Origin of the sequence: Halovenus carboxidivorans (assembly GCF_009831575.1) — an archaeon.
GTDB lineage: Archaea > Halobacteriota > Halobacteria > Halobacteriales > Haloarculaceae > Halovenus > Halovenus carboxidivorans.
Window position 1 is genome coordinate 1 of sequence record NZ_WUUT01000008.1, and the last position, 55,195, is coordinate 55,195.

60 protein-coding genes and 1 pseudogene (1 of these 61 cut by a window edge) are annotated in these 55,195 nt (G+C 64.2%); 29 read left to right on the top strand and 32 right to left on the bottom strand.

Annotation, left to right across the window (positions count from 1 at the left end; all coding sequences use genetic code 11):
• Positions 1 to 238 precede the first annotated feature (238 nt).
• The 3 genes from GRX03_RS15695 (at position 239) to GRX03_RS15705 (ending at position 4,204) form a co-directional block, all read left to right on the top strand.
• Positions 239 to 2,047, top strand: coding sequence for a hybrid sensor histidine kinase/response regulator (locus GRX03_RS15695; RefSeq protein ID WP_159765303.1), 1,809 nt, complete (start codon positions 239 to 241; stop codon positions 2,045 to 2,047).
• An 88-nt stretch (positions 2,048 to 2,135) separates the two neighbouring features.
• Entirely contained in the window at positions 2,136 to 3,128 is a 993-nt protein-coding gene (locus tag GRX03_RS15700) for a S49 family peptidase (RefSeq protein WP_159765305.1), read from the top strand.
• Complete coding sequence (locus GRX03_RS15705) at positions 3,125 to 4,204, top strand: hypothetical protein (protein WP_159765307.1); 1,080 nt, start codon at positions 3,125 to 3,127, stop codon at positions 4,202 to 4,204. Before GRX03_RS15700 ends, GRX03_RS15705 begins: the two co-directional genes overlap by 4 nt.
• Positions 4,205 to 4,235: 31 nt before the next feature.
• Here the strand turns inward: GRX03_RS15705 and GRX03_RS15710 are convergent, their stop codons facing one another.
• Positions 4,236 to 5,183, bottom strand: a complete 948-nt coding sequence (locus GRX03_RS15710; RefSeq protein ID WP_159765309.1) for a hypothetical protein — start codon at positions 5,181 to 5,183, stop codon at positions 4,236 to 4,238.
• Between the two features lie 191 nt (positions 5,184 to 5,374).
• On the opposite strand from GRX03_RS15710, the gene ahaH reads away from it, so the two are divergent.
• Genes ahaH through GRX03_RS15750 form a run of 8 tightly spaced genes read left to right on the top strand, consistent with a single transcriptional unit; the run spans position 5,375 to position 13,408 of the window.
• Positions 5,375 to 5,707 (top strand): ATP synthase archaeal subunit H, encoded by a 333-nt coding sequence (gene ahaH, locus GRX03_RS15715; RefSeq protein ID WP_159765311.1) that lies wholly within the window; start codon positions 5,375 to 5,377, stop codon positions 5,705 to 5,707.
• Complete coding sequence (locus GRX03_RS15720) at positions 5,694 to 7,958, top strand: V-type ATP synthase subunit I (RefSeq protein ID WP_159765313.1); 2,265 nt, start codon at positions 5,694 to 5,696, stop codon at positions 7,956 to 7,958. The genes ahaH and GRX03_RS15720 overlap by 14 nt, the downstream gene beginning before the upstream one ends.
• Before the next feature lie 18 nt (positions 7,959 to 7,976).
• Complete coding sequence (locus GRX03_RS15725) at positions 7,977 to 8,234, top strand: hypothetical protein (protein ID WP_159765315.1); 258 nt, start codon at positions 7,977 to 7,979, stop codon at positions 8,232 to 8,234.
• Between the two features lie 25 nt (positions 8,235 to 8,259).
• Positions 8,260 to 8,841: a V-type ATP synthase subunit E gene (locus tag GRX03_RS15730; RefSeq protein ID WP_159765317.1), complete on the top strand. Its 582-nt coding sequence runs from the start codon at positions 8,260 to 8,262 to the stop codon at positions 8,839 to 8,841.
• On the top strand, positions 8,838 to 9,899 hold the full coding sequence (locus GRX03_RS15735; protein WP_159765319.1) for a V-type ATP synthase subunit C: 1,062 nt from the start codon (positions 8,838 to 8,840) through the stop codon (positions 9,897 to 9,899). The genes GRX03_RS15730 and GRX03_RS15735 overlap by 4 nt, the downstream gene beginning before the upstream one ends.
• Positions 9,896 to 10,228, top strand: coding sequence for a V-type ATP synthase subunit F (locus GRX03_RS15740; RefSeq protein ID WP_159765321.1), 333 nt, complete (start codon positions 9,896 to 9,898; stop codon positions 10,226 to 10,228). The genes GRX03_RS15735 and GRX03_RS15740 overlap by 4 nt, the downstream gene beginning before the upstream one ends.
• A complete protein-coding gene (locus GRX03_RS15745; RefSeq protein ID WP_159765323.1) occupies positions 10,221 to 11,999 on the top strand; it encodes an ATP synthase subunit A in 1,779 nt (592 codons plus the stop codon). The genes GRX03_RS15740 and GRX03_RS15745 overlap by 8 nt, the downstream gene beginning before the upstream one ends.
• A gap of 2 nt (positions 12,000 to 12,001) precedes the next feature.
• Entirely contained in the window at positions 12,002 to 13,408 is a 1,407-nt protein-coding gene (locus tag GRX03_RS15750) for an ATP synthase subunit B (RefSeq protein ID WP_159765325.1), read from the top strand.
• A gap of 30 nt (positions 13,409 to 13,438) precedes the next feature.
• On the opposite strand, the gene GRX03_RS15755 is transcribed toward GRX03_RS15750, so the two are convergent.
• From GRX03_RS15755 to panB, 4 genes are all read right to left on the bottom strand, one after another.
• Positions 13,439 to 13,714 (bottom strand): DUF7123 family protein, encoded by a 276-nt coding sequence (locus GRX03_RS15755; RefSeq protein ID WP_159765327.1) that lies wholly within the window; start codon positions 13,712 to 13,714, stop codon positions 13,439 to 13,441.
• A gap of 2 nt (positions 13,715 to 13,716) precedes the next feature.
• Positions 13,717 to 13,938, bottom strand: a complete 222-nt coding sequence (locus tag GRX03_RS15760) for a hypothetical protein (RefSeq protein WP_159765329.1) — start codon at positions 13,936 to 13,938, stop codon at positions 13,717 to 13,719.
• Between the two features lie 98 nt (positions 13,939 to 14,036).
• Positions 14,037 to 15,089, bottom strand: coding sequence for a hypothetical protein (locus GRX03_RS15765; RefSeq protein WP_159765331.1), 1,053 nt, complete (start codon positions 15,087 to 15,089; stop codon positions 14,037 to 14,039).
• Between the two features lie 31 nt (positions 15,090 to 15,120).
• A complete protein-coding gene (gene panB / locus GRX03_RS15770; RefSeq protein ID WP_159765333.1) occupies positions 15,121 to 15,930 on the bottom strand; it encodes a 3-methyl-2-oxobutanoate hydroxymethyltransferase in 810 nt (269 codons plus the stop codon).
• Positions 15,931 to 16,014: 84 nt separating this feature from the next.
• Between panB and GRX03_RS17090 the strand changes: the two genes are divergently transcribed.
• Both GRX03_RS17090 and GRX03_RS15780 read left to right on the top strand, forming a co-directional pair.
• Positions 16,015 to 16,362, top strand: coding sequence for a DUF5822 domain-containing protein (locus tag GRX03_RS17090; RefSeq protein WP_201289272.1), 348 nt, complete (start codon positions 16,015 to 16,017; stop codon positions 16,360 to 16,362).
• A gap of 10 nt (positions 16,363 to 16,372) precedes the next feature.
• Positions 16,373 to 16,783 (top strand): hypothetical protein, encoded by a 411-nt coding sequence (locus GRX03_RS15780; RefSeq protein ID WP_159765335.1) that lies wholly within the window; start codon positions 16,373 to 16,375, stop codon positions 16,781 to 16,783.
• Positions 16,784 to 16,831: 48 nt separating this feature from the next.
• On the opposite strand, the gene pstA is transcribed toward GRX03_RS15780, so the two are convergent.
• The 15 genes from pstA to GRX03_RS15855 all read right to left on the bottom strand — a co-directional run bounded on the left by pstA (position 16,832) and on the right by GRX03_RS15855 (position 34,485).
• Complete coding sequence (gene pstA / locus GRX03_RS16825; protein WP_159765337.1) at positions 16,832 to 18,649, bottom strand: phosphate ABC transporter permease PstA; 1,818 nt, start codon at positions 18,647 to 18,649, stop codon at positions 16,832 to 16,834.
• Entirely contained in the window at positions 18,650 to 19,624 is a 975-nt protein-coding gene (gene pstC / locus GRX03_RS15790; protein WP_159765339.1) for a phosphate ABC transporter permease subunit PstC, read from the bottom strand.
• 85 nt (positions 19,625 to 19,709) lie between these two features.
• Positions 19,710 to 20,684, bottom strand: coding sequence for a PstS family phosphate ABC transporter substrate-binding protein (locus GRX03_RS15795; RefSeq protein WP_201289266.1), 975 nt, complete (start codon positions 20,682 to 20,684; stop codon positions 19,710 to 19,712).
• A 215-nt stretch (positions 20,685 to 20,899) separates the two neighbouring features.
• A complete protein-coding gene (locus tag GRX03_RS15800; protein WP_159765445.1) occupies positions 20,900 to 21,589 on the bottom strand; it encodes a metallophosphoesterase family protein in 690 nt (229 codons plus the stop codon).
• Positions 21,590 to 21,729: 140 nt separating this feature from the next.
• Entirely contained in the window at positions 21,730 to 23,919 is a 2,190-nt protein-coding gene (gene ppk1, locus GRX03_RS15805) for a polyphosphate kinase 1 (RefSeq protein WP_159765343.1), read from the bottom strand.
• A gap of 460 nt (positions 23,920 to 24,379) precedes the next feature.
• Positions 24,380 to 25,324 carry an oxidoreductase gene (locus GRX03_RS15810; RefSeq protein ID WP_159765345.1) on the bottom strand — a complete coding sequence of 315 codons (945 nt, stop codon included), beginning with the start codon at positions 25,322 to 25,324 and terminating at the stop codon, positions 24,380 to 24,382.
• Between the two features lie 44 nt (positions 25,325 to 25,368).
• Positions 25,369 to 26,505 carry a glycosyltransferase family 4 protein gene (locus tag GRX03_RS15815; RefSeq protein WP_159765347.1) on the bottom strand — a complete coding sequence of 379 codons (1,137 nt, stop codon included), beginning with the start codon at positions 26,503 to 26,505 and terminating at the stop codon, positions 25,369 to 25,371.
• A 50-nt stretch (positions 26,506 to 26,555) separates the two neighbouring features.
• Complete coding sequence (gene aglG, locus GRX03_RS15820; RefSeq protein WP_159765349.1) at positions 26,556 to 27,473, bottom strand: glucosyl-dolichyl phosphate glucuronosyltransferase; 918 nt, start codon at positions 27,471 to 27,473, stop codon at positions 26,556 to 26,558.
• 258 nt (positions 27,474 to 27,731) lie between these two features.
• Positions 27,732 to 28,505 carry a nucleotidyltransferase family protein gene (locus GRX03_RS15825; RefSeq protein WP_159765351.1) on the bottom strand — a complete coding sequence of 258 codons (774 nt, stop codon included), beginning with the start codon at positions 28,503 to 28,505 and terminating at the stop codon, positions 27,732 to 27,734.
• Entirely contained in the window at positions 28,505 to 28,933 is a 429-nt protein-coding gene (gene trxA, locus GRX03_RS15830; protein WP_159765353.1) for a thioredoxin, read from the bottom strand. Before trxA ends, GRX03_RS15825 begins: the two co-directional genes overlap by 1 nt.
• Positions 28,934 to 28,987: 54 nt before the next feature.
• Positions 28,988 to 29,683, bottom strand: a complete 696-nt coding sequence (locus GRX03_RS15835) for a V-type ATP synthase subunit D (protein ID WP_159765355.1) — start codon at positions 29,681 to 29,683, stop codon at positions 28,988 to 28,990.
• 58 nt (positions 29,684 to 29,741) lie between these two features.
• Positions 29,742 to 31,961, bottom strand: a complete 2,220-nt coding sequence (locus GRX03_RS15840) for a PAS domain S-box protein (RefSeq protein WP_159765357.1) — start codon at positions 31,959 to 31,961, stop codon at positions 29,742 to 29,744.
• A 75-nt stretch (positions 31,962 to 32,036) separates the two neighbouring features.
• On the bottom strand, positions 32,037 to 32,234 hold the full coding sequence (locus GRX03_RS15845; protein ID WP_159765359.1) for a hypothetical protein: 198 nt from the start codon (positions 32,232 to 32,234) through the stop codon (positions 32,037 to 32,039).
• Positions 32,235 to 32,294: 60 nt separating this feature from the next.
• Positions 32,295 to 33,095, bottom strand: coding sequence for an HAD-IIA family hydrolase (locus GRX03_RS15850; protein ID WP_159765361.1), 801 nt, complete (start codon positions 33,093 to 33,095; stop codon positions 32,295 to 32,297).
• A 46-nt stretch (positions 33,096 to 33,141) separates the two neighbouring features.
• The gene (locus GRX03_RS15855) at positions 33,142 to 34,485 is read right to left on the bottom strand and encodes an MFS transporter (protein ID WP_159765363.1); all 1,344 of its coding nucleotides are present in this window, start codon (positions 34,483 to 34,485) and stop codon (positions 33,142 to 33,144) included.
• A 253-nt stretch (positions 34,486 to 34,738) separates the two neighbouring features.
• Here GRX03_RS15855 and GRX03_RS15860 point away from each other — a divergent pair, with 253 nt between their 5' ends.
• The gene (locus GRX03_RS15860) at positions 34,739 to 35,737 is read left to right on the top strand and encodes a metallophosphoesterase family protein (RefSeq protein WP_159765365.1); all 999 of its coding nucleotides are present in this window, start codon (positions 34,739 to 34,741) and stop codon (positions 35,735 to 35,737) included.
• Here GRX03_RS15860 and GRX03_RS15865 read toward each other — a convergent pair.
• The 10 genes and pseudogenes from GRX03_RS15865 to GRX03_RS15910 all read right to left on the bottom strand — a co-directional run bounded on the left by GRX03_RS15865 (position 35,723) and on the right by GRX03_RS15910 (position 44,669).
• Entirely contained in the window at positions 35,723 to 36,361 is a 639-nt protein-coding gene (locus GRX03_RS15865) for a hypothetical protein (protein WP_159765367.1), read from the bottom strand. The genes GRX03_RS15860 and GRX03_RS15865 overlap by 15 nt on opposite strands.
• Positions 36,362 to 36,406: 45 nt before the next feature.
• Complete coding sequence (locus tag GRX03_RS15870) at positions 36,407 to 38,221, bottom strand: Na(+)/H(+) antiporter subunit D (protein ID WP_201289271.1); 1,815 nt, start codon at positions 38,219 to 38,221, stop codon at positions 36,407 to 36,409.
• Positions 38,218 to 39,870, bottom strand: a complete 1,653-nt coding sequence (locus GRX03_RS15875; RefSeq protein WP_159765371.1) for a proton-conducting transporter transmembrane domain-containing protein — start codon at positions 39,868 to 39,870, stop codon at positions 38,218 to 38,220. The genes GRX03_RS15870 and GRX03_RS15875 overlap by 4 nt, the downstream gene beginning before the upstream one ends.
• A complete protein-coding gene (locus GRX03_RS15880) occupies positions 39,867 to 41,471 on the bottom strand; it encodes a proton-conducting transporter transmembrane domain-containing protein (protein ID WP_159765373.1) in 1,605 nt (534 codons plus the stop codon). Before GRX03_RS15880 ends, GRX03_RS15875 begins: the two co-directional genes overlap by 4 nt.
• Complete coding sequence (locus GRX03_RS15885; protein WP_159765375.1) at positions 41,464 to 41,823, bottom strand: cation:proton antiporter subunit C; 360 nt, start codon at positions 41,821 to 41,823, stop codon at positions 41,464 to 41,466. The genes GRX03_RS15880 and GRX03_RS15885 overlap by 8 nt, the downstream gene beginning before the upstream one ends.
• Positions 41,816 to 42,307 carry an MnhB domain-containing protein gene (locus tag GRX03_RS15890; protein WP_159765377.1) on the bottom strand — a complete coding sequence of 164 codons (492 nt, stop codon included), beginning with the start codon at positions 42,305 to 42,307 and terminating at the stop codon, positions 41,816 to 41,818. Before GRX03_RS15890 ends, GRX03_RS15885 begins: the two co-directional genes overlap by 8 nt.
• A complete protein-coding gene (locus tag GRX03_RS15895) occupies positions 42,300 to 42,839 on the bottom strand; it encodes a DUF4040 domain-containing protein (protein ID WP_368278593.1) in 540 nt (179 codons plus the stop codon). Before GRX03_RS15895 ends, GRX03_RS15890 begins: the two co-directional genes overlap by 8 nt.
• Positions 42,840 to 42,982: 143 nt before the next feature.
• Positions 42,983 to 43,297 (bottom strand): annotated as a pseudogene (mnhG, locus tag GRX03_RS15900) (monovalent cation/H(+) antiporter subunit G); the annotation flags it as partial.
• Entirely contained in the window at positions 43,294 to 43,590 is a 297-nt protein-coding gene (locus GRX03_RS15905; RefSeq protein WP_159765379.1) for a cation:proton antiporter, read from the bottom strand. The gene GRX03_RS15905 and the pseudogene mnhG, both read right to left, overlap by 4 nt.
• Positions 43,587 to 44,669 carry a monovalent cation/H+ antiporter subunit E gene (locus tag GRX03_RS15910; RefSeq protein WP_368278584.1) on the bottom strand — a complete coding sequence of 361 codons (1,083 nt, stop codon included), beginning with the start codon at positions 44,667 to 44,669 and terminating at the stop codon, positions 43,587 to 43,589. The genes GRX03_RS15905 and GRX03_RS15910 overlap by 4 nt, the downstream gene beginning before the upstream one ends.
• Before the next feature lie 211 nt (positions 44,670 to 44,880).
• Here GRX03_RS15910 and GRX03_RS15915 point away from each other — a divergent pair, with 211 nt between their 5' ends.
• From GRX03_RS15915 to GRX03_RS15980, 14 genes are all read left to right on the top strand, one after another.
• Complete coding sequence (locus GRX03_RS15915) at positions 44,881 to 45,603, top strand: DUF2103 domain-containing protein (protein ID WP_159765381.1); 723 nt, start codon at positions 44,881 to 44,883, stop codon at positions 45,601 to 45,603.
• A 78-nt stretch (positions 45,604 to 45,681) separates the two neighbouring features.
• A complete protein-coding gene (locus tag GRX03_RS15920; protein ID WP_159765383.1) occupies positions 45,682 to 46,752 on the top strand; it encodes a hypothetical protein in 1,071 nt (356 codons plus the stop codon).
• A 56-nt stretch (positions 46,753 to 46,808) separates the two neighbouring features.
• Entirely contained in the window at positions 46,809 to 47,075 is a 267-nt protein-coding gene (locus GRX03_RS15925) for a 50S ribosomal protein L37ae (RefSeq protein ID WP_159765385.1), read from the top strand.
• Positions 47,072 to 47,206, top strand: coding sequence for a DNA-directed RNA polymerase subunit P (locus tag GRX03_RS15930; RefSeq protein WP_128225748.1), 135 nt, complete (start codon positions 47,072 to 47,074; stop codon positions 47,204 to 47,206). Before GRX03_RS15925 ends, GRX03_RS15930 begins: the two co-directional genes overlap by 4 nt.
• 1 nt (position 47,207) lies before the next feature.
• Complete coding sequence (locus tag GRX03_RS15935) at positions 47,208 to 47,450, top strand: KEOPS complex subunit Pcc1 (protein WP_368278585.1); 243 nt, start codon at positions 47,208 to 47,210, stop codon at positions 47,448 to 47,450.
• A gap of 71 nt (positions 47,451 to 47,521) precedes the next feature.
• Positions 47,522 to 47,902 (top strand): prefoldin subunit beta, encoded by a 381-nt coding sequence (locus GRX03_RS15940; RefSeq protein WP_159765387.1) that lies wholly within the window; start codon positions 47,522 to 47,524, stop codon positions 47,900 to 47,902.
• The gene (locus GRX03_RS15945; RefSeq protein WP_159765389.1) at positions 47,903 to 48,154 is read left to right on the top strand and encodes a DUF3194 domain-containing protein; all 252 of its coding nucleotides are present in this window, start codon (positions 47,903 to 47,905) and stop codon (positions 48,152 to 48,154) included.
• Between the two features lie 30 nt (positions 48,155 to 48,184).
• Positions 48,185 to 48,715 carry a bifunctional nuclease family protein gene (locus GRX03_RS15950; RefSeq protein ID WP_159765391.1) on the top strand — a complete coding sequence of 177 codons (531 nt, stop codon included), beginning with the start codon at positions 48,185 to 48,187 and terminating at the stop codon, positions 48,713 to 48,715.
• Positions 48,715 to 49,389 (top strand): HAD family hydrolase, encoded by a 675-nt coding sequence (locus tag GRX03_RS15955; protein ID WP_159765392.1) that lies wholly within the window; start codon positions 48,715 to 48,717, stop codon positions 49,387 to 49,389. The genes GRX03_RS15950 and GRX03_RS15955 overlap by 1 nt, the downstream gene beginning before the upstream one ends.
• 27 nt (positions 49,390 to 49,416) lie before the next feature.
• Entirely contained in the window at positions 49,417 to 49,896 is a 480-nt protein-coding gene (locus GRX03_RS15960; protein ID WP_159765394.1) for an Rpp14/Pop5 family protein, read from the top strand.
• 2 nt (positions 49,897 to 49,898) lie between these two features.
• On the top strand, positions 49,899 to 50,675 hold the full coding sequence (gene psmA / locus GRX03_RS15965; RefSeq protein WP_159765396.1) for an archaeal proteasome endopeptidase complex subunit alpha: 777 nt from the start codon (positions 49,899 to 49,901) through the stop codon (positions 50,673 to 50,675).
• 66 nt (positions 50,676 to 50,741) lie between these two features.
• Positions 50,742 to 51,473: a GNAT family N-acetyltransferase gene (locus GRX03_RS15970; RefSeq protein WP_159765398.1), complete on the top strand. Its 732-nt coding sequence runs from the start codon at positions 50,742 to 50,744 to the stop codon at positions 51,471 to 51,473.
• Positions 51,474 to 51,535: 62 nt separating this feature from the next.
• On the top strand, positions 51,536 to 52,381 hold the full coding sequence (locus GRX03_RS15975) for a hypothetical protein (protein ID WP_159765400.1): 846 nt from the start codon (positions 51,536 to 51,538) through the stop codon (positions 52,379 to 52,381).
• A gap of 97 nt (positions 52,382 to 52,478) precedes the next feature.
• Entirely contained in the window at positions 52,479 to 52,931 is a 453-nt protein-coding gene (locus tag GRX03_RS15980; RefSeq protein WP_159765402.1) for a hypothetical protein, read from the top strand.
• Between the two features lie 9 nt (positions 52,932 to 52,940).
• On the opposite strand, the gene GRX03_RS15985 is transcribed toward GRX03_RS15980, so the two are convergent.
• Both GRX03_RS15985 and GRX03_RS15990 read right to left on the bottom strand, forming a co-directional pair.
• Positions 52,941 to 53,858, bottom strand: coding sequence for a hypothetical protein (locus GRX03_RS15985; RefSeq protein WP_159765404.1), 918 nt, complete (start codon positions 53,856 to 53,858; stop codon positions 52,941 to 52,943).
• Between the two features lie 131 nt (positions 53,859 to 53,989).
• On the bottom strand, positions 53,990 to 54,481 hold the full coding sequence (locus GRX03_RS15990; protein ID WP_159765406.1) for a metallophosphoesterase: 492 nt from the start codon (positions 54,479 to 54,481) through the stop codon (positions 53,990 to 53,992).
• 237 nt (positions 54,482 to 54,718) lie between these two features.
• Between GRX03_RS15990 and GRX03_RS15995 the strand changes: the two genes are divergently transcribed.
• Positions 54,719 to 55,195, top strand: the 5' portion of a protein-coding gene (locus GRX03_RS15995; protein WP_159765408.1) for an A/G-specific adenine glycosylase. It continues 447 nt past the right edge of the window; only the first 477 of its 924 coding nucleotides appear in the window; it begins with the start codon at positions 54,719 to 54,721; the stop codon falls past the right edge of the window.

Here is a 55,195-nt window from a genome sequence, read left to right on the forward strand (position 1 = left end):
AGTTCAGCGTTGGACAGCCGGTGGTATAGTTGATCGAGCGGATTCTCGGACTCTGGGGGCGTTTCTCAGCGCCGTGGGAACACCACCCAAAGATGATCGGGTGCCTCTTATATACTGATCACGGCGGCGACCTGTGGGGGTCGCAATCGTGGCCATCGGTGTGCACGCGGGCGTTCACGGTGGTTGTGAACAAAAGGCACGTTTTAATTGTCGTAATCTCGTAGTCTGAGACGGTCAGATGACTGAGTCCGGGGGGACAGTCGACGTGGTCCACGTCGACGACGATCAACACGTGAGAGAACTCACTGCGACGTACCTCGAACGTGAAGACGAGCGCATCACCGTTCATACTGCGGCGACTGCCGAGGAGGGCCGCACGTTGCTCGACCGGATCGACCCGGACTGCGTCATCTCGGACTACGAGATGTCCGAGACGGACGGAATCGAATTTCTCAGAACGGTCCGGGAGAGCCACCCCGACCTCCCGTTCATCCTGTTCACTGGAAAGGGAAACGAGAGCGTCGCCAGCGAGGCAATTGCGGCTGGCGTTACCGATTATCTCCAGAAGGGGAGCGGCGGGGATCAGTACGCGGTCCTGGCCAACCGACTGATGAACGCGGTCGAGGCGTCGCGTTCGCGGGCGGCGCTCGCCGAGCGAAACCGTGATCTCCGCAGATACAAGCGCATGATAAACGCCATGCAGGAGGCGGCGTGGATCTACGATGCGGAAGGACAGTTCGAGGTTGTCAACGAATCACTGGCCGCGTGGTACGACACGACCCGGGAGGCGCTGGAAGGAACAGAGGGGAACCTGCTCGCGCTCATCCGCGAGGAGAGCGAGGCCGAGCGTCCGTTTCGGGAACTGCTCGACGGCGAGCGCGAACGGCTTCACGGCCGGATCGAGAGCAACTTTCCCGGTCACGGCCACGCCGTCATCGATTACCGGCTCTATCCGCTAACCGACGGCGAAGAGCGGAAGGCTGTCGGCGTCGCTCGGGATGTCACGGAGGCACAGCACCGCGAGGAGCGTCTCCGCCGGTACAAGACGATTCTCGAAACGATCGACGACGCCGCCTTCGTCGTCGACGAGACGCGCCGGGTGAGCTACGCGAACCCCGCCGCGATGGAGAACGTCTCGCTGTCCCCCGGCGAAGTGCTCGGTGAACCCATCGAAGCACTTGTCGACCGATATGCCGCGACTACCGAGGAGACAGAGCGGTTCGTCCAGACGCTGAATTCGGCGTTCGCGGAGCCGAGTCCGGACGAACCGACCGAAGTCACGCTCACGCTTTCGGTCCAGGGGACCGAGGTGACCTTCGAGTACCGGTTCGCTCCGATCGTCGAAGGCGGAACCGCATCGGCAGTCGTCGTCACCGGACGAGACGTGACCGAGCGCAAGGAGCGCGAGCGCCGACTCAACGAGCAGAACGAACGCCTCGAAGAGTTTGCCAGCGTCGTCAGCCACGACCTGCGGAATCCGCTGCACGTCGCGGCGACACACCTCGAACTCGCCCGCGAGGAGAGCGATTCCGACCACATCGGGGATGCGCTCGACGCCATCGAACGGAGCCAGGCGCTCGTCGACGACCTGTTGACGCTGGCACGGGAGGGGGACCAGTTGGACGAACTCGAGTCGGTCGACCTCCAGGAGATTGCCGACGAGTGTTGGTGCGCTGTCGAGACCGACGCGGAGCGTCTCGAAACCGGGGAGTTGCCGAGCGTACGGGCCGACCCGGGACGGCTCAGACAGTTGTTCGAGAATCTCTTTCGGAACGCGGTCGAACACGGCGGCTCCGGTGTCGCCGTAACCGTCGGACGGCTACCGGATGGCTTCTACGTCGAAGACGACGGCGTGGGAGTTCCGGAGGACAAGACAGAGCAGATTTTCGAGCCCGGTTTCTCGACCGATCCCGACGGGACCGGATTCGGCCTGCGGATCGTACAGGAGATTGCCAACGCTCACGGCTGGAGTGTCACGGTGACTGACGGCACCGATGGCGGCGCTCGCTTCGAGATCAGAGGTGTCGAGCCACTCGTCCGGCAGTGAACCCGGTGTCAGCCGCGGCACCGACGTGTTGCTGAGAGTGAAACCATGATCGATTACTTATACAGCTGTAAGCCAATTGGTCGCCTGCATGCCAGTCGGTCCACTCGATTCGAGGCGGGGGCAGATTGCCCTCGTCGCAGTTCTCGCAGTCGCTGCCGGTGCGGTACTCGCACCGCAGGTGTACAGTTCGACAAGCGGACCGGACGGGACCGTCGCCGTGATCGAACTCGAGGGGACGATCGACGAATCGACGGCCCAGTTCGTCGAGGGGCAACTTCGTGACGCCCGACGGAACGACTCTATCAAGGCCGTCGTTCTCGAGGTCAACAGTCCCGGTGGGCTCCCGGCACAGAGCGAGCGGATCTACGCCGCCGTCGAGCGGACGAGCCAGCAGATGCCGGTGATCGCCGCGGTCGACACGCTCGGCGCATCCGGTGCGTATCTCTCTATCGTTCCGGCTGATGATATCTACGTCGCACCGTCCGCCCAGGCGGTCGGCAGCGTCGGTGTCACCGGGACGGCACCACAGCCGCTTACTCCGTCGGCCGGCGATACCGGGCCGAACAAGGGCAGCACGCACCCGGACGACGCTCGGGCAAATCGGGAGACCCTCGCGAACCTGTTCCTCGAAAGCGTGATGACACAGCGCGGTGACGAGATCGAACTGAGCCGCGAGGAGGTCTCGCGTGCGAACGTCTACCTGGGAACGGAGGCCGTCGAGAACGGGTTCGCAGACGAACTCGGGTTCGTCAGCGACGCGATCAACGACGCGGCGAACCGTGCCGGACTCGATTCCTACGAGGTCGACACCCGGCGGGCCGAACAGCAGCAGAACCCGCTGTCCAGCCTGCCACTGCAGACCGAGGACGGCCGAGTTGTCGTCGGTCAGGATCAGAAGACGCTCAACGGAAACCTGATCCTCGCCGTGGCCCCGCAGTACGTCGACGAGGTCGTTCCACCGGAGTACGAGGTGGTCTATCACTCCGGGGAGTACGTCCCCGAAGCGGCCCGTCAGTCCGGTTCCAGCGAGACGGCCCCGACACAGGAGTCCACTGCCGAACAGGGAGGTGACGAGAAATGAATCGCTGGGCGACACTTCTCGGCGTGTTCGTCGGCGTCTTCGTGTTGACCGTCGGTCTGGTCGCCGTGGGTGGGTTCGTCCTCGGGGATAGCCAGCCCAACCAGGCCGACGTCCAGACTGACCAGTGGCAACTCGACAACGTCGCTCCCGACGGCGCGAGCGAGGGCGGAGAGATCACGATGGACAGCGAGGAGTCGAACAAGACGGTGCTCGTCCACCTCCCGTCGACAGCGACCGCGAGCGGGACGGGAATCCAGATTCCCCTCCAGGGAACAGACAGTGCAATAACGACCGGATCGGCAGCGGGCCAAGAGCGGTCTGTCGGCGCGCTCGCGTCGACGCTCGTCGCGAACGGTCACGAGGTAGAGTTCTACACGCAGTCGACACAGACGGGTAGCTCGTTCGGCCAACAGAGCACACTCGCCACCGAACTGAGCGACGTCGACGCGTTCGTGACGGTCGCGCCCGCGTCGCTGTCGAGCACCGACCTCGCTGACGTGCGGACCTTCGCCGAGGAGGGAGGTCGCGTCTTCGTCGGTGCAGATCCGGGTCAGGTCCAGGGCACCATCGAGGTCGGCTCTCCGGCCGGAATCTATCAGGAAACCGGCTACGTCTACAACGTCGCGGAGAACGATCAGAACTTCCTCAGTGTCTTCGCCGAGCCGTCCGGTGAGTCACCGATCACGGACGGAATCGAGCGAGTCGTCTTCCGCGGCGCGGCACCGGTCAACCAGGCAGGGGAGACCCCGGTGTTCACGACGGAAGGGCAACTCACGACCAGCCAGCAGAACGGAACCTTCGGCGTCGGTGCCGTCGACGGGAACATGACGGCCCTGGGAGACACGAGTTTCCTGCGCCCGGAAAACGCCTACCGAGCGGACAACAACGTGTTGATCGGCAACCTCGCCGACTTCCTCGTCACCGGCAACGTCAGCGAGAACCCGTTCCAGGAGTCGGCCGGAGTCGGTCAGCCAGGCGGCGGCACACCCCCCGGCGGCGGCCTCCGACCTCCGACTAACGGCACCAGCGGCATCGGTGACCTCGACTCCGGAGCAGCCGAATCGACGAGCGACTGACGACGTCGGCGTTTTTTATTCGGCCGAGCGATCAGACGGCGAGAAGTCGTTCGTGCGCGGCCCAGAGCGCGGCCGTCCGGACAGACATTTCGACTGCAAGCCCGTCCGACCAGGCGGAGTGGCCGAGTTCGTCGACGGACTCGTCGGCGCTGAGTTCGTCACGAAGGGAGTCGACCGCGTGGCGGTGGTCAGCGTCGACACGGAGAACGTATCGCAGCGTCGTCGTCTCGGGGCCGACGACCGCGCTGACTCCCGCCGCCCGGGTTCCCCGAACGAGCGTGTCGAGCGCCGTGGCCGACTCCGGCAGTTCGGCACGGAGCGCGTGCCGTGTCTGTTCGCCAACCGTCGCGTGAACCACGACATCACCGTCGAGGACAGCCCCGAGTTCCGAATCACCGGCGTCGTCCGGGACCGCCGACCGTGACTGCTCGCGGGCACTGAGAAGCCGCTCCGTCGAGTCGTCTGAGGACAGGCCGTGGGCCATGTCGATCCGCTGCCCACCGACGACCAGTGCCGCTGTCGGGGTATCCCTGGTCAGCAGTTCCGGTCCGGGGCCGTCTCGCCGCTTTCCGGAGCGTCGAGTCGCCGCCCGTTCGGAGAGCGACCGGGACCCGGTGACGCGGCGGAAGTTCGTCTTCGCCTCGAGTTCGGTCGCGATTGCGTCCGGGTCGAAGGAGCCGTAGGCTGTCCCGAGGCCGGTCTGAATTTCGCGGCCCGTGGTCCGTACTGACGCCGAGACGTGCTCGACGGCAGCGGGCGAGAGCGACTGGTAGCGACGGTTCGCCGCCGTGATCTGCGGGGCGACCGCGTCGGGAACTCCCGTGAGTCCGATCACCTGTGGTGAGCCCCGGACGGCGACCGCTGTCTCGCCGCGAGCGAGACGAGCGTCGCCGTCGGACGACGCCGCGGCCGCTCCGAGGAGCGGCCCGCCGAGCGAGAGCACGACTGCGCGTCTGAGAAAGCGCCGTCTAGTTGGCATTGGCCCCGGATATGGAGCGGGGATATACAGTATTTGTGACCAGTTTCTGACAGTGAAACAACAGCGGTGGGACGGGATCGGACCGACAGACCGGATCTGCCGGAGAACAGGGCAGATAGCGGGCCGAGCGAGCGGCGTCTAAATCCGCAACAACCAAATACGCATTTACACAAGACACAGACGATTGAGGAATGCCTGACCAGAAGGTACTGCGGGAGATCAAGGAGTCCGAAGCAGAGGCCGACGAAATAATCGAGGAGGCCCGCGAGGAGGCCGACGAGCGGATCGCCGAGGCCCGCGAGGAGGCCGAACGGATCCGAGAGCAGGCCCGCGAGGAGGCCACCGAGGAGGCTGAAACGCGGATCGAGGAGGCTCGCGAGGAGATCGAAGCCGAGCGCGAGGAGATCATCGCCGAGGGCGAGCAGGTCCGGGAGGATCTCGAAGCACAGGCCGAGGAACGGATCGACGACGTGACCGAGTTCACACTCGAACAGTTCACGGAGGCGATCCATGCTCAGACCTGAGCAGATGTCCAAGATCTCGGTGGCAGGCTCGAAGCGCGTCATGGACGACGTCATCGAGACGATGCACGAACTGAACCTCGTCCACATCACCGACTACGACGGTTCGTGGGAGGGGTTCGAGCCCGGTGACTCCCTGGAGGGCGCGGACGAGGTCTCCAGCAAACTCGTGACCGTTCGGGCGCTGGAGAGCAGCCTCGGTCTCGACGAGGACGAGATCGACTCCGATGCGACGGTCGATCTCACCAACGCCGACGAGCGCCTCGAAGAGATCCGCCAGGAAGTCAACGATCTCGACGACCGCCGCAACGAACTCGAGGACCGGAAACGCGAGATCGACGAACAGCTCGACCAGATGGAACTGTTCGCCGACCTCGGACTCGATCTCGATCTGCTCTGGGGCTACGACTCCCTGGACGTCCTCGTCGGTGAGGGCGACGCCGCGGCGATCGAGGAGTCCCTCGCGGAGGCCGATCACGTCGAGGAGTACGAGGTCTTCACCGGCTCTTCGAGCAACAGTGTCGCAATCTTCGGCTACCTGGCGGAGGACGCCGAGGACGACCTCGACGACGCGCTCGTGGGCGTCCCGTTCACGGCCTACGAGGTCCCACAGACGGAGGGCGATCCGGAGTCGAACGTCGCAGATCTGCAGGAGGAGCGCCAGCAGATCGAGGCGGAACTCGAATCGATCGAAAACGAACTCAACTCGATCAAACTGAACTCCGGAAACTTCCTGCTGGCACTCGAAGAGGAGCTGACCATCGAGGCGGAGAAGACGGAGGCTCCGCTCCGGTTCGCAACGACAGAGCGGTCGTTCATCGTCGAGGGATGGGTCCCGACGAACAAGGTCGAGGACCTCGAGTCGACGCTCGATTCGGAGATCGGCGGCCGGCTCGAAATCTCGGAGATCAAACGCGCGGAGTACACGGACGCCAGCGGTCACTCCGAGGAGGAGGTCCACGACGAGCAGGCGGCCACCGACGGCGGAGAGACGGTCGCGACCGACGGCGGAACGCCGGCGGGGGAGCCGTCCACCGAGGAGGACGAGCAGGTCATGACCGACGGCGGCAAATCCGACGGCGACCTCGTTACCGTCGAGGACGACCCGCCGGTCATCCAGCGGAACTCCAAGATCGTGAACCCGTTCGAGATCCTGACGCGGGCGGTCAACCAGCCGAAGTACTCGGAGTTCGATCCGACCATCACGCTGTTTCTGACCTTCCCGCTGTTTTTCGGGTTCATGATCGGTGACGTGGGATACGGACTGCTGTACGTCCTGCTCGGCTACACCGTCTACAAGAAGTTCGAGGACGCAGTCTCGGACTTCGGTGCCGTCATCGTCTGGCTCGGACTGTGGACCACGCTGTTCGGGTTCCTGTACGGAGAGGTACTCGGGTTGCACTTCATCGAACAGATGGGCTATCACCCCGTCCTCAAGAAGGGACTCGACTCGACGGCGTGGGCGATTAGCTGGCTGCTCATCGCCGTGATCGCCGGCTGGGTCCACCTGAACATCGGCTACATCCTGAATTTCGTCGAGGAGTTGTCCGTTCACGGCGCAAAGGAGGCCGTGGTCGAAGTCGGCTCGTGGATCCTGATGTTGAACGGACTGTGGATGTTCATCTTCAGCAAACTCTTCGAGGGCGGCAAGCCCTCCTTCGGCGAGTACGCACTCGTCGGCCAGAACGCGATGCTCGCAGAGGGACCGATCGGGTTCGGCTTCACCGGGTTCCCGGCGGTCTTCGGCTGGATTGGACTCGGCCTGTTCCTCCTCGGCATCGTCATCCTGCTCACCGGCCCGTGGTACGAGGTCGTCGAGTTCCTCGTCCCGCTGGCACACGTGCTGTCGTACACCCGACTGACCGCGGTGCTGCTCGCGAAGGCTGGGATGGCGCTGGCGGTCAATCTCCTGTACTTCGGCGCGTACTCGGACGAGGAGGGATTCCACTTCATGCACGAGTACGCCCCCGGATACGAGCCACATGGAGAGGAAGCCGAAGTGGTCTTCGGCGGCATCTCCAACATGGGCGGCACGCTGATCGAACTCGGACCGGTACAGCTCGCGCTGGAGGGCGCACTGCTCGGCCTGCCGGTCTACATCGTCGGTCACGTTGTCGTGTTAGCAATCGGAGGAACCGCCGCCATACAGGCTGTCCGCCTCGAATACTTCGAGTTCTTTGAGAAGTTTTATGAAGGCGGTGGCAAGAACTATGAACCGTTCGGACACGAACGAACGCACACATCGGACGACTAACAATACCCCAACATACCCATGATTGAAGCCCTAAGCGTTGTACTGAGTCAAGCACAGGCGACTGGAGGCGCACCAGCACTCGAACCACAGGCGGCCGCGGCAATCGCTGTCGGTCTGGCAGCGATCGCGACGGGATACGCACAGCGCGGGATCGGTTCCGCCGCTGTCGGTGCCGTCGCGGAGGACAGCGACAACCTGATCTCAGGGCTGATTTTCACAGCCATTCCTGAGACACTGATCATTATCGCGTTCGTGACCATCTTCATCGTGGGTTAACACTCACACCCCCCATTACTCACCTATGAGTCTGGATACAGTTGTCGAGGACATTAGAGAACAGGCCCGCGCGCGTGCGGACGAGATCCGCGACGAGGCCGACGCCGAGGCCGAGGAGATCATCGCCGAGGCAGAGGCCGACGCCGAGGAGATCCGCGAGGAGATCCTCGACGACGCCGAGCGGACGATCGAGCAGGAGCGCGAGCAGAAGCTCTCGAGCGCGAAACTCGAAGCCAAGCAGGCCCGCCTGGAGGCCCGTCGAGACGTCCTCCAGTCGGTTCGAGACGACATCGAGCAGGAAGTGTCGGAGCTGTCCGGCGACCAGCGCGCGGAGCTTACCGAAGCGTTGCTCGATGCGACCGCCGAGGAGTTCGACGACGACGCGTCGGTTCGGATCTACGGCCGGGCCGAGGACCAGGAACTGCTCGAAGAGCTACTCGAAGAGTACGACGGCTTCGAGTACGACGGCGAGTTCGACTGTCTCGGCGGCGTGGTCGCGGAGAGCGACGAGTCCCGCGTCCGGGTCAAGAACACCTTCGATTCCGTCCTCGACGAAGTCTGGGAGAACAATCTCCGTGAAATAAGTGACAGACTGTTCGAGCAATGAGCGCGACAGGTAGTTCCAACCCCGAGTACGTGAACGCCCGCGTCCGCTCACGCCGAGCAGCGCTGTTCGCAGAGGAGGATTACCGCAAGCTAGTCAGGATGGGCACCGGTGAGATCGCCCGCTACATGGAGGAAACCGAGTACGAGACCGAGATGAACGAGCTCGGGGCCCGCCACAGCGGCGTCGATCTCATCGAGTACGCACTCAACCGGAACCTCGCCAAGAACTTCGAGGATCTGCTCGACTGGGCGGACGGCGAGCTACACAACCTGATCGCGAACTACCTCCGGAAGTTCGACGCCTGGAACGCCAAGACGGCGATCCGCGGCGCCTACTCCGGGGCGAGTCCCGATGAGATCCAGACGGATTTCATCCGCGCCGGCGAGTTCGACGACGAGCTTCTGGATTCCCTCGCCAACGCGGGCTCGATCGAGGAGATCGTCGAGTTGCTCGACGGGACGATCTTCGAGGAGGGGCTGGAGGCGGCGTTCGAGGACTTCGAGGACCAGGACGTCCTCGTGCCGCTCGAAAACGCCATCGACAAGACGTTCTACGAGCACCTGCTCGACGACGTGAACACGATCACCCTCAACCCCAACAGCCCGAAGGGGCTGTACGTCGAGGTCCTGCAGGCCGAGATCGACTTCCGGAACGTCCGGAACGCGCTGCGGCTGTCCCGGACCGGGACGGACCTCGACCCCGAGGAGTACTACATCGAGGGTGGCAAACTGTTCAAGGAAGGCGAACTCCGCCAGCTCGTCGGCAGTTTCGACGATCTCGTCGAGTACATTCGGGACAGCCCCTACGGCGAGGATCTCTCGAACGCGCTGGCGGATCTGAGCGAGGCCGAGAGCCTGAGCGCCTTCGAGCAGGCACTCGACGCTGCGCTGCTCGAGTACTCCGATACGCTCTCGCACTCGCATCCGATCTCGATCTGCTCGGCGCTGTCGTACATCCTCGCCAAGGAGCGGGAGATCGAGAACGTCCGGGCCATCGCCCGGGGCCGGGAGGTCGGACTCTCGGTCGACGAGATCGAAACCGAACTGGTGGTAATATGAGCCAGGAAATCGCAGTGATCGGCAGTCCCGAGTTCACCACCGGCTTCAGGCTCGCGGGCGTCCGGAAGTTCCAGAACGTCCCCGAAGACGACAAGGCCGAGAAGCTCGATGATGCAGTCGAGGAGACACTCGCCGACGACGGCGTGGGGATCGTCGTGATGCACGACGAGGATCTGGATCACCTCTCGCGGGGCGTTCGCCAGGACGTGGAGACGAGCGTCGAGCCGGTGGTCGTGACACTCGGCGGCGGTGCAGGCAGCAGCGGATTGCGCGAACAGATCAAACGAGCGATCGGAATTGATCTAATGGACGAGGAAGACAATGAGTAAAGCAACAGACTCCGATGTCCGTGAAGACGGCATCATCGAAAGCGTCAGTGGCCCTGTCGTGACGGCGACGGATCTGGACGCGCGGATGAACGACGTCGTGTACGTCGGTCACGAGGGCCTGATGGGAGAGGTAATCGAAATCGAAGGGAACCTGACCACAATTCAGGTGTACGAGGAGACCTCCGGCGTCTCGCCGGGCGAACCCGTCGAGTCGACGGGTGCGCCGCTGTCGGTCGACCTCGGGCCGGGAATGCTGGACTCCATCTACGACGGCGTCCAGCGACCGCTCGATGTCCTCGAAGAGAAGATGGGATCGGCGTTCCTCGACCGCGGTGTCGACGCGCCGGGGATCGACCTCGAACAGACCTGGGAGTTCACTCCCGAGGTCGAGGAAGGTGACGAGGTCAGCAACGGTTCGATCGTCGGCACCGTCCCGGAGACCGAGAGCATCGACCACAAGGTGATGGTGCCGCCGGACACGCTCGGAGAGGACGAGACCGCCGAGGTCGTCTCGATCGAGTCCGGCGCGTTCACCGTCGAGGAGACGGTCGCAGAGCTCGATACCGGCGACGAGATCCAGATGCGCCAGGAGTGGCCGGTCCGAGAGGCCCGCCCCACGGTCAACAAGCAGACACCGACGGAGCCGCTCACGTCGGGCCAGCGGATTCTCGACGGGCTGTTCCCGCTCGCGAAAGGCGGGACGGCGGCGATTCCCGGACCGTTCGGCTCGGGGAAGACCGTCGCACAGCAGTCCCTCGCGAAGTTCGCGGACGCCGACATCGTCGTCTACATCGGCTGTGGCGAGCGTGGCAACGAGATGACCGAGGTCATCGACGACTTCCCGGACCTGCCGGACCCACAGACCGGCAACCCGCTGATGGCCCGAACCTGCCTCATCGCCAACACGTCGAACATGCCCGTCGCGGCGCGTGAGTCCTGTGTCTACACGGGAATCACCATCGCCGAGTACTACCGAGACATGGGCTACGACGTGGCGCTGATGGCCGACTCCACCTCGCGGTGGGCAGAGGCGATGCGTGAGATCTCCTCGCGACTGGAGGAGATGCCAGGTGAGGAGGGCTACCCCGCCTACCTCGCCGCGCGGCTCAGCGAGTTCTACGAGCGAGCCGGCTACTTCGAGAACATCAACGGCACCGAGGGCTCCGTCTCGGCGATCGGTGCGGTCTCGCCGCCGGGCGGTGACTTCTCGGAGCCGGTGACCCAGAACACGCTGCGGATCGTCAAGACGTTCTGGGCGCTCGACGCCGACCTCGCGGAGCGACGACACTTCCCGGCGATCAACTGGGACGAGTCCTACTCGCTGTACCGCGACCAACTCGACCCGTGGTTCAAGGAGAACGTCGCCGACGACTGGCCGGACCAGCGTCAGTGGGCCATCGACGTGCTGGACGAAGAGGGCGAACTGCAGGAGATCGTCCAGCTGGTCGGGAAGGACGCGCTGCCGGAAGACCAGCAGCTAACCCTGGAGGTCGCGCGCTTCCTCAAGGAGGCGTGGCTCCAGCAGAACGCCCTGCACGACGTCGACCAGTACTGTCCGCCGGAGAAGACCTACCACATCCTCGGCGCGATCAAGACGTTCAACGACGAGGCCTTCGACGCGCTAGAGGCCGGCGTCCCGGTCGATGAGATCACCGACATCGACGCGCTCCCGCGGCTGAACCGGATCGGAACGACGCCCGACGACGAGGCCGAGGAGTTCGTCGAGGAACTCGAAGAGGAGATCACAGAACAGCTACGCGCACTCTACTAACAATGAAAGAATACCAAACTATCACGGAAATCAGCGGTCCGCTGGTCTTCGCCGAAGTCGACGAGCCGGTCGGCTACGACGAGATCGTCGAGATCGAGACCGCAGACGGCGAGGTGCGCCGTGGACAGGTGCTCGACACCTCCAGCGGCACCGTCGCCATTCAGACCTTCGAGGGGACCGGAGGGATCGACCGCGAATCGTCCGTTCGTTTCCTGGGCGAGACGATGAAAATGCCCGTCACCGAAGATCTGCTCGGTCGGGTGCTCGACGGCTCCGGGAACCCGATCGACGACGGGCCGGACATCGTGCCGGACGAGCGCCGAGACATCGTCGGTGCGGCGATCAACCCCTACTCCCGGGAGTACCCCGAGGAGTTCATCCAGACCGGCGTCTCCGCCATCGACGGCATGAACACGCTGGTCCGGGGCCAGAAGCTTCCGATCTTCTCCGGATCGGGGCTGCCGCACAACGATCTCGCCCTGCAGATCGCGCGACAGGCGACCGTCCCGGAGGAGGAAGGCGACGAGGACAGCGAGTTCGCAGTGATCTTCGGCGCGATGGGAATCACCGCCGAAGAAGCGAACGAGTTCATGGACGACTTCGAGCGGACCGGCGCGCTGGAGCGGTCGGTCGTCTTCATGAACCTCGCGGACGACCCCGCGGTCGAGCGGACGGTCACGCCGCGACTCGCGCTCACCACCGCCGAGTATCTCGCCTTCGACAAGGGGTACCACGTGCTGGTCATCCTGACGGACATGACCAACTACTGTGAGGCCCTGCGTGAGATCGGTGCGGCACGCGAGGAGGTTCCGGGTCGCCGTGGCTACCCCGGATACATGTACACCGACCTCGCCCAGTTGTACGAGCGCGCCGGCCGTATCAAGGGCCAGGAAGGATCTGTCACGCAGATCCCGATCCTGACGATGCCCAGCGACGACATCACCCACCCGATTCCGGACCTGACCGGCTACATCACCGAGGGGCAGATCCTCGTAGACCGAGACCTCAACAGCCAGGGGCTGCAGCCGCCGATCAACGTGCTGCCGAGCCTCTCGCGGCTGATGGACGACGGGATCGGCGAGGGGCTGACCCGCGGTGACCACGGTGGCGTCTCCGACCAGATCTACGCCGCCTACGCGGAGGGCGAGGACCTGCGGGACCTGGTGAACATCGTCGGTCGCGAAGCGCTCTCCGAGCGCGACAACAAGTTCCTCGACTTCGCGGACCGCTTCGAGGAGGAGTTCGTCGAGCAGGGCTACGACACCAACCGCGATATCGACGAGACGCTCGATATCGGCTGGGACCTGCTCTCGATGCTGCCGAAAGAGGAACTCAACCGCGTCGACGAGGAGTACATCGAGGAGTACTACGTCGAAGAGGAGTCGGCCGAAGTGCCCGCCGACGACTGAGCGGCTGATTCTCTTTTCGCTGTGTGCGTCTCAGTCCGTGGTGACTCGCCAGGTCGTCCCGTTCGTGTATCCCCACTTCTCGATGGTCGGCCCGACCGGTTCGTCCTGCAGGCGGGCCATCATCGCGCCGATTTCCTTCGCCGAAAGCTCCAGATCGCCGGCGATATCTCGGCTCTTGAGGTAGGACTCCCCGTCGAGTTCGGCGTCGAGATAGGCCAACAGCCGTCGGGCCTTCGGCGGAAGGTCGGAGTGGGCGTCTGATCGATCCCGTTCGCTGTCGTCGTTCGGGGATCGCTGTGCACACATCGTCAGGATCGGTAGCGGTGGCCGACCAGCAGGCAGAGCACGTTCACCGCCACGAGTGCGGCCACGGCGAGCAGTTTCGTCTGTCCGTCGAGGCTGTAGAGAGCCGGAAGGTAGGCGACTGGGAGGAGGACAGTCCCCCAGAAGCCGATCCGTTCGGCCGTTCCGACGGCGATGCGGGACACGGGACTGTCTGGAGGGATCGCGGGACCAACTCGCTGGTTCATATACCCAACTCCGGACGGGGATACAAAGGCCCTCACGGAGACTCAAAGAGCCGTTTGACAGCGCCCGGACCGAGTCAGCCGTATCAGTTGCTGGGCTGTCACTCCCACTCCAGTCCCGTCGGGTCGGTGGGCGGTGAGAGCGGGCTTCGAGGGAGTCCCGATTCGGGATCCGGGTCGTTGTAGCCACGCGGCGCGACGTCGTTCGGTGCGTCGGGGTAGAACAGCGACGCCAGCGCGTGGAGATGCTGTCGACCGACGCCGAGTTCGAACTGTCCGCCGCCGTACATCCGAATCGAGTGTTCGTCGCAGTACTCGACCGTCGAGAGCAGCGACTCGACGGAGCCGAACCGCGACGGCTTGATGTTGAGCCAGTCCGGTTCCCACGGCCGCTCGGTGACTGAGTCGACGCCCGTGATCGGCACGTCCCAGGAGACGCGGTCGCGCTCGCCGTCGAACAGCGGGCGCGTCTCCTCGTTCAGGTCGGGGTCCTCGATGATCGCCTCCGGAAACGCCTCCAGGAGCATCCCGTACAGCTCCGGGTCGCCGGACTGGTCGACATCCGTCCCCTCGTACACGCCTTTGAGATCCAGCGTCCGGACGGCATCCATCTCCGCGAGGCGGTCGACAATCTCTGCGGTCCACTCCTCTGTCGGGTCGAGTTTGAACTGCAGGTCCGGGTTGTCCGCGAGCAACTGCTCGACGCGGTCGGTCGTCGGTGGCTCTCCGAGTCGCGTGCTCGCGACGAACCGAACGGGGGAGTACTCCCGGTCGAGGGCCGTAGCGAGATCAGTTCCGGCCTGTTTCAGCGCGAGGTCCAGCGCCGCGCTCTCGAAGCCCCACCGCCGGTACGATCTATAGATCGAATCCTCCGGGTCGCCGCCGACGAACAGATCCAACTCACCGATCAACTCCGAGAACTCGTCGAACGTACTCGCCTCACCGAGCGGGAGATCCGGCTCGGCGTCGACGAGTTCGTGGTGCGGTTCGTTGTCGTAGGTCACGTCCTCGCCGCGGCCCGTGTCGCCGTCGCCGTGTAGCGAGATGATCGTGGACGTGCGGAGAAAGCCGCTGGAGGTGTCCCGTTCTCGCAGTTCGAGGTCGTAGCCGTCGATATCGACTGAGAGGTCCGCCAACCGGTCGTACAGTGACATACCACAACTGGGGGCCGCACGAGTGTAAAGGTCAGTACAACTCGTCGAGTTCCTCCGCGACGTGGCTGTGTTCCTCCGCGGGGAACTGTCCGTCCTCGACGGCGGTGACGTAGTCGTCGATAGCCGAGCGCATCTCCTCGCGGACGTTGCCGAAGGCCTTCGCGAACGGCGGCGTCCGCTCGGAGAGACCGAGAATGTCGTTGACGACGAGCACCTGGCCGTCACACTCGCTGCCGGCACCGATGCCGATGGTTGGGATGTCGAGGTCGTCGGTGATCTGTGCGGCGAGGTTCGCCGGGATGTGTTCGAGAATACAGGCGAACGCCCCCGCCTTTTCGTGTTCGCGCGCCAGGCGGGCAATCTCTCTGGCCTGTTCGGGGTCGCTCCCCTGTCGGGTGTACCCCGTCTGGTTGACGCTCTGTGGCGTCAGACCGACGTGTGCGACGACCGGAATCCCGAGGTCGCTGAGCCGTTCGGTGAGTTCGATGGTGTGGTCACCGCTCTCGATCTTGACGGCGTTTGCGCCCTCCTCTTTGACCATGCGACCGCAGTTCTCGACGCTCGTCTGGAGATCCGTCCCGAAGGAGAGAAAGGGCATATCCGCGACCACTAGGGTATCGTCCGTGCCGCGCGCGACCGCGCCCGTGCGAGAGGCGACCTCGTCTACGGTTACCGGGAGCGTATCGTCGTAGCCGAGGACGGCGTTGCCCATGCTGTCGCCGATCAGCGCGATGTCGACACCCGCTTCCTCGACGAGCGTCGCCGTGACGGCGTCGTATGCCGTCACCATGGTGATCGGTTCGTCGCCGGCCATCTGCCGAATGTCCTGAACGGTGGGCATACTCGCAGTTTTCCCCGGCGAAACATAGGTGCTTGGGAACGGCGAACCACCAGACGCTTATCGCTGGTCTCCGTAGGTACGGGCGTGACTCCAGAGGTTCGAACATCCGACCCGGACGGGATCGATTACGGGTGGATCATGCAGGTGACGTTCATCGCGACGCTGTTCGTCGGGACCCCCGTGGTCACCGTCCTCTCGGTCTTTGCGGAGCTTCCGACCTGGCCGGACCGGGCGATGTTCGCGGTCCGAGTCGGTGCCCTCATCTGGTTCGTGACCCTGCTCGTCGTGTATCTGTACGCCCGGCTATACCGCGATCCGGGCGACAGAGAATCGGGATCTCAGCCCGAGGACCGGGAGGCGGTTAGCGAGGGGCAGAGAGAGGAACCCGAGCGGGACGTGCAACCGTCGCCGCAGTCGGGCGACGACGACTGACTATCGGACGGTGACACCGCGTAGCCGGGCGCTCGGCGTCGATTTCGGGCTCGGAGCCGGGGCGGTCGGACTCGGCGCACTCGCGGGGGGAACGCCGCAGTCGCTCGACGGATTTCTGATCGGCGGGATCGGGTTGTTCGCGTTCGTAGCGACGCTGTACGTCGCGGAACAGACTAAGGTGCTGGTACTGATAGAGCGGACTCGACCGACATCACTCGTGGTGGCCTGTGTGACGCTCGCCGCGGTCGGTGTGGCCCTCGTCGTCGGGCAGGTGGTCGTGGAGACGCCAGCGGCGACGCTGTTGGTCGGGATGGGAACCGGACTGATCGGATATCGACTCTGGTTCGGACTCGTTGCCCCGGTTCCACCGAAGCGGCTGGACCAGGCCAGCGTGTGGGGGAGTCGCCGGAATCGAAAATAGACCAGCCGAAGACGCAGTGTGCCGTCGTGGTCTGTGAGCGGCCGGGAGTCAGGCGTCGCGCTCGTACTTGTTGCGGATGATGATCGCCGTCGCGTTCATCGCCAGCAGAACCGACAGCAAGGTCAACACGCCGGCGGCGACGACGCCGAAACGGAACTCCGGGGAGGGGTTGTTCGCCCACGAGTAGATCAGCATTGGCATCGCGCTCAACTGACTGAACAGCCCAGACGGCGGGCTGAAGGCGATAGTCGCCATCCCGATCATGATCAGCGGTGCCGTCTCGCCGATCGCGCGACCGAGCGCGAGGATGATCCCAGTCAGGATACCGGGCATCGCCTCCGGCAAGACGACGTTTTTCGTCGTCTGCCAGCGGGTCGCACCCATCGCCAACGAACCGTCGCGGAGTTCGTCGGGAATCGACCGGATCGCCTCCTGGGCGGAGATGACGGTAATCGGGAGGATCAGAAGCGAAAGCGTCAGCGACGCGCTGATCGCCGTACCGACGCCGAACCCGGCGAAATTGACGAAGACCGCCAGACCGAGCAACCCGTACACGACCGAGGGGACGGCGGCGAGATTCGCGATGTTGACCTGAATGAGCCGCGAGATAGCACCGATCACACCCGAGTCTCTCGTGTACTCTTCGAGGAAGACGGCGGTTCCGACACCGAGGACGAACGAGATCAGCGCCGTGAGCGTGATCAGCAGTACCGAGCCGACGATAGCCGGGAACAGCCCCGCACTGCGAGCCTGCGTCGTCTGTGTCGTCGGCGTCCCGCGGATGTATGAGAGATCGAGCCACGGGTCGGGTGACTGGATCCCGAACGTCTGGACCAGCACCGCGCCGGCGAGGGCACCGGCGACGATCAGCAGCGGGAGAGCGAGTCCGGCGCGGCCTTCGTCAGCCCGCCACACCCGGTTCAGATAGGTCGCCGTCGGCACGGAGACGCCGAGCAGCAACAGGACAGCGCCGTTCTGTGAGAGTGCCCCGACGGAGAGGCCGAATCCGCCACCGAGCGCCACGAGCAGGACGGCCGCGCCGACCAGGACACCCCTGCGGCGGTCGTACCGTCGGGCAGTCAACACCGTCGTGACCGCCGTCACGGGGGCGACGAGCGACCACGCGAGCATGATCAGATCGGTTGGGTACACGGGCAGGCTACCACGGAGGACGACTGCACCCGCCGTGCCAACGACTCCGACCGCTCCGACGAGCACTCGCGTGGTCAGCAGTTCCGCGGCGTCCCGATCCACCCGCGAACCGGCAAGCCGCGCGGCGACGTTCCACCGTCGGACCGCGTACCAGACGAGGGCCGTCGGGAAGACCCCGACCGTGTAGACGAGGAAGTACATCTGCAGATCGAAGACGACGAAGATGATGAACAGCCAGAGACCGAGTGCGGCCCCGCCGGCGATCCGACCGAGCAGCCCGAACCCGACGGCCCCGGTCGGAGTGTTGCTCCCGGCGACGGTCACGTACCCTGCGACCGGCACCACGAAGAGGAACAGATAGACCAGTTGCCAGGTCAGTCCCGGAATCGGGCGAACGAACGCTTCGACGGCCGTGAACACCACTGCCGTAATGACGAGTCCACCGGCGAGGATCAAGGCGGTACGGCGCTGGATCGCTCGGTCCGTCTCGTACAGGCAGAACCCGATATACGGGAGTACGAGCGTGACGAAGTACACGAGCAACCACTCGGGACTCGCGGCTTCGAGGTCGAAGGCGTCGATGGTGACGTAGATGAGAAGCGCAGCGAGCGCCAGAATGCCGGTAATCGACGCGGCGAAGGTCACCGACTCGAATAGCTGTCCTCTGAGTCTGCTCACGCGACCGAACTCGTTGCCCGGGGATTCTGTCGCCATCTAGTACACCTCCCGGTATCGTTTTGCGATGATGTCACTGATGACGTTCAATACGAGCGTGATAACGAACAGCGCCAGTCCCAGCGCGAACATCGCCTTGTACGGCAGCGTCCCCCCGGTGAGATCACTCACCGCGATATTGACCATGGCGACGGTGATCGTCGCGCCGTCCTGTAACAACACGTCGGCGGGGTGGATGTACGGGATACCCAGGATTGCGTCGCGGACCTGCGGCATGTTCGCCTGCGATCCCATCGCGACGACGACGATCATCGTCTCACCGATTGCGCGGGAGATGGCGAGGATGTACGACGAGACAATGCCCGAGATAGAAGCGGGGATCACGACGGATGTGGAGACTTCGTATTTCGTCGCCCCGAGGCCGTAGCTCGCGTTTCTGAGTCGGTCCGGCACCGCGTTCATCGCGTCCTCGCTGATCGAGGAGACCATCGGAATCGTCATGATTCCGATCATCAGCGACGCCGACAGCGCGTTGAAGGTGCCGAGATTCGGGAACAGCGTCGCCTGGAGCGCGGGCGTGACGTAGACGAACGCGAAGTAGCCGTAGATGACCGTCGGCACGCCGGCCAGAATCTCGAGCATCGGTTTCAGAATCGCTCGAACGCGAGCCGACGCGTACTCGGAGAGGTAGACCGCCGTGAGCGTCCCGATCGGAAGCGAGATGAACGCCGCAGTGATCGTTACAGTCAGCGTCCCGATAAGCAGCGGAACGATACCGAACGCGAGCGATCCGCCGGAGGGGTTCGGGCTCCACTCCGTGCCAGTGAGGAAGGTAGCGACAGAGATACTTGCGAAGAAATCGACCGCCGGGCGCAGCAGCGTGACGAAAATTGCGACCGTCGTGACCAGCGTCACCAGGGCACAGAGTGCGAACACGCCCGTCGTGGTTCCTTCGACGAGTTGACTGAGCCCCGTGTCCCGTGTCAAGTCTGGAGTCTCGTTCTCACTGCTCATCTGTCCTCACCTCGCGGACGGTCTGTCGATGCGGCCGGGGGAATCCCATACCCGGCGCGTTCGGGACGCTCGTACATTAGTGCTATCAGTTCGCCTGTTCGATTGCGTCTTCGAGCTTCTGCATCTGTTCTTGCTGTGTCGATTCACTCAGCGGGACGTAGCCGACATTCTCCGCGACGAGTTCTTGGTTGGTCGTTTGCTCGACGACGTACCGAGCGAAATCCGCGATGTAGTCCTCGCTGAGGGCCTCCATCGACGGGTACGTGTACAGCGACCGGGTGAGGGGCTGGTACTCGCCGGAGCGGGCGGTTTCGAGTGACGGTTTCACGCAGCCGTTGCCGTTGTCGATGCCGACCGCTTTCAGCCCGTCGGGGTTCTGGAAGAAGTACGCGAACCCGAAGTACCCGATCGCGTTCTCGCTACCCATGACCCCCTGTGCGATCTGGTTGTCCTGTTCGGTCGCCGTGTAATCGCTCGTGTGTCCGCGCTCTTCGCCCTGGACGTTTTCGATCAGGTAGTCGTAGGTCCCGGAGGTGTCGGCGGCACCGTAGCGTTCGATCTCCTCGTTCGGGAACTCGTCGCGGATTTCGTTCCAGGTGTCCGCCGAGTCGGACTCCCAAATCCGAGCCAGTTCCTCGACGGTGAGACAGTCGACGAAACTGTCCTCGCTGACGACGATTGTCAACGCGTCGGTCGCCAGCGTCAGTTCGACGTACTCGACGCCGTTGTCCCCACAGAGTTGTTCCTCTTCGGGCTGAATGGGGCGGCTCGCGTTGTTGAAATCGGAGTTCCCGACACAGAAGTGATTCGAGAAGCCGCCGCCGGATCCCGTCCGGTTGACGGTCGGGTCGACGTTGTCGTTGTTCTGTCGGTACTCCTCAGCAATGGCGCTCATCAGCGGGTACACCGTACTCGATCCGGTGATCGTGATCGATTTCGTCTCCTGGTCAGCGGTCGAGGACTGCGTACAGCCGGCCAGAGCGGCCGTTCCGGCGCCGGCTGCGGCTGTCAGAAACGTTCGTCGGGATGTCGTGGAGAATCGCTCTGGATCGGTATCCATCATTACCAGTACGGAGGAGAGAAGTCCATAAATACTGTACTAATTTGTATATAGGCCCGTCGTAAACTATATTTTCGACGCTATAGATCTATATATCTCTATCCATGGCATCAGATACCAGGTTCGGGAGGACCACCCAGAGACAGGCGTGTCGTGGGAGAGAGCAGCGGGACAAGACGGTTACGGGAGAAGCGTGTGCCGGAACGGTGGCACGGTCACTCCGGAGAAACGTCGAGAATCTTGTCGGACGACCGCTGCTGGTAGGTCGCCTCGGCCGGGACGGAGGCCACGTCGCCGGACCGGAGGTCGTACGCAGTTAGTGAACCGCCGTAAACACACCCGGTATCGAGACCGACCGCGTGCTCGGAGACGAACGGCGAGCCGAGAACGGTGTGGCCGAAGCAGATCCGTCGGGGACCGTCGTACTGCTGGAACCAGAACGGCCCGTCGTACCCGTTCGACGGCGGTACGGAGCGCATCTCTAACAGATCGTCCGGGGAGTGTGCACGAAGCGGCCGGGTCGGGTCGACGCCGCCGTGGACGACCATCGCGTCGCCAACGGTGACGACCAGCGGGAACGATGCGACGGCGTCTTCGATCCCCGCGAACGGGTCGGTGTCGATCCGCTCGTGGATGATCTTCGCCTCGTTGTTCCCGCGGACGCTCACGGCGTTCTCTCGTTGGTGGACGAACTCGACGACGGCGGTGCTGTCCGGTCCTTTCCGGACCAGATCACCGACGAAGAGCACGAGGTCGTCCGCGCTCGGGTCGAGTCGCGCCCACAGCGTCCGCAGTTCGTCGATACAGCCGTGGACGTCACCGACAACGTAGATCCCGTCGTACTGATCTGGATCGAACCGCCGGTGGAGGGCCTCGACGGAGTCACTAAACTCGGGCGGACTCATTTGCGGTGATGGCTGTTGGTTCGCTGCGGACTGGCCGGCCGCGTTCGACGCCGAGGACGGATTCTGGTGGCTCACAGTGGGACAAGCAGTCGTTCGTATATGACTGCTGCTAGTTCTGCTACGAACGGATATATAGACGATCAGCGTCGATCGAGTGCCTGCTCGGCCTCCTCCATGAGTCGCGTCTGGGCGTTTCGCGGCTGTTCGTCGCCGGGACTGCGCTGTGTGTAGCTCCCGTCCGGGTTCAGTTCCCAGGCTTTGGTGTTGTCGGAGAGGTTGAGATCCAGGACGTGGCGGATCCGAGCCCGTAGCTCGGGGTCGTGGATCGGGACGGCCGCCTCGACGCGGTTGTCCAGGTTGCGCTCCATCCAGTCGGCGGAACCGATGTAAAACTCCTCGTCACCGCCGTTCCGGAAGTAGTAGATCCGGGAGTGTTCGAGGAATCGGTTGACGATACTCACGACGCTGATGTTCTCGCTGATACCCGCCAACCCCGGCCGGAGTCGACAGATGTCCCTGACGACGAGATCTATCTCGACGCCGGCCTGAGACGCGCGGTAGAGTTCTTCGACGATTTCGGGATCTTCGAGGCGGTTCATCTTCGCGGCAATGCGGGCCGGTTCACCCGCCCGGGCGTGCTCCGCCTCCCGGCGGATCGCTTCGACGAACCGTTCGCGCATGTTTCCGGGAGCGATGAGCAGTTCGCGGTACTCGTCGTGTACCGAGTTGCCGGTGAAGTAGTTGAACAGTTGGACGAGATCCTGGCCGATGTCGCGGTTGGCGGTGAACAGCCCCAGATCCTCGTAGCGCTTTGCCGTCTCCGAGTGGTAGTTTCCGGTGCCGATGTGTGAGTACAGTTCGACGCCGTCGTCCTCCTCCCGGACGACGAGAGCGGTCTTGGTGTGGGTCTTGTACCCGATCGTGCCGTAGGCGACGTGGATTCCTTCCTCTTCGAGTCGCTGGGCCCATTCGAGGTTGTTCTCCTCGTCGAATCGGGCCTTCAACTCGACCATCACGGCGACCTGTTTGCCGTTTTCCGCCGCGTCGATCAGCCGCTGGATCACCTCCGAATCGCTCGCTGTCCGGTAGATCGCCGCCTTGATCGCGAGCACGTCGGGATCGGTCGCGGCCTCGTCGAGGAATCGCTGCACCGTGGTGTTAAACGAGTGATAGGGGTGGTGAACGAGGATGTCGTCCTCGCGGATCTCCTCGAAGATGGAGCGACCGGTTGCGTCGCGGCCGTCGCCGAGACGAGGGTGTGGTTTCGGGGTCCACTCCGGGAGTTTCAACTCCGGGCGGTCGATGTCGGTTAGCGTCATGAAATCCGAGAAATCCAGCGGGCCGGGGAGCCTGAACACCTCTGCCGGCCCGATGTCCAGATTCTCCAGAAGGGGTTCGAGCATCTGATCGGACATGCCGGCCTCGACCTCGAGTCGGACGACGGTCGCGAACCGTCGCTGTTCGATCACCTCCTCGGCCAGTTGTAACAGATCCTCAGCGACCTCCTCGTTGCGACGGACCTCGGCGTTCCGGGTGACACGAAACGTCGCGTCCTCGAGGATCTGCGCGTTCGGGAAGATCTGATCGAGGTTGGCCCGGACGAGTTCCTCCAGGAGAATGTACCTGGTCTGCTCGCCGATCTGAACGAATCGGGGCCTGTTTTTCGGCATCTTGATCCGCGAGAAGGTCACGTCGTCGTCGCCGGGGTGTTTCGCCAGTACACCGAGGGACAGCGAGAGATTCGAGATGTGCGGGAACGGTTTCGCCGAGTCGATTGTCAGCGGCGTCAGCGTCGGGAGAATCGAGTCCTCGAAGTAGGCGTCCACCTCAGTCTGCTCTGGCGGGGTGAGTTCGTCGTACGAACAGATTTCGATGCCCGCGGCGTCGAGTGCCTCGCCCAAGCCGTTGCGGTAACACTCGACCTGCCGTTCGAGCATCGGCCGCGCCTCCGCGAGCACCTCCTCCCAGTGTTCGTCGGGCCGACGGCCGTCCGGCGTCCGTTCGGTCACCGACGCCGCACGCTGTTGTTTCAGTCCACCGACGCGTTTCATGAAGAACTCGTCCATATTCTCGGTGAAAATCGCGAGAAATTTGACCCGTTCGAGCAACGGGTTCTCCTCGTCGATTGCCTCCTGGAGCACCCGTCTGTTGAACGCGAGTTTGCTCAGTTCTCGGCTCAGATAATACTCTGAGTCGGACAGATCGACCGCCTCGTCCTGTTCGTGCCACTCACAGCCGGTGTTTCCGCCGTTTATGTGGGCGACTAGCTGTGCTCTCGTCTCGAAACACTGCTCACAACTCGGACACTGATACGCGTTTCCTGAATTCATCTGTCGAACTCTGGAGCCGATCTGGCTCTGTACGAGAGTGCGACTGTCGTTTAAAAAAGCGCTCCTATGAGGGATATGTACAGGTACGTACGGATTATTGCCGACTGTATGTTTTGTATTTCGGGTTTATCTTGGAAGGTATGGATGTAACGGAGCCGTCGTCTGTGCGATGTACTGGAGTGTACTCGGCGGTTCGTCAGTCGGGGCGGCGGTCGTTCTGAACGCTGTCCCCCCGCAGCTCGGACACTCTGTGTGAAATGCCGTCACTGTGTCTTCACAAGCGAGACAGGTGTACCGTCGGACCGAAGCAGGGCGTTCGAAGCTCATAACGTGGAATGTCAGTGGTGCCGTTCCGTTCGGGGATCCGACCCCGAGTGAACACAGTCGACGCCCCGCAAGAAGGTTTTATAATAGGTGTCCGTACGTCACGGCACCGGCCCGTTCGGCTTGGTATCTGTCTTCACAGGTCGTATTCGACGCCGGTCAGCTCCTCGGAGACCGTCCAGAGTCGCTGGGCGCTCGATTCGTCGTAGGATCGGTCGCTCGATTCCTGGAGTTCTGGGGTGCCTCGCATGTTTGCGAACCCGCCCGGACCGACGTACTCGCCGCCGGTGATCTCGGAGTGGGTCGCGGCGTAGAGCATCGGCAACGCGCCCGCTTGTGCCGACTGGGCGAGCACCGCGTTTGCGACTTTCATCATCGCCAGCCGGAGCCGGGATCCCGCCATCTCCGGGCCGCGTTTCTGGAGGTTCGTCGCGGCGTAGCCCGGATGACAGGCCGTGCTCACGACGTCGCCCTCGTCGTCGAGCCGTCTGTCCAGTTCGTACGCGAACAGCAGGTTCGCGAGTTTGCTCTGGGCGTACGCTTCCCACTTGTCGTAGGACTGCTCGTGCTGGAGGTCGTCGAAGTCGATCCGTCCGCGCTCGTGGACGCCGCTGCTGTGGGTGACGATTCTGCTCTCGCCGCTGGTCGAGCGGAGCAACCCGAGCAGTCGGCCGGTCAGCGCGAAGTGACTGAGGTGGTTGACGCCGAACTGCATCTCGAAGCCGTCGTCGGTCTCCCGGCGGGGAATCGCCATCACCCCCGCGTTGTTACAGAGGACGTCGAGGGAGTCGTACGCCGCTGTGAACTCCTCTGCGAACGAGCGGATCGAATCGAGGTCCGCCAGGTCGAGTTCCCGGACAGACAGCGACGCCGCCGGAAACGCCTCGCGAATCGATTCGCGGGCCGACTCGCCGCGGTCCGTACTCCGGCAGGCCATCACGACGTGGGCACCCTTCTCGGCGAATGCCTTCGTCGCTTCGTAGCCCAGTCCGGAGTTCGCACCCGTGACCAGCACCGTCTTGCCAGACTGATCCGGCATCGATGATTTCGTCCAGCCGTCAGTGGAGAAAAGTGATCGCATACACGTCAGTCGGGGCGGGACGGTATAAAATCCGCTGGTCGCGGTCAGTCCGGGTCGAGGATGGTCCGCCACCGCCGGACTGCCGCCTCGAAACTGTACTCCTCTGTAATCGTCTCCCGGCAGGTCTGACTGATCTCCGCGAGATCCTCACGGTCGAGAATCCCCTCGATTTCGGCGGCGATTGCCGCGCCGCGCTCGTCGTCCATCAGAAAGCCGGTCTCGCCCTCCCGGACGACATCCGGGACCCCCGAGACGGGTGTCGCGTAGGCTGGCGTCCCACACGCCATCCCCTCCAGGATCGCGGTCGGCAGTCCCTCGGTCGGGTGTGACGGAACGACCTGGAGCCGAAACCGGTTCAGTTGCTCGGGGACGTCCTCGCGGTCGACCCAGCCGACCACCTCGACGGACCCGGCCTCGATCTCCTCGGCCAGTTCCCGTTCGAGCTGCTCCCTGTACGAGCCGTCGCCGACGAATACGAAGGTGATCTCGTCTGGTAACCGCCTGGCCGCCTCGGCCAGCTCCGGAATCCGCTTCTCCACGTCGAGTCGACCGACGAAGCCGACGACCTGTTCGCGTTGCTCGAAGGGGCGGTGCACGTCGAACTGCTCGGTGTCGACGAACCGTGCGCCGTTGGCGTACAGGCGTCTGGCGTCCCGGCTCAGTCCCAACTGCTCGGCCATCGCCGGCGTGTAGCTCACGACGCCGTCGGCCAGCCGATAGCCCGCGCGTTCGAGCGCGGCGACGAGGCCGGCGAGCAACCGGGGGAGCGGACTCGGTAGCTGTTCCTCCCAGCGCAGGCGCAGCGACAGCGGCACGTCACCCCGCGGGAGGACGAGCACGCGCTTGCCGAGCAACCGAGCACAGACGACCGGGAGCAGGTACGAGGTCGTCCCGAAAAACAGGACAGTCCCCTCCTCACGACGGGCGATGGCCAGACACAGCCGGAGCTGGTTCAGCGCGAACCGGACCGCTTCGACGAGGACACGTTCGCCAGTGCCGGCGCTGCTGAACTCGACGATCTCGTGATCCGACCGAATCGGCGCGTCCGCCGGGAGATTGGCCGTCAGCACCGTGACGGTCGTGATCTCTGCGATGATATCCGCCAGGTCGTGCGCGTGGTCTTTCGAGACGCGGCTTCGCTGTGGCTGGGTGATTAAACAGGCGCCACGGTCGTCACTCATTTTTTTCACATTTCGTCCCCGGTGGTTTGAATGCATCGGGGAAGTCGGGGTTACGACCGAATGATACCGAACAGGTATCCGAGCCCGACACAGGCCGTCAGTACGGAGAGCATCACGAGTTGCTGGACCCCTTCGCTTGACGGCTGTCGAGACAGTTCTTGGAGCCGCCGAGGTATTGACTCGGTCACCAGATGTGAGAGAAATTCCTGCTCGTCGGTGGTCTCAATAGCGACCCTGTTTGTTTCAAGAGTTCGCTTTGAGTAGCCCTGCCAGAACGCCCGCCGACACAGCCACGTCACCCTCGTTCGATACTGAAATACTTTGTGTGCGACGACGGCATCCGGCTGGTATAACATCCCCTTTCCGAAGGCCCGCCGCATTCTGAGTGCGAGTTCTGTCTCGTCGGCTTGGATCTGACTCTCCGCGGTCAACCCGACCTCCTCGTTGAACCCACCAATCTCCTCAAACACCACGGATCGAAACGACATGTTCGATCCGAAGGTGTTTCGTACCTCGCTCCAGGGTTCGCGTAACGCCTCGTAATCAACGCCGACGAGCCAAAAGAACTCTTCCGGAAGATGTGGTGGTCGCGTGGCCATCCACTCAGGGATCATCCGTCCTCCGACTGCGATCGCATTGGTCTCCTCGTACCCCCGGACGAGCTGTGCTATCCAGTCTGGCTCGGCGACGGCGTCGTCGTCAAGAAATGCGACCACCTCACCCGTCGCTTGACGAACTCCCTGCGTTCGACTATACGACAGACCTCGATTCTCGTTGTTCGTCACGATCTGTACTTCGTTCAAATCCCCGAACATTTCTCTTACTTTTCGATCCACCTGTTCATTCCCGTCGATGACAAGTACAACTTCAACCGGATCGTATGTCTGATTCAGTACGCTCCGGACCGCGGCAATAAAATCATCGAGCCGGTCCAGCGAGTACGTACAGATTATAACAGATACTTTCATTATTCGTGCTCCATCTCTCATCATCGAGTCGTTCAGAGATCTCTCTGTAGTGATCTCTTCTCGATCTAATCGATTCTCTGTATTTATAAACATTCGCACTGGGCCCGCTGCCAGTCCAACTCGTAGTAGCGGTTAGTTCCGTTTGAAGATAACGTCGTAGCTGAATTCGAATCAGGCCCGAGGTTAAGATAGAGGGTTTTTGTCGATAATTTGGCCGTCGGTCGTATACTCTTGATATTGGCACCGCTTCGCTGTTAGTTATTCACAATTAAATTTCTCTGTCAGCAAGGTGGCTGCGCAAAAACCGTCTGTTGCGCGGTCGTCGCTGTCGGTCAGCCGTCCGGCGACAAGATCCCGGTCCGCCGGGGTATTGACGTTGTAACACCGGCCGTCGAGATCGACCGTCTCCAGCGGCCAGCTGGCGGACAACAGCAGATCGATCGCGTCGGTGAGTTCGTACTCGCCGGTCTCGTTCGGGGTCAGGAGGTGGGCGGCGTGGAGGATCTTCGGAGAGAAGGCATAACAGCCCCGCGGCACCAGCCGAGAGGGCGGGTTCTGTGGCTTCTCGACGATCCCGGTAATCTCGCCGTCGGTTAGCTCGAAGACCGCCCCTTTTCCGGCGTCGTCTTCGGTGACTTCCTCGACGAGCGCCGTCACGGCGGCGTCGGTCTCGGCGTGTCGCTGTACGAGGTCGTCGGTGTTCGCCCGGACCACGTTGTCGCCGTTCAGCCAGACGAAATCCGTCTCGATTTCGCTCTCGGCGGCGAGCAGCGCATCCGCTAGTCCGTCCCGGGACTGTTGGGTCACGTAGCTGATCGGCGTGCCCTCGAAGGACCCGCCGTAGTGCTCGCGGATCTGGTCGCCCCGGTAGCCGATTACGACGATCAGCTCGCGCACGTCGAGTGCGGTCAGCGTCTCGAAGACGTGTGTGAGAAGCGGTTTGCCGGCGACCTCGACGAGGCCTTTCGGTTTCTCGGCCGTCAGCGGCCGCATGCGGGTGCCCTGGCCCGCGGCCGGAACGACCCCCTGCATCAGGCCGCCCGCTGGAGGAGCTGCTCCAGGGTCGCCCGATCCTGTGCGCCGACGACTCGCTCGACCGGCTCTCCGCCCGCGAAGACGACGAGCGTCGGCACCCCCTGTGCGCCGAGTTGCTGTGCGAGTCGCTGGTGGCGATCCACGTCGACTTTCGCGACGGCCGCCTCGCTCTCTGCCGCGAGCGATTCGATCGTCGGCTCCATCATCTGACACGGTCCACACCAGTCCGCGTAGCAATCGACCAGTACGAGGTCGTGCGTCGACGTGACCTCCTCGAAGTGAGAGTGGCTCTCGATTTCGATGGGTGTCCTCGGACTGTCCGCCGAGCCCGTCTCGGCTTGCTCGGCGGCCTGTCGCCGTTTGAGTCGCTCGCGTTTCCGCTCCCGGATTCGCTGGAGTTCGTCCCGCTCGTCGCTGTCGCTCATGGGAGAACGTACGGCGCGGATTCTGTAAAACGTGACGACGGGCCGCGTCGGGAGTCAGTCGTCCGCGGAGACGCGCTCTTTCTCGGCCTCGGCCTCTCGCTCCTGCTCGCGTTCGGCCTTTTCCTCCTCTTCTTTCTTGGCTTTGATCTTCTTCAGGCGGAAGATCTCCTCTCGTTCCTGCTCTTCGAGTTTCTGCTCGATGTACTCCTGGTTCTCGCGAAGCTCCGGGAGCAGTTTGAACTCCAGGGCGTTGACGCGGCGTTTCGTCGTTTCGATCTCGTTGAGCATCTTCTTCATCGCCGTCTCGACCTCGGCGGCGAGGATGATCTGGTCGATGAGTTCCTCGTAGGCGTCGGCCGCCTCGTCGATCCGGGCGCTCGTGCCGAGCACGCCGTAGCCGCGTTCCTGGAGGTTTTTCTGGACCTTGGTGGACTCGATCTGGGGGACGACGACGCCCATGATGTTTTTGGACTGGGTCGTGATTTCCGGGTGTTCCTTCAGCGCGGAGGCCGCACCGCGGACGGCCACGTCACCCTCCGTCGCGCGGGCGATGTCGATGGCGCGCTGGGCTTGCTGGTATTTCTCTTCGAGATCCTCCCGGACATCCTGTGCCTGATCGAGAATATCCATGAACTCCATGATCAGGCCGTCACGCTTCTTTTCGAGCGTATCGTGCCCACGCTCGGAGAGTTCGATGCGTTCCTCGATCTGCATCAGATTCTTCCGGGTGGGTTTGACATCGTCGGCCATTTGCTCCCTTCTACAGAGCGTAGCCAGTTAACCGTTTCCGAACAGGCTCATCCGAGCCCTACTCCGACAGCGAGGAGACGCCGGTAATCTCGAAACGAGCGCCGCCCGCATCGCCCTCCGCGACCCCGACTTCCCAGCCGTGCGCGTCCGCGACGCGGGCGACGATGCTCAGGCCGAATCCAGTCCCGTCCTCGGTCGCCGAATGCCCCGACTCGAACACCTCCTCGCGTTCCTCGGGGTCGATACCGGGACCGTCGTCCTCGACGTAGAAGCCATCCGGCAGTTCGGCGACGGTCACGGCCACGTCCTCGCCGCCGTGTTCGACCGCGTTCCGGAACAGGTTCGCGAGCAACTGCCGGAACCGGTTCCGGTCGGCGGTCAGCGTCCGTTCGACTTCGACCGAAAGCGTCGCCTCCGCCGTGTCGACGGTCTGCCAGCACGCCCGACAGCTCTCTGCGAGGTCGATCTCCTCGGTATCGAGCGCCCGACCGCCCTCGCGAGCGAGTTCCAGAAGTTCCTCGATCAACACGTCCATCCGTTCGTGCGCCTGCGCGATGTTGTCGAGGTACTCGCTTTTCGGCTCCTCCTTGGCCAGTTCGAGCCAGCTGTTCGCGACCTGAAGCGGATTGCGGAGGTCGTGGCTGACGACGCTTGCGAACTCCTCCAGCCGCTCGTTCTGGCGTTCGAGTTCGCGTTCGCGGCGCTCTCGCTCGGTCACGTCGGTCGTCAGCCCGATCATCCGCTGCTGGTCGGCCGAGCGGACGAACCCGGTCGCTTCGACCCACCGGGTCTGGTCGTCGGCCTGATTCGTCCGGTAGACGACGTCGAACTCGCCGTCGCCGGAAACCGCGTCGGCACTCACCTCCCGAATCCGCTCGGCGTCAGAGGGGTGGACGGCCTGCTCCAGAAAGTCACCGACGGTCGTTATCTCCTCCTCACCGAGGCCGAACAGCCGCCGGGACGGCCCCAGTCGTGTCGTGATCTCCCCGGTCCCCAGATCGACCGCCCAGACGACAGAATCGGTCGTCTCCAGCGCAAACTCGACGTGGTCTCGGATCTGTTCGAGTGTCTGTTCGCGTTCCAGACGAGCCAGCGCCGTTTCGACGTGCTGGACGAGCAGGCGGGCGAGTTCGAGGTCCTGCTGGTCGAACGCCGCTGGCTGTCTGTCGATCACCTGAAAGACGCCGTAGCCGCTGATCGGGACGCTGAGAGCGGAGCGGATGAGATCTGACTGGGGCTGTGCGGCGTCTTCCTCTCGAACGTCGTCGATGACGTAACACTCGTCGTTCCGGTAGGTCTTTCCGGCGATCCCCTCGTCTACGGGCATCTTCGTGCGCTCGTTGATCGGTGACGCATCCGACAGCGCCCGAGCGGTCAGGTAGCCGTCTTCCTCGGTGGCGATGGCGACCTGATCGAAGTCGAGGATCCCCCGTGCGGCCTCGACTGTCCGCTCGTAAATCGCCTCGCGGGTCGAACAGCGCGTCAGTTCGTCGACGATGTCGTGCAGGTCGGCGATGGCTTCGGTCCGCGAGCGGCGTTTCGTGATGTCCTGAAACTGTGAGTAGATCGCAACGACGTCGCCGTCGTCGTCGGTCACGGCCCTGTTGTGCCACTCGCAGGTGATCCGCTCGCCGTCCTTCCGGAGGTTCTGGTTGACGCTGTGAAATCCCTCCGCGCTCTCACGGAGCCGGTCGATCACCCCCGCCACGTCCGTCTGCTCGCTCTCCGGGACGATGGTCTCCCAGGACCGGCCGACCAGTTCGGATTCGGAGTAGCCGAGAATCTCCTCCGCGGCCGGGTTGACGCGAACCGCCTCGAAGGCGCGGTTCCACTCGATGACGCCGAGCGGTGACTGCTCGATAAACAGCGAGAGCCGTCGCTGGCTCTCTGCGGCCGACCGAACGTGACGGCACTGGTCGACGGCGTCGCGGATCCCTGCCGCGAGACTGTCGGGACCTCCCCCCTGTCTGGGGACGTACTCGGTGACGCCCGCGGAGATGGCCTCGCTCGCGAGTTCCTCCGAGCCGTCTGCGTACAGGACGACCGGAAACGCCGGACGATCCGTTCTGACCTCCCGGAGCGCATCGATCCCGGTCGACTCGGGGAGGGCGTACTCGGAGACGAGACAGTCGAAGTTCGCGGCGTCGAGTCTGTCGAGGGCGTCAGTCGCCCGGTCCACGGTCTCGACCCGCAAAGAATCGGAGGTACGTTCGAGTGTGTCGGCGACGGTCTCCGCGCGGCCAAGATACAACACGTCGATCCCGTCGGGAGTCTCCATTCTCTCTGTTCGGCCTTCGAAATCAGCGCTAATAAAGACACTGCGCAGTATCGGGAAAAATAATCGTTCCGGACGTTAGCTGTCGCCTGACTGCCGTCGGTAGTACAGCTGTGAGCCCCAGTAGACGGCTCCACCGAGCAGGAGCAGATCGAACAGCCGCTGGTCGGGTCCGCCCGCGGAGACGAACCCGAAGGCCCACACGGCGAGGATGGCCACCATCAGCACGCCGAAGCCGTTTCTCGCCGCTCGCATCACCGGGTCGTGATCGGCCATTACCACGACCTACAGGGCCGCTGCATAAACAGACACCGCCTCGGTTACGACGGGCCCGGCCTATCGACTGGCCGCGGCATCCGCGAGAACGGTGTCGATGTCACCGAGGCTGTCGATCACGTAGTCGGGATCGATATCACTGGCGGCGATGTCCTCGCGGTCCGAGACGCCCGAGAGGACGAGAACGGTCGTCATCCCGGCCCGCTCGCCCAGCCTGAGGTCGGTGTCGAGACGGTCCCCGACGACGAGGCACTCCTCCGGGTCGACGCTGAGTCTGTCCAGCGCCGCCTGTTGTGCAGTCTCGGATGGTTTTCCGAGGATCGCGTCCGGGTCACGGCCGAGAACCGCAGCGACCGATCCGATGATCGCCCCCGATCCCGGGACCACGGTCCCGCCCTCCATCGGGAAGGTCCGGTCGGGATCGGTGCCGAGAAACGGGGTGTCCTCGTCGGCGGCGGCCAGCGCGTCCCGCATGTCCCCGAAATCGAACTCCGAGGTCCAGGAGGCGACGAGGACGTCCGCCTCCGTCGGTTCGTCCGTGACCGCGAGCGAGGCCGCCCGGAACTGCTCGCGGAGGCCGTCCGCGCCGATACAGAACACCTGCTCGTCGGGGTGGTGATCGACCAGATACTCCGTCGTGACGACGCCAGACGAACACGCCTGGCAGTCCGAGACGTCCAAGCCGAGGTCGGTCAGCCGGTCGATGTAATCGGCACCGTCTTTCAGCGGATTGTTCGAGAAGAAGAGGATATTCAGCCCCGCGCTCCGGAGCGCGTCGAGTCCGTCTGCCGTTCCCGCACAGAGATCACCACCCCGGTACACCGTTCCATCCAGATCGACAATCGCCCCGCGGAGTGTCATTGGTCACACAACGGCCGGGGACAAGATAACGTCGGCGGTCGGGCCCTCATCGATACGCCTCGAACTCCCGCCCGAAGGCCAAGAAGTAGAGCGTGCCGACCCCGGCGATGACCGTCGCAACTCCGAAGGCGAGCGGTTCGCTCCCGGCAAAAGAGACGCCGAGTCGGTCGAGGCTGAACCCGCCGTAGATCGCTCCGCCGATCCCCGCGCTGGGGATGACGACGACGTTTCTGACGAGATAGTACGATCCGGCGACGCGCCCGCCGCTGTCTCGTTCCGCCGGGCCGACGATCAGCGCCTTGTGTGCCGGAAGCCCCGCGAACCGAAGCCCCGAATACGCGAACAACAGCGCGACGACTCCGGCGTTTGCGGGGGCGCTAATCAACAGGATCGGAAAGAGGGCGTACACGGAAAACCCGAAGGCGACGACGGGCTTCAGCCCGACAGATTCGGCCAGTCTCGCGGCCACCGGCATCGAGACGAGCGCGACCAGCATCTCGACCGCTAGCAAAACGCCGAAAAACACCTCCGGCGAGAGCGAGAGCGGACCCCACACCAGTCCCACGTTCAGAAACTCGGTGACGACGATGACGAAGAAGACGTAGACCATCCCGTTGCCGAATCTGACGAGCGTATCGGCGACCAGTAGCGGTCGCATCTCCTCCGGGAGCGCTCGGAGGTCCGCGAGAATCTCTCCGAACCCCTCGAAGGATTTGCCGAGCGTGCTGTCTTCGGGTTCGTACAGGTAGTGTTGTGTCGCGGTCGCAACGAGCGCGAAGGCGACGCCGATTGCGAGCACGAACTGGAATCCGACGGTAAAATCGGCAGCGACCGCGAGGACGACGGCGGCGAGCAGCGGACCGATCAGGAAGGCGGTCCGGCGAAACAGTTCCGTGCTGGCGAACCCGCGGGCGAGTCTGGAGGGCGGGACGGCCTGTTTGACGATCGCGAAGGTCGCACCCAGTCCGAACGATTTCCAGGCCTGTGCGAGAAAGAGCCCGACGAAAATCCAGAACCACGGCTCGATCGTCGCTCCGAGCACCGATACCGTGCCGAGGGCCGGTGCGAACAGCCAGACCGCGAACCCCGCCGTCGAGCAGAGTCCGAACAGCGTCAGCGCGAACCGCGAGCCGATCCGATCGGAGAGCCTCCCACCGGGGTAGGGGTAGGCCGCACCGATGATGTTCCCCACCGTTCCGAACAGCCCGATTGCGAACGAACTCGCCCCCAGAACGCGTAGGTACTGCGGGATGTAGCGGTTCGTCATCTGGAAACTGAGACTGAACGCGAACATCGCGACCGAGAGAACCAACACGTCGCGCTCGAAGGAGAGAAACTGCCGGAACGGATCGAGCAGCGCGCCTGACTCGTCTGGTTGCTCAGTGCTCATACTGTTCGATCACCGGACCAGTGGGATCATAGGTCAGTTCTCGACGGGGACTACCAAACCGTTTGGGACTCCAGTGCCCGGCCGGGAGCGATGTGGCCGGCCCCGTCAGTGCCGAATCGATTCGGACGGATCGAAAATACTGCTATGTGATCTCTGTACCGGAGGGGAACACTCTGATTGGCTCCGGAGCACATCCGATCCGGACGACGACCTATTATAAACGCTCTTTGGGATCACCGGTGGCGTTCCGATAATGTCACGGCGCCCGACCCACGGACACCCAGAGGAAGCCGTCGACGCCCTGCCGACCATGGGTGATTCCTGCGAACTCGCCCAGTTCGACCGACCCCGGGGATCACCGACGACGTTGGCCGTGATCTCCGACCCGCACCTCAGCGGGACGGCCCGCGGAACGAGCAAGATGTATCACCGGAGCAAACAGCGGTTGCAGACTGCCTTCGACGACGCCGCGTCCCGCGACGTGGACCTGACCGTCGTCGCCGGCGACCTGACCAGAGACGGCGAACGCTCCGAGTACGAACTCGCGACGGGGCTGTTTCGGTGCGGTCCGGACCCGACCGTCGCCGTCCCCGGAAATCACGACGTGGCCTACGACGGGGACCGCGGACCCGTACCGGACGGCAACGCGTTCGCGGCGTGGCGCGGCCGCGGTGCGTTCCCGCGGGTGCACTCGACCGGAGCCGTCGAACTGCTCGCACTGGACAGCACCAAGACGGACGGGACGACGAAAGTCGGCGGAGCGCTCGACACGGAGACGCGCGGCTGGCTCACGTCGCTGTCGAAGCCGTCCGGACCGCGGGTCGCCGTCTGTCACCATCCGGTCGGGCGGATTCCCGACCCTCTCGGGCGTGCACTGCCGAGCCGCTCGTATCAGTTAGCGAACTCCCGGGTGGTTGCCGACGAACTCGGTTCGGCCGGCGTCGACCTGCTGCTCTCGGGGCACGTCCACTGGCCGTACGCGACGAAGTACCGGGGACTCAACGTCGTCGGTGCGCCGAGCGTGTCTTCGTTCCCGCCGTCGTACCTCCTCGTCGACATCGGTCCGGACGGAACCACGGTTTCGATGGTCCCGGTCGCAGGAGAGTCGGGACTGATCGAGGCCTACGAGTTCGCCCTCGAAGACGAGTGTCGGGGCAAGGCGATCCGAGACGCCGTTTCGTCGGGATATTTCGACGCCTTCCCGACCCGCCGCCCCGAAGTGACACCGGATTCCGTCTCAGGCGTCCCCTGATTCGGTCCCGTCGACCGTCTTCTCGACGGTCTCCTCGACCGTTTCTTCGACAGTATCAGCGACAGTCTCCTCGACCGTTTCCTCGACAGTCTCGGCAACGGTGTCTTCGACTTTCCCTTCGACGGTCTGTTCGACCGTTTCTTCGACAGTCTCGGCGACGGTCTCCTCGACTGTTCCTTCGACTGTCTCTTCGACAGTGTCCTCTACTGTCCCCTCGACAGTTTCGGCGACGGTCTCTTCGACCGTTCCCTCGACGGTCTGCTCGACAGTTTCGGCGACTGTCTCCTCGACTTTCCCTTCGACCGTCTCGCCGACGGTCTTCTCGACAGACTCGCTGACGCTCGATTGGACCTGTTTCTCGACCGCCTCCCCGACGCTCTCGTTGACCGAGTCGTCGACCTGCTTTTCGACGCTGCGTTCGACGGTCTCCTCGACGGTCCGGGTCATCCACTCGGGGTCGAACCGTCCCATCTTCCAGCCCACGTGCAGCATATAGGAGAGAATGATCCCCACGCCGAAGGCGATTCCCGTCGCCTGGCCGACGACAGCCATCATCACGAGTGCGGTGAGAAGCAAAACTCCGTATCCAACGTCGACGGCCATATCCACTCTCGACGGATCCATACGTCATCTACTCCGGCCGACGGTTAAGCAGTTCCGAAGCCGTCCTCACAGCGCGACGAGCAACACGAGCGTCAGGACGGCCACCAGAATCGCAATCGACGTGCCGACGCCCGCGCGGATGTACAGCCGGGAGACCGCTCCGCCGTCGGCCGACAGATCCTCCCGGACGAAATCGGGCTGCAGCGTCCGCGGGAGCCGCCGGCCCACGCGGAACACGACGGTCACGGGGTTCGACCCTGCCCAGTAGCAGAGCCGGACGAACTGGACCGCGACGCGGTCGACCGCGGCGAACAGTTCGGTCGTCGCGACGATCAGCCCCCGACCGCCGTAGAAGAACACGCGGTTGTAGACGGCGTCGATGTCGGGCACGCGGCCGACGTGATGGAGCGGTCCACGGAGGATTGCGAAGCCGACGAGTCCCGCCAGCCCCAGGCCGACGCCTTCCGCGATGTGCGGGACGGTGAAGGTGTGATACTCGTAGGCCTCCGCGGGGACCGGCAGAATCTCGAACAGCAGATCCGGCACGAGACCGAAGGCGACACACAGCCCCGCGACCGAAACCATCGCCACGCTCTGACCGACGTTGGCGTCTTTGATATCTCCGGTGTACTCGCCCTCGATGAAGGCGAAGTAGCCGAGTTTGATAAACGAGAGGAACGTCCCGACACCACCGATCAACAGCAGGTACCACAGCGCTTCGAGTTCCTTCTTTTCGGCGGCACCGATGATCATCCCCTTCGAGACGAAGCCGTTGAAGCCGGGGAAGCCAGCAATCGACAGCGCCGCGATTCCGAACGTGCCCGCGGTGAGCGGCATCTTCCGGCCGAGGCCGCCGATATCGTCCAGGCTCTCCTTGCCGGTGCGGTAGATGATCACACCGACGGCCATGAACAGAAGCGCCTTGTAGAGGATGTGGTTGAAGACGTGTCCGAACGCGCCGGCGGTGGCGAGTTCGTGGTAGTACTTCCCGCTGTGGCCGATAGCCGCGCCGCCGAGACCGACGCCGGCGACCATGTAACCGACCTGTGACTGGATGTGATAGGAGAGCAGTCGGCGCATGTCCGACTGCAACAGCGCCGCGAAGGCGCCGAAGACGGCCATCGCACCGCCCATGTACGCGATCCAGAGGTGGCCGTCGGGGAACGCCCGGAACATCCCGTAGACGCCCGTCTTGGTCGTGTAGACACAGAGGAAAACGCTCGCGGCGATATGCGGCCGGGGATACGTGTCCGGAAGCCAGGCGTGCAGGCCGACGAACCCGACGTTGACGCCGATGCCGACCGCGGCCAGCGCCGCCGGGACCCCGCCGGTCAGCCCCGCGCTCGCCGTAAAGGCGACCGACCCGACCTCGACGTAGTGCCAGACGATGCCGGCGAGCAGCAGGCTTCCGCCGATACCGTGCAGGACTGCGTACCGGAAGCCGGCCCGGACCGCCGCGCCGCCGTAGTACCAGACGAGCAGCGTGCTCGTGACGGCCATCAGTTCCCAGAAGAAGATCAGCGTGAGCCAGTCGCCGGCGTAGACGGTTCCCAGTCCGGTGCCGACGTAGGACAGCGCGATTGCCGTCTGTCGGCTGTCCGCGCCGCTGGCGTAGGAGTACAGCACCGCGACGGCACCGATGAGCCCGAATATCAGCCCCATCAGCCGCGAGAACGGGTCGACGTTGTAGAGAATCGCATCGAACGCGCCGAACAGCGTCACCTGGAGGTGTGCACCTTCGGGGACGACCCACGACAGCGCCGCGACCCCGCCGGTCGCGAGCACGCCGACCGCGTGGCCGATCCGTCGCGGGAGCACCGCGGCCAGAAGCGCCGCCGCGAGCACGATCACCACCGGCGGGACGGTATCGAGCACCATCAGGCGCTCACCTCCTCCGCGACGAGTTCGATCAGTTCGAGGAAGCCGACCTCGTAGGGGATCAGCCCCAGCACGACCGCACCCGAAGCGATGAGCAGAATCGGCCCGAGCATCAGCCACGAGCCTTCCTGGCCCGTCCAGCCGACGCGCTCCCAGCCGTCGGGACCCGGACCGCCGTGATGGTGGTTATCGGCGTGGTCGCCGTCCTCGTGGCCGCCGTCGGCCGCGACGTTTTCCTCCGCCGGACCGCCGCCGAATCTACCCTCGACGAGCGGTTTCGAGTCCGCCTCGTCGTGGGACTCGAAGAAGGCGCCGTAGACGATGGGCCAGAAGTAGGCGATGTTGAGCACCCCGGAGATGAGCAGGACGACGGCGAAAATCGCCTGATCGGCCTGGACGGAGCCGATCAGGAGGAACCACTTGCTGACGAAGCCGGCAACCAGGGGGATACCCGCCATCCCCGCGGAGGCGACGGCGAAGGCGACCATCGTCAGCGGCATCCGCTTGCCGATCCCGTCCATCTCGCTGATGTAGTCGGTGTGCGTTTCGACGTGGATGAAGCCGGCACAGAAGAACAGTGTGAGTTTCATGAAGGCGTGCGCAGGGATGTGGAGCAGTCCGCCCCAGATGACGTATTTCAGCGCCTGGCTGTCCGACAGGGCCGGCCCGACGAGCGCCAGCCCGAGGACGATATAGGACAGTTGACTGACCGTCGAGTACGCCAGGCGGCGTTTCAGCCGATCCTGTCGGAGCGCGATCACGCTCGCCGCCGTCAGCGTGAACGCGGCGACGACCGCGAGCGGCAGGCCCAGCCCGAACTGTGCGATCCGCTCCGGTCCGTACACCTCCAGGACGAGCCGTGCGATGCCGAAGACGCCGCTTTTGACGACCGCGACCGCGTGCAACAGCCCCGAAACTGGCGTCGGCGCAACCATCGCGTCGGGCAGCCAGGAGTGCAACGGCATCAGCCCGGCCTTCACGCCGAACCCCGTCGCGAGCAGGGCGAAGGCTGCCTTCGCGAGCGCGGGGTCGGCGTTCGCCAACGCGGCACCGGTCTGGCCGAAGGTCGTCGATCCGGTGAGCACGAACACCAGCGCCGTCCCGGCGAGAACGAGGACGCCCCCGCCGAAGAACGTGTAGGCGACGTACTTCCGGCCCGCCGCCCGGGCCTCCGGATCCTCGTCGTGTGCGACAAGCGGGTACGTCGCCACCGACAGCAGTTCGTAGAAGACGAAAATCGTCACCAGATTCTCCGCGAAGGCGACACCGACGGCCGTCGAGAGGCTGGCGGCGAAGGCCGCGAAAAACCGCGTCTGGGCGTGTTCGTCCAGCCCGCGCATGTACCCGGTCGCGTAGAAGGCGGTGAAGATCCACAGCAGGCTGGCGAGGGTGGCGAAGATCATCCCGAGGGCGTCGGCTCGCAACGCGAACTCGATGCCGCCGACCAGGTCGCCCATCGACCAGCGGTACTCGGTGCCGTCGAGGACGCCCGGTAGCATGCTCGCGATGATCGCGAACTTCGTGACCGCGGCCACGACCGACCACGCCTCGCGGATGTTCGGCCGTCTGTGCGAGGCGATAATCAGCGCGATTGCGAGCGCCGAGGCCAGGACTGCGAGCAGCGGTCGCGGGTCAGCGACGACATCTGTCATGCTATCACCTCCGGAGCGGAGTCGACGACGGCCCGCCAGACCGGATCGAGCAGCGACGCCAGTTGTGCCCCTCCGAAGCCGAGCGCGACTGCGACGACCGCCGCAGTCACGCCGACGCCGGCCATCCCGTACGACAGCGAGCGGCCGCCGTCAGCGGCGATTGGCTCGACGTCCTGCAGGTCCACCTCTGTCGCCTCGGGCGTGAAGTACAGTTTTTCGAGAATCTGTGCGATGTACAGGAGCGACAGCACCGTGCTGGCGAAGATGACGACGACGACGGGCCAGAGATTCGCGCCGACGGCACCGACGCCGATGTACCACTTGCCGACGAATCCGACCGAGGGCGGAACACCGACGAGGCTGAGACCGAGCACGGTTAGCGACCCGGAAATGAACGGACGCCGCCGAGCGAGACCGGCGATTTCCGACAGCGTTCTGGCGCCCTCGCCGGCTGCGAGCGCACCGGCCGTCGCGAACAGACCGCCCTTGATGACCGCGTGGCCGATCAGATGGATCACGGTCCCGTAGACCGCGAACTTCGTCGCTTCCTCGGTGGCTGCGGGATGGACGGCCACACAGATCCCGAGGAAGACGAGACCGAACTGCGCGACCGAGGAGTACGCGAACGTGCGCTTGAGGCGCTGCTGCATCGCGGCGATCACGCTCCCGGCGACGACGCTCGCGCCGGCGAGCAGGAGGACCACTTCGAGCAGGCGCCGGTTCACGGCGAAGAACTCGGGGGTGAACACCAGCCAGGTGATCCGTGCGAAGGCGTAGGCCGCGGAGGTCGAAGCCAGCGCCGAGATGTAAACCGTCACCGCGTCGGGCGCTTCGGCGTAGGCGCCGGGCTGCCAGGTGTGCAGCGGGAAGATTGCGGATTTCGTCGCGAGACCGACGGCAACGAAGCCGAAGGCGGCGACGACAAGCGGTTCGGAGTACAGTGCCCCGTCGAACCACGGCGCGTCGCCGGCGAGCGAGCGTGACACGTCCACCATGTTCAACGCTCCCGTCTCCAGGAAGACGTAGCCGACGCCGATCAGGTACATCGACGCGCCGGTGGTGCCGACGACGAGATACTTCAGCGAGGCGACGGCCGCCTCGGGGCCGCGCCCGGCCGCGATCAACGCGTACGTCGCCAGTCCGACGATTTCGAGGAAGACGAACAGGTTGAACAGGTCACCGGTCAGCGCCACACCCATCAGCCCGCCGGTCATGATGAGATAGACCGTGTAGAAGGCGTTCCCGCGCGGACCTGCTCGTCGCATATACGCGAGGGCTGCGAGGGCGACTCCGGCGACCAGCACGACGACCAGCCCCGACAGCGCGTCCCCGACGAGTTCGATGCCGACGGTGAAGTTCGTCGTCTCGCCGCCGACGGTGATCGACTTGCGGCCGAACGTCTCACCGCCGAGGACGTGAACGAGACGGTCGCCACCGACGTAGATGACGTACGCGACCCAGGACGCGAGTCCCGCTTCGACAGCGAGGACGAGGGTGGCGACCCACCAGCCGACTCGCTCCCGGACGAGTCCGAGGCCGAGCGAGAGCGTCGATCCGAGCAGCGGAAGCACGATCAACAGACCGAGGAGCAGGTCACTCATCGGCACGCACCTCCCGGAGCGTCTGTTCGTCGAGTGTGCCGTACTCGGAGTAGATGCGGACCACCAGCGCGAGCGCCACCGCGGTGAGCGCGACACCGACGACGATTGCCGTCAGCACGATCACCTGCGGGAGCGGGCTCGCGTACGGGCCGCCCTCGCCGTGGATCACCGGCGAGGCGCCGCCCTCGATGTAGGCGGCCGAGACGAAAAACAGGAAGATGGCGGTCTGGAAGATGTTCAGCCCGATGACCTTCTTCACCAGATTCGAGCTAGCGATGACGATATACAGTCCAACGACGAGCAACGCGGCGAACAGTACGTAGGTGTAGCGAGTTGTGAGCAGATCAATCATCGGTAGTCACCTCCTGGTCGGGGGCCTCTGTGCCGAGTCCGGCGGCGATCACGAAAAACAGCCCGATAACGATGCCGGTAACGATGGGCGCAACGCCGAGGATCTCGACCGCTTCCAGCCCCCATTTCGCCTTGATTCCGAACGCCTTCTTGAACACCGGGAAGCCGAGGAAGTTATCCCCGTAGACCACCGGGATCAGGCCGACGGCCGCGAAGGCGGCCACTCCGCCGGAGGCGAGGAGGACGACCGTGCGGTTGCGAAGCCACTCACGGGTCGGCTCGATGCCGAACGCGAAGGCGATCATCAGGACCGTCGCGCCGGCGATTGCGCCGCCCTGGAACCCACCGCCGGCCGAGTCCGCACCGTGGAAGGTCAGAAACAGCCCGTAGGTGAGCGAGAACGGAGCCACCAGCCGGACGGTCGTCATGATGATCTGGCTCTCGACGTACGCGGAGACAGTCCGTTCGGAGTCAGCGTCACTCATTGGTGAACACCTCGCGTTTGAGTACCAGTAGCGCGGCCATCCCGGCGAGGAACACCACGGTCGCCTCGCCGAAGGTATCGAATCCACGGTAGCCCGCGAGCACGGCCGTCACGGCGTTTTCCACGCCGGTGTCTTTCGGGGCGTGTTCGAGGTAGTACTGGGTGATTGCGGGGTTGTCCCAGGCGATGCCCGGGTCACCGACGACGGGGAACTCCGTAATCGTCACCAGCAGGACGACGAGGAAGGCCCCGCAGACGAACACCGCCGGCACGTTCGGGCGTTCGAGCAGTTGGGTGTGGTCGGTACGGGCGGTCCGAGCGATTGTCAACAGCAACAGAAGCGTCGTGACGCCGGCACCGATTGCGGCCTCGGTCATCGCGACGTCGGGCGCCAACAGGAAGGCGTAAAACAGCGCCATCCCCAGGCTGTACGCCCCGGCGATGACGATCACCGCCAGGATGTCCCGCAACAGGGCCGTCGCCACGGCCGCGACGAGGACGAACACGAACAGCGCGGCCTCGAACGGCGAGATCACGCCGGCTCACCCCCGTCACCCGGTTCTGTCTCCTCCGGCGTGACATCTTCGGCCTCGGCTCCCGCCGGACCCGGTTCGCCCGGGTCGGCCGTCTCGACCGCGGCGGTTCCCTTTGCGGCGGCGAAAAGATCCCGGTCCGTGCGGTCGTCGTCGGTCGTCCAGGGCTCGATCCCCTCCTCGTGGGCCGCACGAGCGACCGCGTGTGCCGCCGTTGGGTTCGTCACGAAGATGAAAAACAACAGCAACACGGTCTTGATCGTCACCGGGGTGACTCCGAGAACGAGCGCAACGCCGGCGAGGGTAAACCCGGCACCGAGCGTGTCGGCCTGCGAGGCCGTGTGCGAGCGCGAGTAGATGTCCGGCAGCCGCAACACGCCGACCGCCGAGACGAAGGTGAAAAACAGCCCAAGCGCGACGAACAGGATCGCCCCGCCGGTCCTGACCGACTCGATCACAGCACACCACCTCGCTCGACGGTGAACTTCGAGATGGCGACGGCCATCAGGAAGTTCAACAGCGCGTAGATGAGCGCGATATCGAGCAGCGCCGACTCACCGAGCGCGGCGGCCAGCAGTGCGAGCACGACGACGGTGTTCGTGCCGAGGACGTTCACCGCGAGCACCCGATCCTGGGTCGTCGGGCCCTTGATCGCGCGGTAGAACATCGCTACCGCGAGCAGCATGAACAGCCCCGCGGCGCCGAGAAAGACGTCCTCGATCAGCGGGCTGAGCGGTGTCGCTCCCGTCATTGGTCACCCTCCGTCTCGTCGTCAGCGGTATCCTCCGGCGAGGGCTGGAGGTTCTCCGCATCGCCCCGTTCAAGCGGGCTCGCTATCGCCATCGCTTTACGCCCGTAGAAGACGAACCGAACCGCGCGTTCGAGCCCCCCGTCGAAGAGGTCCTCGCGGACCGACGGCAACAGCGTGTGAACGATCAGACTGTCGCCCTCGACCCGGACGCTCAGCGTTCCGGGCGTGAGCGTGATGCTGTTTGCGAGCACCGAGATGGGGAGACTGCCGTAGACCGCCGGCCGGATCCGCGTCAGTCGCGGCTCGATAGACCGTCTCGGGTCGAGGATGGCGGCCGTGACGGTGACGTTCGACTTGAGGATCTCCCAGAACAGGAAGGGGACGTACGGGATGTGCCGGAGCAGTCGTGCGACCGACGTGGTGTCCGGATCGCGATTGAAACTGATCTGTGACATGCTGACGGCGACGACCGTCGCGGTAACCAGTCCCGTCGCCCACTCGAACCAGTAGGTCGGATTGGCCGCGAGTATCATGTAGAACGCGAGCGAGGTGAGGAAGACTGCGGCGAAGCGAAGCGGCGAACTCCGGGTCAGAAGCGGCCCCCGGCGGATCTGTCTCGTAACCGGTGCCGTCTCGTAGCTGACACCGAGTTCCCGGAGTTCACTCTCCAGCGGACGCAGCAGCGGCGCGCCGACGCCGGGATCGTACTCCGGATCGAGAACGAGGCCGTCGAACTCCGCCTGACGGAGTTCGTCCGCGAGCGCCCGAGCGACATCCTCCGGGCTAAACAGGTACTGATCCAGCCCGACGTGGCTCGTCTCGACCGTCAACAGGTCGGCGTCGTCGCCGGCGTCTTCCGCCGCCCAGATCTCGGCGCGGTCGAGGAGTTCCTCCGCCGCCCCGAGGTCGCGGTCGCGGTCCGCGGCGGGGACGTCCTCGCTGGTCGCGTCCGGAGCGTGGACGAACGCGAACCGAACCGTGCCCCCGCCGTCTTCGAGCGCGCGAGAAACGGCGTACTCGACCGTCTGTCGGAGCGTCTCTGTCTCCGAGACGGGGACGAGCAGTCGTTCACCCGACACCGTTGTACCCCCATTGGCCGCCGGATATGCACAGTTGCATCGCTGGTCTCTTGCATATGACTCCGAGGGTTTCCACGAAAACCATTTCGTTCTTCGACCGGGGGTTCGGCCTCTACTCGGAGGGACCGCTGGGTGATCGTCGACTTCGTCCGACGGTTTTTCGACGAATCGAAACGCGGTCCTTATTCGGCTCGTCCGCCTACGATCGGGTATGGAGTGTCGGCAGTGTGCGAGTCCGCTCGAACGACCCGGCGACTACTGTCTGGTCTGTCGAACGGAGAACGCCGACACGCTCGTTCTCGAACTCGGGCGCGAGCGCGGGACAGTCACGGCACTCTACGAGGGCGACATCGTCGGCTCCCGGACGGTCACGACGACACCCGAGACCGACGAGGAGCAGGTGAACTCCGAACTCCGGTATTTCGCCGGCCAGATTGCCGACGAGATTCGGCGGAAACGACCCGACGAGGTGTACGCGACCGGGGACAGGGAGGTGCTCCGGGCGGTCCGCTCGCAGGTGCACTACTCCTTCTATCGAATCGAGGGTGACGACCCGATCGAACGCGCGCTCGAACGCCAGGGCGAGGCCCCGCTGGAGGTCGTCGAGGCGTCGGTGGCCGAAAAGCTCGGCGGGACGCACTCGACGCTGATCGGCGGCCGGACGGGGCGGGAGGCGCTCGAAGTCGTCGCCGAACATCCTCACGTCAAGAAGATCATCCCCGGCCCGATCGACGCCAGCGGATCGAGCAGCGACGGCGGTCTCCGGGCGAAGGTGACCCGGGCAGACAACACCGGCAACGTCCGACTACTGATCCGGGACGGTTCCAGCGTCCAGGAGAACCGCGTCGTGACGACCGCCGACGACCGGGAACTCGGCGAACGCGTCCGGGAGGATATCAACCAAGCGCTCGTCGAGGCGGAGTTCAAGGAGTAACGACCACGTTGCAAGATCGACAGCGTTGAAACAAAGCGCCCCCAAAAGAATATAATTGCAGGCGTTGGACCGTACTGTATGGTCCGCCCGTTGCCCCTCCAGCGAGTCCTCGGTCTCTGTCTCTGTCTGTCGGTTCTCGCTATCGCTTCCCTGTCAGTCGTCCCGACGGCTGGAGCGACCACCACGCCAGCGAACGCACAGGTCGATCCCTGCCTCAGCGACAGCTACGACCCCGAGCTATCTGAGCCGGACTGGGAGACGGAGTTCACTGATCCAATCGAGAACGGCTCGCTGGCGAACTGGGACGGGGGTCGCCTGGCCAGGGTCGGCTCGGACCGGGGCTGTTCGCTGGCGGTGTTAGACGAGGAATCCACGCAGTTGACGGCGGCGAACGTCTCCGTCGGCCACGATGTCGTCACCGGACGGCTCGACCTCGGGAGCAACGGAACATTCGAACTCGTGGAAGCCGGGACCGGGGCGAGTAACGGAACCGCGACCGAATCGGGAGCGAACGCGACGGTCCTGCGGATCTCGAACACCGGCCCCGACTACTCGAACACGGTCGCCGTCAGCGCCGGGAACGCCTCCGAGAACGTCACACTAACCACGGGGCGGTTTTTCGGATTCGCGGCGATCCGGGACAACGGGACAGTTCGGGTCAAGCTCTGGCGGGCCGGGGACGATCCGCCCGGCGACTGGGATCTGACAGCCGAGAACGCGACCACAGACGGGCAGTTAATGCTTCGCATGGACGGCCGGGCGTTTCTCGACGCGGTCGCGATCGGAGCCGTCGAGCCACAGACCCCGCCCGACTCGGGTGAGGACGGCGAGGAGGATCCGTTCGGATCCGAGAGTCCGAGCGATTCGCTGCCAGAGGTGCCCGACGATACGACGACACCGACGTATACGACGGAGACGGACGGGACCGCGGGACGGTTCATCTTCGGGCTGTTTCTGATCGTCGTCGGTGGAATCGATGTCGCCTACGCTCGGCCGTTGGCACGGTTCGGCGAACAGATCGACGCGATCGGTAGCACGAGATCGTGGTCCGAGGTCGAACCCGCCGAGTGGAAAGTCTGGTTGACGAAGGTCGGCGGCGGGGTCGCTATCTTCGTCGGCGTGGTACTCGTGTTGGTGGCTGTGCTGTGAGCCGAGTGTCCTAACTCGCAGGGTTTTTGTAGCCGCTCGGCGGACGTTGTTGTACTATGAGCGACGACCAGAACCGGACCGGCAGTGCCGGCCGATTCGGCGCGCGTTACGGGCGGGTCGCCCGGCGACGCGTCGCACAGATCGAGCGAGAGATGGAAAACGCCACCGTCGACGGCGACGACGTCAAACGCGTCGGCACCGGCATCTGGGTCAACGAGGAGACCGGCGAGAAGTTCACCGGCGGAGCCTACAAACCGCAGACTCCCGCGGGCAAGACCGTCACGCGGTCGATCCGCGCCGCACTCTCCGAGGACGACGAATGAGCTACAAGTGTTCCCGCTGCAAGCGCGACGTGACGCTCGACGAGTACGGCGGCGTCCGGTGTCCCTACTGTGGCCACCGCGTCCTGCTCAAAGAGCGCAGCAGGGACATCAAGGAAGTCAACGTCGAATAGCGTGGTTCACGAGGCAGTTCTCTCCTTTCAGTACGACTCCCCCGAGCAGGCCGCTCGGGTCGCCGACGCTATCGACCCCGAACTCGGGGAGATCGACGACGACCGTAGCGGCGTCCGCGCCGACCGCGACGGCTCCGCCCTCGAACTGACCGTCGAGGCCGAGGATCTGGTCGCGATGCGGGCGGCCATCAACACCTGGTGTTCGCTCGTCGATGTCGCCGAGCGCGCCGGGGCGACCGAGTAACGGAGTTCTCATCGGCGGGTCTGGCGACTCGAAAGCGGGGGTTTAACACTCCGGGTCCCGAGGTGGTTGGTATGCAAGGAAATCTACCGCCGGAAGCACAGGAAAAGCTCGAAGAGCTACAGGATCTGCAGGAGACCGCCCAGGAAGTGGCGGCCCAGAAGCAGGAAGCCGAGACACAGCTCCGCGAGTCCGAGACGGCCCTCGAAGAGCTCGAAGACATCGAAGGGGACACGACGATGTACCAGCAGCTCGGCGAACTGCTCGTCGAGACCGACTACGACGAGGCCAAGTCCGACCTCGAAGAGAAGGTCAGCAGCCTCGAAGTCCGCGTCGACACTCTCGACAAGCAGGAAGAGCGCGTCCAGGAGCAGTTCGAGGAACTGCAGGAGGAACTGCAGCAGATGCTCGGCGGCGGACCGGGCGGCGGCATGGGCGGCGCAGGCGGCGCATAGATGAGCCCCGAGGGGGATCGCCCGGAGGACGGAGAGATCGTCCAGACCGCGGCACGAGCGGCCGAAGAGGTGATCTTCGCCCGCTACTCGCGCTCTGCCGTTCGCGATTTCGACGTGACGGTCAGTTTCGAGGACGAGCGCCTCGAAGTCGACGTGTATCTCGACGCCGAGGACGGCCAGCGAGACCCGGAACAGGTCGCCGACGACGCGGTGCTGGCGGCCCGGAACGCGGTCGACGAACTCCTGGCATAACCTTTTGCCCGTCCGTCCGTATGTTGAGACATGGAACACGAGGCCACAGTCGAGGGTGTCGGGGTCGGCGTCAGCGACGAGGGACCCGGGGCACCGGTCGTGCTGCTCAGCGCGCGCGACGAACTGATCCCGATTTTCGTCAGCGCCGATCAGGCCCAGTCGATGCAGCTAGCGCTCGACGGCGAACCGTTCGAGCGGCCGCTGACACACGACCTGTTCGTCGAGATGGTCGCGGAGTTCGGCGCCGCAATCGACCGGGTCCGGATCGACGACCTGGCTGATGGCACCTTCTACGCGAAAATCGACACCGAACAGTACCACGGCGGAGAGCGCAAGCAGGCGGTGTTCGACGCCCGGCCCTCCGACGGCATCGCCCTCGCTCTGCGAGTCGATTGTCCGCTGATCGTCAGCGACGAGGTGATCGACGAGGCGGGTCGACCCCCGGAGGCCTTCGAGCGCGAGGACGACGATCCGAGCGGGTCAGATTTCGGCGAGGGCGCCGGGTTCGGAGAGGATTCGGACCTCGGAGACGACTCCGATTTCGGTGACGGGCCGTTCTGATGAGCTACGACAGCCTCCTTCTGGATTTCGACGGTGTGGTCGTGAACGTGCTACCGGACGAGCGTCGCCTGCCGGCGTTTCGCGAGCGGATCACGGCGGAACTGATGAATCGGGACACGGACGCGATCGACGACAGTCTGGTCGAACGACTCGCCCACAGCGTCAGCCCCGAAGATCTCCCGCGGTTGAGCGAGCGGGTCGGGATCGATCCCGAAGCGCTCTGGCGTGCCCGCGACGACGCGCTCGCAGACGTGCTGACGGAGGCGGCCAGAGACGGTCACAAGACCCCCTACGAGGATGTGACAGCCGTCTCGGAGTTGGACCGCCCGGTCGGAATCGTGAGCAACAACCAGCGGCGAATCGTCGAGTCGATAAGTCGGGAGTTCGGTCTCGCCTTCGACGCCGTTCAGGCGCGCGAGCCACACCCCGACAGCCTCCGTCGGAAGAAACCCGAACCGACCTTTCTTGAGGAGACGGTCCAGGCACTCGGGGCGGAAGAGCCGCTTTTCGTCGGGGACAAGGAGACGGATGTGCTGGCCGGCAGACGCGCCGGCCTGGATACGGTGCTGATCCGTCGCGGACACAACGCCGACCGGGAGGTCGACGTGGAACCGACCTACGAAGTCGACGGGCTGGATACCGTCGTCGAACTGATAGGAGAGTCGCCACGCTGATTACCGGCGGTGACCTGTTGACAGCTAATGAAACACCTCCCGAAGCATCTCCAGCCGCGGTGGCGGTATCTCGCGGTCGACATCGAGAGCTGGCCCGATGTCGAGATGGGCCGCGACGAGTTCCAGCGTCGGCTCTGGTACAGCGCACAGAACCTGCTCGGGGACGCCGGGAGCGCGGATCTCGACCTCTCGGTGATCCGGTTCGAGTTCGGGGGCGGCGACGGGAGCGCCATCGTCAGAACGCGCCGCGGAGAAGTCTCGCGAGCACGGGCGGTCATCGCCGCTGTCGACGCCGTCCACGACCACGCGGTCGGGCTTCGAGTGACTGGCGTCAGCGGGACGATCCGGGCCTGTGAGGAAAAGTATATGGGTCGGGGACGGGAAGACCCAGAGCAGAGACACGTCGCGTTCGAGGGCGCCGATCAGCGGGCGACCGTCCGCGGATCGCGGGTCGACGTTCCCGTCGAAGAGGCGTTCACCGGCGCGACGATCCTCGATTGTGAGTAACTATGCAGGGTCAAAACCAACAGCAAGCGTACGACCGGGGGATCACCATCTTCTCCCCAGACGGTCGTCTCTACCAGGTCGAGTACGCCCGCGAAGCGGTCAAACGCGGGACAGCGAGCATCGGTGTCCGAACCGCCGACGGTGTCGTCCTCGCGGTGGACAAACGCATCCGGTCGCCGCTGATGGAACGGGACAGCGTCGAGAAGATCCACAAGGCCGACGACCACATCGGTATCGCCAGCGCGGGCCACGTCGCGGACGCCCGACAGTTGATCGACTTCGCCCGCCGTCGCGCCCAGGTCAACGAACTCCGCTACGGCGAACCGATCGCCGTCGAGACGCTGACGAAGGAGGTCACGGATTACATCCAGCAGTACACCCAGGTCGGCGGCGCGCGCCCGTTCGGCGTCGCGCTGATCATCGCCGGCATCGCCAACGGCGAGCCGAAACTCTACGAGACCGACCCCTCGGGGACTCCCTACGAGTGGAAGGCACTCGCGGTCGGAGCGGACCGGAGCGACATCCGCGACTACCTCGAAGCGCACTACGAGGAGGGGATGGATCTCGACGCGGGCGTCGAACTCGCGCTGTCGGCGCTCGCCTCGGTCAACGACGACTCCCTCGAACCCGAGGGGATCGGACTCGCGACGATCAGCGTCGACGACCAGCAGTTCCACGAGCACGACATCGACGAGCGGAAGGCGTACCTCGAACAGTTCGAACTCCTCGCCAGCGGGGACGAGGAAATCGACGAGCCAGAGGACGACGGCGAGCAGTAGCCCGAATCACTCGGATTTTTGAGTGCTTGCAGTATACCCAAGGGCCTGGTAGCCCAACGTACGTCTATGAAGCCGCTCGAACGGCCGACCTTCCGGTCAGAAGCGAGCAAGCAGATCTACCAGTACGTCGAGCGCCACGGGACGACCGCGCGCCACCAGACGCGCAGCGCAGTCGGCCTCTCGTCGGGGGAGTTCGAGGACGAACTCGAATGGCTCATCACGAAAGGGTATCTCGAAGACGAAGGGGGGACGCTACGGATCGGGCTCAACGCGGGTTCGGTCGAGGAACACGTCGGGCCGGATCTGGCGTACACGATCCGTCCGGCACGACAGGAGGACTTCGAGGGGCTGGTGGATACGATCCGTGACGTCACCGCCGAGGATACCTACGTCGTCGCCGAGAGCATCGCGGATCGGTTGCTGTACGAGGACACGGTCCAGCGACACAACACCGTCGAGTCCCGCGTCTTTTTCGTCGCGACCCACGACGGGGACGTGATCGGTTGGACGCATCTCGACTTGCCACAGTCCGACAAGCTACAGAGCACGGCACAGCTGACCGTCGGCGTGCGCGAGGACTACAGACAGCAGGGCGTCGGCAGCCAACTGCTCGGCCGGGGACTGGACTGGGCGGAGGCCAACGGTTACCAGAAGGTGTACAACAGCGTCCCGATGACCAACGACGAGGCGCTCTCGTTTCTGGAGTCACACGGCTGGGAGACCGAGGGGATCCGGCGGGACCACTACACGATCGAAGGCGAACTGGTGGACGAAGTGATGATGGCATACACCTTCTGATCGAGTATCATCTGGCGCAATGTTGATGTGAGCGGACGGAGTTGACACCGCTACCGCGAAGGATGGACCCAGAGGAGTACTTCGAGCGCGTGATCCGGTTTCTGGAGACCAAAGGCTGGAACACGTCGACGACACAGGTCAACGACACGATATACATCGTCACCGGCACCCGCAAAAGCGAGACCTACTACGACCGGATGATGGCGATGGTCGGCGTCGACGCGGAGACCGCCTTCGGGGAGGGACATCTGAACTACCTGGTCGACGCGGCCGCCGAACACGATGTCGATCAACTGATGGCGACCTGCCGCAGCGGCGTCGACGAGGAGGCGAGTGCCCTGCTGGGAGAACACGGCATCGAGTTCATCGATCCCGAGACGATCGACGACGCCTTCATCGACGAGTTCGAGGTCGAGCGCCCCGACGGGCTCTTCGAGCAGGCGCGGACGACCGGCGGCGGACTCGCCGCCCTCGGGACCGACCGGTTTCGGAGCGGTCTCGGTTCGGTGCTGGGGCTGTACCTCCTCTCCGCGCTGCTGTTCGGCCTCACGACGGGCGTCGTCGGAGTCGTCGGTGGTGCCAGCGAGCCACATCCGGCGCTGCTCGCGGCTGCGCTCGTGCTCGTCAGCCCGTTACTCGCGCTCGTGGGTGCACTCACGCTCGTCGCCGGTGACGACGGCGAACCCTCGCCGGCGGGCCTGTTTCTCGGCTCCGTCTTCGGTCACATCCTGTTCGTGCTTCTCGTCGGGGCGGCCGGCGGGGTCGGCGGACTCACCGCCGCGGCGGGACTGTTCGGCTCCGTCGCCGGCGTGCTCGTCGTGTTCGCGCTCGGGATTCCAGCGGGTGCCGGGGCTGTCGGTGTCGCGTACGTGTTCATCGCTCTCGATCCGGACGGCGAAGAAGACTGAGACGACCCACCGTCGCTCGATCCCGCCTTGCCGTGAACGCGCACAGACCTGACAGACAGACAGAAAGTATTTATAAAGACACGGAGTCAGTCAGCACGTGAAACGGAGATTCGTGCTCGCGGGACTCGCCGCACACGTGGCGATCACCGGAGGGTGTGTGAGCGCCGAGTTCGGCGGGGACGAGGAGCCACCGCGACCGACGGAGATCACCGGATACGACTATGAGACCGGTGTCGATACGAGCGTCGAGATGCCGGACGGCCCGGTGATAACGGCCGACCGCGAACGGGCGGCGGTCTCCGTGAAGGGGGTCGCCCCGTACGGCTCGGCTCGCTGTGGGTATCTCGACGGACACGCGCCGTCGTACGATGCCGACGAATCGAAGCTATCGATCAGCGTGACCGCCGAGCAGGACAGATCGGGCGAGAGGCCCTGTGAGGACGACATGGGAGGCGATTCCTATCGGTTCGTCGTGTGGTTCGACAGGGGCGTCCCCGCGGTTGTCGACGCGAGAGAGCCCTTCGAGACACAGGCGACCGAAGAGTTCTGACCCGCGTTGTCAGTACAGCTCGAACGCGGTAGGGATCTCCTTGTCCCTCTGGTACTGTTCGAGGTAGTACGCGACGCCGTGCTGGTGGGCGGCTCCGACGATCAGGTGGACCTCCTCGGCGCGGTCGTTGTGATAGGCGACGTATTCGGCCATCCGCTCGTTGCGAGCGTGTGAGAGGAGTTCGAGTTCGGGGTCGTGGCGGCGCAGCCACTCCCGCTCCAGCGGCTGGGGAAGGAAGGTTCGTTCGTAGTACTGCTGGAGGGCGTGCAAGCGCGAGGGGTCCTCGCTGGCGTCGCGGCTCAGCCGGAACGCCTCGTAGCTGTTCCCGATGGCCCGGTCGGTGTGATCGGTTAAAAAGTCCGCGGCGATATCCCCGAGCGCCCGCTCGAACTGCTCGCCGTACATCGCGCTGCCGGCGTCGATCAGCGCGAAAGTGGCGTCTCTGATCTCCGAGGCGACCTCTCCGAAGTCGACGGACATCGTCCCGAACCCCTCCGGCACGGTAGCGAATCCCGACCGGTCGTCGATGTCCTCACGCTGGGCGGTCGCCCAGAGATAATCGTCCATCTCGCAGACGCCGTCGACGTTCCCGAAGTACATCGGGCGGATCCCTTGCTCGCAGTAGACGCTGGCACCGCGGTCCAGAAACCGCTGGACGTGTGTGCGGAGGGAGGCCTGTTCCGCGTCAGTCCCGGCGTGTGTCACGCCGTGGACCGTGATCGAGTGGCCGTCGACGACGACAGTCGTTCCGGGGAGGCGATCCGGGTCGGGCCGACCGGACTGCTCTTCCGCGAGCGCGGACTCCCAGATCCGTTTCGCTCGAAAGTACGCCTCGTGGATCGAGTCGGTGTCGAGAAGCTCCGACAGGTCCGCCAACGTCTCCGCCTCGCGGATTGCATCGACGCGGTCGTCGCCCTGTTCACGCATAGCCGAGGTACGAGCGCCGCAGATATTAATCCGGGGAAATACGTATCGTAGAAAACTCCGGCCACACGCCCGTCACTGTCTTCTTTTCAACTGATTTCCGGCACGTCTGTCCAGTTACTCCGTGGCTCGTGTTACCGCAGGTCGTGGAAGGTTACGTCCCCGGTTTCGGTATCGAGGACGACGCCGGCGGGCGGTTCGGACTCCGAGGACTCCGTTCCGATTCCGCCGGGATTGATACGGACGGTTCCGTCGCGTTCCTCGTGGACTCTGTTGTGGGTGTGGCCGTGGAGAACGTAATCGTAGCTGCCGGAGTCGACCAGCGCCTCGATGATCGGATTGCTGGTCCCGTGATAGACGGCGACACGCTCGCCACCGAGGGAGAGTTCGCCCATCTCTCCGAGATAGGCACCGAAGTTCCGGACGGCGTCCTGGAGTGCCCACTCCCCGTCGTTGTTCCCCCGGACCGCGTAGAAGTCGAAATCGGCGTTGAACTTCGAGACGGAGAACGGAGCGATGACATCGCCACAGTGGACGACAGCGTCGACGTCCCCCGTGAACAACTCGACTGCCGATTCGATCACGTCCTGGTTGTCGTGTGTGTCAGAGACGATTCCGACTCGCATACCCTGTTGTTCTCCCGGTCGGGGTATCAATGTTTTCAGACGGTCGCCGGCGCGTAACGAACGCGTAAAAACGACGGTCACTCGCCGCTCTGGGTGCACAGATCGACAACTACGTGATCCGTCGCTGCCGAGCGAGCACCGAAACCACAGACGTGGTCCGGCGCGGTAAGGTGACAGAACCGTCGCGAATCGCACCAGACCAGCACACACAAACCGGTCGGGGCCAAACGAGAGTTCATGAGCGAGGCGGCCACAGAACTCTTCGAGGATGTCGACCTCCCGGCGGTCCGGTCGGCGCTTCTCGATTGGTACCGCGAGGACCACCGGGCGTTCCCCTGGCGGGAGACGACCGACCCCTACGAGATTCTCGTCTCGGAGGTGATGAGCCAGCAGACCCAACTCGGTCGGGTCGTCGACGCGTGGGAGGACTTCCTGGATCGGTGGCCGACGACAGCGGACTTAGCCGCCGCAGACCGCGGGGAAGTGGTCGCCTTCTGGAGCGACCACAGCCTCGGGTACAACAACCGCGCGAAGTACCTCCACGAGGCCGCCGAACAGATCGAGACGGAGTACGACGGCACGTTTCCGGAGACGCCCGAGGAGTTGCGCGAACTGATGGGCGTCGGTCCCTACACCGCGAACGCAGTCGCCAGTTTCGCGTTCGACAACGGCAACGCTGTCGTCGATACCAACGTCAAACGGGTGCTCTACCGC

Bases quoted from the DNA above. Each gene is read 5' to 3' on its own strand.
- GRX03_RS15695 (WP_159765303.1), top strand. From the start codon at position 239: ATGACTGAGTCCGGGGGGACAGTCGACGTGGTCCACGTCGACGACGAT.
- GRX03_RS15700 (WP_159765305.1), top strand. From the start codon at position 2,136: ATGCCAGTCGGTCCACTCGATTCGAGGCGGGGGCAGATTGCCCTCGTC.
- GRX03_RS15705 (WP_159765307.1), top strand. From the start codon at position 3,125: ATGAATCGCTGGGCGACACTTCTCGGCGTGTTCGTCGGCGTCTTCGTG.
- GRX03_RS15710 (WP_159765309.1), bottom strand. From the start codon at position 5,183: ATGCCAACTAGACGGCGCTTTCTCAGACGCGCAGTCGTGCTCTCGCTC.
- ahaH (WP_159765311.1), top strand. From the start codon at position 5,375: ATGCCTGACCAGAAGGTACTGCGGGAGATCAAGGAGTCCGAAGCAGAG.
- GRX03_RS15720 (WP_159765313.1), top strand. From the start codon at position 5,694: ATGCTCAGACCTGAGCAGATGTCCAAGATCTCGGTGGCAGGCTCGAAG.
- GRX03_RS15725 (WP_159765315.1), top strand. From the start codon at position 7,977: ATGATTGAAGCCCTAAGCGTTGTACTGAGTCAAGCACAGGCGACTGGA.
- GRX03_RS15730 (WP_159765317.1), top strand. From the start codon at position 8,260: ATGAGTCTGGATACAGTTGTCGAGGACATTAGAGAACAGGCCCGCGCG.
- GRX03_RS15735 (WP_159765319.1), top strand. From the start codon at position 8,838: ATGAGCGCGACAGGTAGTTCCAACCCCGAGTACGTGAACGCCCGCGTC.
- GRX03_RS15740 (WP_159765321.1), top strand. From the start codon at position 9,896: ATGAGCCAGGAAATCGCAGTGATCGGCAGTCCCGAGTTCACCACCGGC.
- GRX03_RS15745 (WP_159765323.1), top strand. From the start codon at position 10,221: ATGAGTAAAGCAACAGACTCCGATGTCCGTGAAGACGGCATCATCGAA.
- GRX03_RS15750 (WP_159765325.1), top strand. From the start codon at position 12,002: ATGAAAGAATACCAAACTATCACGGAAATCAGCGGTCCGCTGGTCTTC.
- GRX03_RS15755 (WP_159765327.1), bottom strand. From the start codon at position 13,714: ATGTGTGCACAGCGATCCCCGAACGACGACAGCGAACGGGATCGATCA.
- GRX03_RS15760 (WP_159765329.1), bottom strand. From the start codon at position 13,938: ATGAACCAGCGAGTTGGTCCCGCGATCCCTCCAGACAGTCCCGTGTCC.
- GRX03_RS15765 (WP_159765331.1), bottom strand. From the start codon at position 15,089: ATGTCACTGTACGACCGGTTGGCGGACCTCTCAGTCGATATCGACGGC.
- panB (WP_159765333.1), bottom strand. From the start codon at position 15,930: ATGCCCACCGTTCAGGACATTCGGCAGATGGCCGGCGACGAACCGATC.
- pstA (WP_159765337.1), bottom strand. From the start codon at position 18,649: ATGGCGACAGAATCCCCGGGCAACGAGTTCGGTCGCGTGAGCAGACTC.
- pstC (WP_159765339.1), bottom strand. From the start codon at position 19,624: ATGAGCAGTGAGAACGAGACTCCAGACTTGACACGGGACACGGGGCTC.
- GRX03_RS15795 (WP_201289266.1), bottom strand. From the start codon at position 20,684: ATGGATACCGATCCAGAGCGATTCTCCACGACATCCCGACGAACGTTT.
- GRX03_RS15800 (WP_159765445.1), bottom strand. From the start codon at position 21,589: ATGAGTCCGCCCGAGTTTAGTGACTCCGTCGAGGCCCTCCACCGGCGG.
- ppk1 (WP_159765343.1), bottom strand. From the start codon at position 23,919: ATGAATTCAGGAAACGCGTATCAGTGTCCGAGTTGTGAGCAGTGTTTC.
- GRX03_RS15810 (WP_159765345.1), bottom strand. From the start codon at position 25,324: ATGCGATCACTTTTCTCCACTGACGGCTGGACGAAATCATCGATGCCG.
- GRX03_RS15815 (WP_159765347.1), bottom strand. From the start codon at position 26,505: ATGAGTGACGACCGTGGCGCCTGTTTAATCACCCAGCCACAGCGAAGC.
- aglG (WP_159765349.1), bottom strand. From the start codon at position 27,473: ATGAAAGTATCTGTTATAATCTGTACGTACTCGCTGGACCGGCTCGAT.
- GRX03_RS15825 (WP_159765351.1), bottom strand. From the start codon at position 28,505: ATGCAGGGGGTCGTTCCGGCCGCGGGCCAGGGCACCCGCATGCGGCCG.
- trxA (WP_159765353.1), bottom strand. From the start codon at position 28,933: ATGAGCGACAGCGACGAGCGGGACGAACTCCAGCGAATCCGGGAGCGG.
- GRX03_RS15835 (WP_159765355.1), bottom strand. From the start codon at position 29,683: ATGGCCGACGATGTCAAACCCACCCGGAAGAATCTGATGCAGATCGAG.
- GRX03_RS15840 (WP_159765357.1), bottom strand. From the start codon at position 31,961: ATGGAGACTCCCGACGGGATCGACGTGTTGTATCTTGGCCGCGCGGAG.
- GRX03_RS15845 (WP_159765359.1), bottom strand. From the start codon at position 32,234: ATGGCCGATCACGACCCGGTGATGCGAGCGGCGAGAAACGGCTTCGGC.
- GRX03_RS15850 (WP_159765361.1), bottom strand. From the start codon at position 33,095: ATGACACTCCGCGGGGCGATTGTCGATCTGGATGGAACGGTGTACCGG.
- GRX03_RS15855 (WP_159765363.1), bottom strand. From the start codon at position 34,485: ATGAGCACTGAGCAACCAGACGAGTCAGGCGCGCTGCTCGATCCGTTC.
- GRX03_RS15860 (WP_159765365.1), top strand. From the start codon at position 34,739: ATGTCACGGCGCCCGACCCACGGACACCCAGAGGAAGCCGTCGACGCC.
- GRX03_RS15865 (WP_159765367.1), bottom strand. From the start codon at position 36,361: ATGGATCCGTCGAGAGTGGATATGGCCGTCGACGTTGGATACGGAGTT.
- GRX03_RS15875 (WP_159765371.1), bottom strand. From the start codon at position 39,870: ATGACAGATGTCGTCGCTGACCCGCGACCGCTGCTCGCAGTCCTGGCC.
- GRX03_RS15880 (WP_159765373.1), bottom strand. From the start codon at position 41,471: ATGAGTGACCTGCTCCTCGGTCTGTTGATCGTGCTTCCGCTGCTCGGA.
- GRX03_RS15885 (WP_159765375.1), bottom strand. From the start codon at position 41,823: ATGATTGATCTGCTCACAACTCGCTACACCTACGTACTGTTCGCCGCG.
- GRX03_RS15890 (WP_159765377.1), bottom strand. From the start codon at position 42,307: ATGAGTGACGCTGACTCCGAACGGACTGTCTCCGCGTACGTCGAGAGC.
- GRX03_RS15905 (WP_159765379.1), bottom strand. From the start codon at position 43,590: ATGACGGGAGCGACACCGCTCAGCCCGCTGATCGAGGACGTCTTTCTC.
- GRX03_RS15915 (WP_159765381.1), top strand. From the start codon at position 44,881: ATGGAGTGTCGGCAGTGTGCGAGTCCGCTCGAACGACCCGGCGACTAC.
- GRX03_RS15920 (WP_159765383.1), top strand. From the start codon at position 45,682: ATGGTCCGCCCGTTGCCCCTCCAGCGAGTCCTCGGTCTCTGTCTCTGT.
- GRX03_RS15925 (WP_159765385.1), top strand. From the start codon at position 46,809: ATGAGCGACGACCAGAACCGGACCGGCAGTGCCGGCCGATTCGGCGCG.
- GRX03_RS15930 (WP_128225748.1), top strand. From the start codon at position 47,072: ATGAGCTACAAGTGTTCCCGCTGCAAGCGCGACGTGACGCTCGACGAG.
- GRX03_RS15940 (WP_159765387.1), top strand. From the start codon at position 47,522: ATGCAAGGAAATCTACCGCCGGAAGCACAGGAAAAGCTCGAAGAGCTA.
- GRX03_RS15945 (WP_159765389.1), top strand. From the start codon at position 47,903: ATGAGCCCCGAGGGGGATCGCCCGGAGGACGGAGAGATCGTCCAGACC.
- GRX03_RS15950 (WP_159765391.1), top strand. From the start codon at position 48,185: ATGGAACACGAGGCCACAGTCGAGGGTGTCGGGGTCGGCGTCAGCGAC.
- GRX03_RS15955 (WP_159765392.1), top strand. From the start codon at position 48,715: ATGAGCTACGACAGCCTCCTTCTGGATTTCGACGGTGTGGTCGTGAAC.
- GRX03_RS15960 (WP_159765394.1), top strand. From the start codon at position 49,417: ATGAAACACCTCCCGAAGCATCTCCAGCCGCGGTGGCGGTATCTCGCG.
- psmA (WP_159765396.1), top strand. From the start codon at position 49,899: ATGCAGGGTCAAAACCAACAGCAAGCGTACGACCGGGGGATCACCATC.
- GRX03_RS15970 (WP_159765398.1), top strand. From the start codon at position 50,742: ATGAAGCCGCTCGAACGGCCGACCTTCCGGTCAGAAGCGAGCAAGCAG.
- GRX03_RS15975 (WP_159765400.1), top strand. From the start codon at position 51,536: ATGGACCCAGAGGAGTACTTCGAGCGCGTGATCCGGTTTCTGGAGACC.
- GRX03_RS15985 (WP_159765404.1), bottom strand. From the start codon at position 53,858: ATGCGTGAACAGGGCGACGACCGCGTCGATGCAATCCGCGAGGCGGAG.
- GRX03_RS15990 (WP_159765406.1), bottom strand. From the start codon at position 54,481: ATGCGAGTCGGAATCGTCTCTGACACACACGACAACCAGGACGTGATC.